The organism is Nocardiopsis eucommiae (genome assembly GCF_965344335.1).
GTDB lineage: Bacteria > Actinomycetota > Actinomycetes > Streptosporangiales > Streptosporangiaceae > Nocardiopsis > Nocardiopsis eucommiae.
This window is the reverse complement of sequence record NZ_CBDRIY010000007.1, coordinates 1-57,671: the sequence shown is the minus strand read 5'-3', so window position 1 is coordinate 57,671 and position 57,671 is coordinate 1. Positions and strand designations below refer to the sequence as shown.

The window sequence follows — 57,671 nt, the reverse complement described above, 5'->3', positions numbered from 1 at the left end:
ACTTGCCGGTCTTGTAGTCGACCACCCGCATCTGCCCGTCGGGGGCCACGTCCAGGCGGTCCACGTAGCCGCGCAACCGCAGGCCGGTGGGGAGCGCGACCTCCAGGCGCATCTCGCGCTCGCGCGGCTCCAGGCGCTCCGGGTCCTCCAGATCGAAGTAGCGGCGGACCAGGGCGCGGGCCGAGTCCAGCCAGGCGGCGAGCCCCTCCTCACCGGGGAAGAGGTGTTCGGCGACCTCGGGCTTGTCGTCCCGGATCCGGGCCCACTGCGGCTCGACCAGGCCCTCCGCCGTGCGCGGTGTGCGGGCGTCCGCGGGCAGTTCGTACAGGCGCTCCAGGCAGGCGTGCACCAGGGTGCCCCGCAGCGCGGCGGCGCTGGGCGCCTCCGGGAGGCGGTCGATGGTGCGGAACCGGAACAGCAGCGGGCACTGGAGGAAGTCCGAGGCCCGGGAGGGGGAGAGGGCGGTCGGAAGCGGCGCGATGGTCATACACCGAGCCTATGAGAGGAGCGCACCCGCCCGGAGCGGACGGGACACCGTGGACGGAGGCACCACGAACGGACCGGGGCGGCTCAGCCCCGACCTGCCGGGGACCCCGGCGGGACAGGGCCTAGTGTGGAGCCGTGAGCAGAGGCAGTGACCAGTCCCGACCCCGTCCCGACGACAGTGAACGGAAGAAGCCAGGGTTACTGCTGGGCCGCCCCTTCGGGGTTCCGGTCTACGTCACCACGTCGTGGTGGATCGTCGCCGTCCTGATCACCCTCGTCTACGGCGGGATCGTCCAGTCGCGTCTGGCACTGGGTCCCTCGGCCTACCTGCTGGCGTTCGTCTTCGCGGTCCTGCTCTACGCCTCCGTGCTCGTGCACGAACTGGCCCACTCGCTGGTGGCCCGCTGGTACGGACTGCCGGTGCGCCGCATCGTCCTGTACGTGCTGGGCGGGGTCTCGGAGATCGACCGGGAGGCGCCCACCCCGGGCCGGGAGTTCTGGATCGCCTTCTCCGGGCCGTTGCTGTCGCTGGTCCTGGCGGCGGTCGCGTTCGTGCTCGCGCACTTCGCGGACCCCTTCAGCGTGCCCGGCGAACTGCTCTTCCAGCTGTGGATCGCCAACCTCCTCGTGGGCGTGTTCAACCTGTTGCCGGGGCTTCCACTGGACGGTGGCCGCCTCCTGCGCGCAGGGGTGTGGAAGATGACCGGCCGTCCGCACACGGGCAGCGTGGTCGCCGCCTGGGGCGGACTGGTCCTCGCCCTCGTCGTCGCGGCGCTGCCGTTCCTGTTCGCCTGGAGCGCGGGGAGCGCCCCCGGGCCGTGGGCGATCGTGTGGGGCCTGGTCCTGGCCGGGTTCATGTGGATGGGCGCCTCGGAGGCGCTCGACAACGCGCGCGTCCGGGCCCGGGTGCCCGGGTTGAGGGCGCGCTCGCTCACCCGTCGCGCCGTGGCCGTCCCGGCCGACCTCCCGCTGGCCCAGGCCGACCTCCGCGCCCGGGAGGGCGGAGCGGAGTCCGTCGTGGTCACCGACGGGGTCGGAACACCGTTGTCCGTGGTGCACCCGGCGGCGGCCGAGGCGATCACCGACGCGCGCCGGGCCTGGGTTCCGGTGTCGGACGTGGCGCGGGCGCTGACGGAGCACTCGACCGTCTCCGCCGACCTGGAGGGCGAGGAGCTGTTGACGGAGCTCACCCGGTACCCGCTACCCGAGTACCTGGTCGTGGAGGCCGACGGCGCGATCCTGGGAGTGCTGCGGGCCTCGGACGTCAACGCCGTGATCACCGGACGGGCCACCGGAGGACGGTAGGCGGGAGGGCCGCCGGGTCCGAGTGCGACGGAGCGCCTGGACCCGGAAGGGGTCAGCGGCGGGCACCCTCGGGCCACAGGACCGTCACGGGGCGCTCCACCCGGTGCGCGTAGGCGACGACGTCGGCGGTGCCTCCGGGGCCCCGGGCGGGCTCTCCGTCCCAGACCGCGACCAGTTGGTCGCAGCGCTCGACGAGGAGGCGCCCCGCCGCCATGTGGGCGCGGGGGTCGGACTCGTCGTGCGGCAGGGAGTGGACCAGGACGGCCTGCTTCAGGAGGCGGTCGTACACCGGGTGGTGCTCGTCCGGGAGCGCCTCCCGGTAGCCGGACGCGGGGACGATCGCCTCCAGCGGGGCGCCGGTGGCCACCACGGCCTCGGCGAAGAGGACGTCGGCGCCGTCCGCGAGACAGGACAGGCCCACCATCTCGCATCCGTACGGTTCCAGGTGAGCCCTGACCAGACCGGCGACGGCGCCGCTCACGTCAGGGGTCAGGTTGCGGTGTCCGGTGATCCCGATACGAATCACATGACCTCCCTGCTGCTCGCTTCCCGGACTTTCTACCCACTCAGGGGGATACCGGTAACCAGTGAGGAAAGCCTGTCGTCGAGGTCCTCGACGCAGTGCGCGCGGGGGCCCTGGTAGCGCCTGCGGAAGGAGCGGACCCTGCCCACCACGCGCTCGGAGTCGAAGCGCACGCCGGTGGTCAGGGCCTCCTGCGCGAGCCGGAAGGCCTCGTCCACGTCACCGGCCTCCGCGTGGGCGGAAGCCAGTTCGACCTTGAGCAGCGCCGACTGCTTGACGTTGCGCGGCGCCGGTGCCACCGCCTCCGCGAAGGCGGCCCGGGCGTCGTGCGGGCTGCGCAGCCGAACCCCCACCAGGGCGCGGTACCCGGCGACCTTGGCCTGGTCGAAGGCGAACACCCACGGCCAGGGCGGCTGGGCGTTGTCCGGGCTGTCCACCTCGCGCTCGGCGCGCCGGATGGAGCGGGCGGCGGAGACGCGGTCGCCCAGTCCCGCGTGGGCGAGCGCGCCGATACAGGCCAGCCAGGCGCGGGCGGTGGGGTGGGCGGTGGGCCCGAGCACGTGCTCGGCCTCCCGGACCAGTCCGAGGCCGAGTTCGGGGTCCTCCGCGACGTCGATCTCGAAGGCGGCCAGGGAACCGAGCATGTAGACGTCCAGCAGGCGCATCCCGGCCTGACGGGCCCGGACCACCGCGGTCCGGTAGTGCATCCGCGCCGACCCCATGTCTCCGAGGTCGGCGCTGAGCCAGGCGGCGAAACCGGAGGCCTCGCTCGCGGCCGCGCTGAGTTCGGTGTGGAAGGCGGTCCCGCGCGCGTTGCCGAGCATCCGCTCGGCCAGGTGCACGTGCGCGACGGCGCCGGGCAGCAGGTGGCGCGCGGGTGAGGTGGCGTCCATGCGGCGCTGGCCGCCGGTGATGGAGCGCAGCGCGGGAGCGGTGGTCTCGTTGATGCCGTGGTACCCCTCGTATCCACCCGCGGGGCGCCCGCCCGTGAGGGCGGAGGGACCGGTGGCGACGCTCCGCGCGGGGTCCCGGCGTCTGGAGGGGTTGCGCCCCGTGCCGTCGAGCTCCTCGCGCGCGCCCCGGCCCAGCCCCCGTGTCCCCACGTCGTCCGGTTCCCGCGTGCCGTCCAGCGCGCCGGACCCCCGCTCCACACCGGATGCCTCCGCGCCCCCCGCCCCGCCGAACCGCAGCAGGTGGAGCGGGATGTCCAACCGCCGGGCGAGGTCGTGGACCTGACTGACGGTGAGGGACTGCTGGCCGTTGACGACCCGGGAGACCCAGCTCTGCGAGTAGGTCAGTGCCTGGGCCAGTTCCCCCTGGGACCACCCGCGCGCCGAGCGCACGCCCTCGATGACCGTCGGCATGTCACAGGTGGCCAGGGCGGCGGCCATCCGCGGGCGGGTCCACAGATCCTGGGGCAGTTCACCGTCTCGTTGGGGCATGCAGCTCAGGTTAGGGATTCCGTGAGCGCTTGGTGGCTATGTGTGAAAAAGAAAGTGTGATGCGTGATCCGCATACGGGTGCTCACCGCTGCTCAGGGTGGTGCAGAGTTGGTGTGTCGTTGGTCCGGCGTACGACGTGTCGCGCCGGGCCCGTGAGGAAGGCAGGGAGGCCGCGTGACCGTTGAGACACCACCGGCGGGGAGTCCGAGCCTGGCCGGGAGTGGACGCGAGCATCGTGGTACCCCGCCCATGGGCGTGTTCGGAGCCCAGGCTCCCGCCGAGGCCGTGTGCCGGGTGGACCTGGCCGCGCTCGCCCTGCGGGGCATGGCCGCCGAACTCCGGGCGCGCGGGGTCGAGGCGCGTGAGGACGGCGTGTTCGGCGTGGTGGACGCCGGTCCGGCCACCCGCCCGCAGCGTGCCCTCCTGCGCCCCCACCGGGGCGACCTCTGGTGGTGGATGCGCTGGCCCCGCCAGGAAGGACTCCCCACGGAGCTGCACGGGGTCCCGCTCACCCCGGTCGACCGCACCTCCGACGCGGCACGAAGGATCGTCGGCGCCCTGACCACCTCGGCGGAGGGCGGCTGACGGACCGTCCGGACGCGGACGACCGCCGCGTCCGGACCCCTGAGCGGGCTGTGCACGCGCACGGTCCCGGGTGTCGGAACGGGGTCTGGGTGTGTCCGTGCCCCAGTCTCCCTCTGCGCGGGCCCCAGACCCGTTCGGCACCCGAAGCGGTACCGCCCACGCCGGTCACGCCTCCTGACCGGTGATCCTGGCGAGGACGGCGGTGTCCACCCCTGAGGGGTCCCGGTGCCCTGCCCCGGGACCCGGGGCCCCTCACCCCCCCCGGACGGTCCGCCGCGGAGGACCCCTAGACCTCCGCGGCGGACAGGGCCGCCCCGACGATCCCGGCCGTGTTGCGCAGCTCCGCGGGCACGATCGGGGTCCGGATGTGCAGGTGGTGGAGGAACTTGTCGGCCTTGCGGCTCACCCCGCCGCCGACCACGATCAGGTCCGGCCACACCAGGTCCTCGATGGTCCGGTAGTAGCGCTGGAGCCGGTGCTTGGCCCAGTCGTGGTACGAGAGCCCCTCCCGTTCCTTGGCGCCGGAGGAGGCGCGCGACTCGGCGTCGTGACCGTCGATCTCCAGATGACCGAACTCGGTGTTGGGCACCAGGCGGCCGTCCACGACCAGCGCCGTGCCGATGCCCGTGCCCAGGGTGGTGAGCAGGACGGTGCCGTCCACGTTCCTGGCCGCGCCGTAGCGGTTCTCCGCGAGGGCGGCGGCGTCGGCGTCGTTGAGCACCCGCACCGGTCGGCCCGCGGCCTCCGCGAACAGAGCGCGGGCGTCGGTGTCGACCCAGCTCTTGTCCAGGTTCGCGGAGGTGCGCACGACCCCGCCCTGGACCACCCCGGGGAAGGTGACGCCCAGGGGAGCGCCCTCGGTCTCGGGGAAGTGCGCGGCGATCTCGGCGACGATCTCGGCCACGGCCGCCGGTTTCGCGGGGTCGGGGGTGAGGATCTTCAGGCGGTCCCGCAGGAACTCACCCGAGCCCAGGTCGACCGGCGCGCCCTTGATCCCGCTGCCACCGATGTCGATTCCCAGGCCCGTGGTCTGCTGTGACATGGGTCGTGTCTCCCGAGGTCCTCGTGTTCCGATGAGCGTGGCACGTGGGTCCACACGCCTGATGATGCCCAACGGGCGGGGCTTTCGCACGCCCGCCCGGTCCCGCCCGGAACGCCCGCCGGTTCGTCGCGGTGCCCGGGGGCCGATACGCTGGGCGACTGCCCAGACCAAACGCGACGTGGGAAGACGAGAGCGACGTTGACCGGTATCCATGGCCGCCGCGGCCCCTTCACCGACGGCGACACCGTGCAGCTGACCGACCCGAAGGGTCGCATGCACACCATCACACTGCGCGAGGGTGGGACCTTCCACTCGCACAAGGGCAAGGTCGAGCACGACGACCTCATCGGTGAGCCCGACGGCAGCGTGGTGCGCTCCAACACCGGCACGGCCTACGTGGCGCTGCGCCCCCTGCTCATCGACTACACGCTCTCCATGAAGCGCGGCGCCACCATCGTCTACCCCAAGGACGCGGCCCAGGTCATGGTCGAGGCCGACATCTTCCCGGGCGCCCGGGTGGTGGAGGCCGGAGCCGGTTCCGGCGCCATGTCCAACTGGCTGCTGCGCGCGGTCGGGGAGCAGGGCATGGTCCACTCCTACGAGCGCCGCGAGGACTTCGCCAAGATCGCCCGCAAGAACGTCGAGAACTTCTACGGCGGCCCGCACCCGGCGTGGCGGCTCACCGTGGGCGACCTGGTCGAGGAGCTCGACGAGACCGACGTGGACCGGGTCTTCCTGGACATGCTCGCCCCCTGGGAGTGCCTGGACGCGGTCGCCCGGGCGCTGATCCCCGGCGGGCTGGTGTGCTGCTACGTGGCCACGACCACCCAGCTCTCGCGCGTGGTGGAGGAGCTCCGGGGCGACGACCGCTTCTACGAGCCGCGCTCCTGGGAGACCATGCTGCGCACCTGGCACGTGGAGGGCCTGGCCGTGCGCCCGGACCACCGGATGATCGGCCACACGGGCTTCCTCGTGGTCGCGCGCCGTCTGGCCGACGGGGTGGAGGCCCCCGAGCGCCGTCGCCGCCCGGCCAAGGGTGCCTACGGCAAGGACTACGAGGCCGCCAGGGCGGCGGCGGACGCCGGTGCGAAGGCGGCCGCTCCCGCGTCCGCCACGACGGCCGAGACCGAGTCCGCGCCGGTGGCCGAGGGCGGCGAGTAGCCACCGCGCCGCGCCCGACGCGCGGGGGCCCTCCGGAGATGATCCGGTCGGGCCCCTTCCTCGTGTTCGAGGGTGTCCGGAAAGCGGCGCGCCCGGCGGCCCACGGGTGTCGCGCGGCCTGGGAGGTGCTTGCCCCGGCCCCGCCACGGAGGTTACTTTCTCATTACGTCGGGCCCTTCGCTACCACCGTGACCTGCTTCTACGCAAGATCCCCACCAGAGGTCCACGACACTCGTGCGGGGTTACAGGTTAGGAAACGGGCATGGGTAGGTAGGTTCCCGAGTAGTTCCTACAGGGAGGTGGCGGACGTGGCCGAACGCGAGGACGAGCGTCAGGGCGATCGGGACCGTGAAGTCGCTGAGCTCACGGCCCAGGTGGCCTACATGGAGAAGGAACTCAGCGTGGTCCGGCGCAAGCTCGCCGACTCACCCCGACACGTGCGTCTGCTCGAGGAGCGGCTGCGGGAGGCCCAGGCCAGCCTCGCGGGCGCCAACGGGCAGAACGAACGGCTCGTCTCCACGCTGAAGGAGGCGCGCGAACAGATCGTCGCACTCAAGGAGGAGGTCGACCGGCTCTCTCAGCCGCCCTCGGGCTTCGGTGTCTACCTCGGTTCCCGCGAGGACGACACCGTCGAGATCTTCACCAACGGCCGCAAGATGCGGGTCAACGTCAGTCCCTCCGTGGACCTGGACCACCTGCGTCCGGGCCAGGAGGTCATGCTCAACGAGGCGTTCAACGTCGTCGAGGTGGAGTCCTTCGAGACGGTCGGTGAGGTCGTCATGCTCAAGGAGCTCCTTGAGGACGGCGAGCGCGCCCTGGTCATCTCGCACCACGACGACGAGAAGATCGTCCGCCTGGCGGAGCCGCTACGCGACGAACCGATCCGACCGGGCGACTCCCTGCTGCTCGAACCCCGTTCCGGGTACGTGTACGAGCGGATTCCCAAGTCGGAGGTCGAGGAGCTCATCCTCGAGGAGGTCCCCGACATCTCCTACACCGACATCGGTGGCCTGACCGGCCAGATCGAGATGATCCGCGACGCGGTCGAGCTGCCCTTCCTCCACAAGGACCTCTTCCGCGAGCACCAGCTCACCCCGCCCAAGGGCGTGCTGCTGTACGGCCCGCCCGGGTGCGGCAAGACGCTGATCGCCAAGGCGGTCGCCAACTCGCTGGCCAAGCGGGTCGCGGAGCGCACCGGCAAGGACGTCGGCAAGAGCTTCTTCCTCAACATCAAGGGCCCGGAGCTGCTCAACAAGTACGTGGGCGAGACCGAGCGGCACATCCGCCTGGTCTTCCAGCGGGCGCGGGAGAAGGCCTCCGAGGGAACCCCCGTCATCGTGTTCTTCGACGAGATGGACTCGATCTTCCGGGTGCGCGGCTCGGGCGTCTCCTCCGACGTGGAGAACACCATCGTCCCGCAGATGCTCAGCGAGATCGACGGCGTGGAGGGGCTGGAGAACGTCATCGTGATCGGCGCCTCCAACCGCGAGGACATGATCGACCCGGCGATCCTGCGGCCGGGCCGCCTGGACGTCAAGATCAAGGTCGAGCGGCCCGACGCCGAGGGCGCGCGCGACATCTTCGGCAAGTACGTGACCGAGGACCTGCCGCTGCACGAGGACGACCTGGCCGAGCACGGCGGATCGTCCCGGGCCACGGTCGACGCCATGATCCAGCGGGTCGTGGAGCGGATGTACACCGAGGGTGAGGAGAACCGCTTCCTGGAGGTCACCTACGCCAACGGTGACAAGGAGGTCCTGTACTTCAAGGACTTCAACTCCGGCGCGATGATCGAGAACATCGTCTCGCGGGCCAAGAAGATGGCCATCAAGGACTTCATCGACCAGCAGTCCAAGGGGCTGCGCGTCTCGCACCTGCTCCAGGCCTGCGTGGACGAGTTCAGCGAGAACGAGGACCTGCCCAACACCACCAACCCGGACGACTGGGCTCGGATCTCGGGCAAGAAGGGCGAGCGCATCGTCTACATCAGGACGCTCGTGACCGGGAAGAAGGGGGCCGACTCCGGTCGGTCCATCGACACCGTCGCCAACACCGGCCAGTACCTGTAGGAACGCCTCGGAGCGGGGCCCGCGTACGATTCGGCGGGTCCCGCTCCGTCGTTGGTGCGGGATTGCCGGGCCACACAATGGGGCCGGGCCGGGAACTCCCGTACCGGATCCGGTCCGCTTTTTCGAGAATCCACTCCGAACCGTCCTGAACTGGGACGACACGCCCAAGGAACGCCGGTGGAAACGCCCGGGAAGACGGCGCTTAGGCCACAATTGGCGCGGAAGCGTTCAAGACAGGTCCGTGGCGGATAACCTCTCATCATGAGTGTGCGGCGGATTATGGGTATCGAGACCGAATACGGGATCTCCGTGCCGGGAAACCCCGGAGCCAACGCGATGGTCACCTCCACCCAGGTGGTCAACGCCTACCTGGCCGCCTCGGCGGCACGGGCCAGGAAGGCACGCTGGGACTTCGAGGAGGAGAACCCGCTGCGCGACGCCCGCGGGTTCGACCTGGCGCGCGAGGTCGCCGACCCCACGCAGCTGACCGACGAGGACCTGGGGCTGGCCAACGTCATCCTCACCAACGGCGCGCGGCTGTACGTGGACCACGCGCACCCCGAGTACTCGGCGCCGGAGGTCACCAACCCCCTCGACGCGGTGCTGTGGGACAAGGCGGGGGAGCGGGTGATGGCCGACGCGGCCGCCCGCGCCGGTGCCACCCCGGGCATCGAACCGATCCAGCTGTACAAGAACAACACCGACAACAAGGGCGCCTCGTACGGGTGCCACGAGAACTACCTGATGAACCGGTCGACGCCCTTCGCGGACATCGTCCGGCACCTCATCCCGTTCTTCGTCTCCCGGCAGGTGATCTGCGGCGCGGGTAAGGTCGGGATCGGGGCGGACGGCCAGGGCAGCGGCTTCCAGATCTCCCAGCGGGCGGACTTCTTCGAGGTCGAGGTGGGTCTGGAGACCACCCTGAAGCGCCCCATCATCAACACGCGGGACGAACCGCACGCCGACCCGGACCAGTACCGGCGCCTGCACGTCATCATCGGCGACGCCAACATGAGCGAGGTCTCCACCTACCTCAAGCTGGGGACCACGGCGCTGGTGCTGTCGATGATCGAGGACGGCTTCCTCAGCGCCGACCTGTCCCTGGAGACACCGGTGGCCGACCTGCGGGAGGTCTCCCACGACCCGGGGCTGACCCACCGGGTCCGACTGCGGGACGGGCGCCGGATGACCGCGCTGGAGCTCCAGGGCGAGTACCTGGACCAGGCGCGCAAGTACGTGGAGGACCGCTTCGGCACCGACGTGGACCCCGACACCGCCGACGTGCTCGACCGCTGGGAGTCGGTCCTGTCCCGGTTGGCCGTCGACCCGATGGACCTGGCCACCGAACTGGACTGGGTCGCCAAGCTCAAGGTCCTGGAGGGCTACCGGTCCCGGGACGGGCTGGACTGGTCCCATCCCCGTCTGCATCTGGTGGACCTCCAGTACTCCGACGTGCGCGAGGACAAGGGCATCTACAACCGCCTGGCCGCGCGCGGACGGATGCGGCGCCTGGTGGACGAGGCGGCGGTGGCCCGGGCCGTCACCGCACCGCCGGAGGACACCCGCGCCTACTTCCGGGGCCGGTGCCTGGCCAAGTACGCGGACGAGGTGGCGGCCGCCTCGTGGGACTCCGTCATCTTCGACCTGCCCGGGTACGACTCCCTCCAGCGCGTGCCCACCCTGGAGCCGCGCCGGGGCACCAAGGAGCACGTGGGCGGTCTCCTGGACGCCTCCGCCACCGCCGCCGACCTGCTGGCCGTCCTGGTGGGCAACCGGCGGCAGTGACCCGGGGTTCCCCGGGTGCCCCGCGGCGCCCGGGGAACCGTCCGGCCACCGCGCGCCCGGGACGGCTCGTCAGTCGTGCCAGACGCCGTCCACGCAGCGCATCGGGCGCAGACTCAGCGCCGTCCACAGCTCCAGGCGGGTACGCGGGTCACCCAGGTCGCGGCCGAGGACCCGCTCGGCGGTGCGCAGCCGAGCTCGCAGCGTGTTGCGGTGCACGCCCAGCTCCCGTGCCGTCTCCTCCACGTGGGCGCTGCTGTCCAGGTAGTGGAGCAGGGTGTGCGCCAGATCGGTGCCGTTGCGCGCGTCGTGTTCCACGACCGGCCCCAGCACCGCCTCGGTGAACGCTCGGGACCCGCTCTCGGGCACTGTCGACCGCAGCAGGGCCCAGGCGTCGGCCTCGTCCACGTGCCGGTACCCCTCGGAGGGGAGCGCACCGCGGGCCCTGGCCACGGCCGAGGCGAGTTCGCCCGGGCCGCGTGCCCGGCACGCTCCGGCCGCCGACACCCCGTCGATCAGGGCGAGCAGCCGCTCGCCCGCGTACGGACGGCCCGTGTCGGGCAGGACCGCCAGCAGCTGCTCGCCCAGGCGGCAGAGCCCGCTCGACCGTGCCGCCTCCGTGTCGCCCAGTACGTCGACGAGGGCGTCGGCGGCGTCGTCCAGGGCGCCCGGGGCGGAGGTCCGGAAGCAGACGACCTCCCAGGGCGGGGGCGGCAGGGCCAACGGCACCCCCACCGCCTGCCCCAGTGCGGCGGCGCGCAACAGCGGCGCGCGCTCGCCGAAGATGGCCCGCCGGGCGTCCCGTGAGTGCAGCAGATGCACGGCCAGCAGCGACGCGGCGTGGTTGGCGAGCACCCGGACGTTGGGGGAGGGCTCCGCGCAGCGCAGCGCCACCCAGCCGAGGGTGCGGCCGGTCGTGCCCAGCGTCTGCAGGAGGATGGACGCCCCGTCGTCGGTCAGCACCCGCATCCCCGGGGTGGGCGCGGCTCCCAGTACCTCGGCGCGCACCAGGGAGTGCCAGGCCGGTTCGACCTCGGGAACCGCTCGACTCGTCATCGCGTTGCGGTCGAGCAGCAGGCACTCCCCGGAGGTGGCCGACGCCAGTTCGCGCAGCACCCCGGCCGGGCCCGAGCGCAGGGCGGCGCGGGCCATCGCGTCCTGGGCGGCCAGCACCCGGCCCTGTGCACGGGTGCGTTCCGCCGCGTAGTGGTCGGCGACGGTCTCCACGACGGCGACGAACGACGTCTCGCCCTCGACCCGAAGGACGGGGAAGCCCAGCCGGTCGCCCTCGTCCAGGACCTCGGGCGGGATCTCGTTCAGCCAGATGTCGATGGCGAACGCCAGGCCCGCGCACCCCGCCCCGTGGAGCCGTCGCACGTAGGCGCGGTGCCCCTCCGGGTCCCCGCCCAGCCCGAGGCCGGCGGTCAGCACGAGTTCCCCGCCGCGCAGCCAGCGCACCGGGTCGGGGAGTTCGGTCACGTGCGCCCAACGGACCACACGGTCCAGCCCGGAGCGCCCGGCCGAGGCGGTGACCTCCAGGTGTGGCGAGGCGGTGATGTCGCGAACGGTGATGCTCACGGGACCCCTCCCGTCCTCCGTCGGCTGTGCGACCCGCACATTTGTCACGGTACAACCTGTGCGGACCATCCCGCCGTCGGTGGACGTGGAGTGTCTACGGTCACAACAACACGCCGGATCACATCGGTCGTGGTCGCCGACGACCACGCCACGCGCCATCGGAGTTCCCATGTCAGAGCGGACCGCCCCCACGTCACCGCACCCCGCACGTGCGGCTGTGGCGGCCTTCGTCGGCACCACCATCGAGTGGTTCGACTTCTACATCTACGCCACCGCGGCGAGCCTGGTCTTCGCGACCCTGTTCTTCCCGGCCGACATCGACCCCATGGTGGGGCTGATGGCCTCCTTCGCCACCTTCTCGGTGGGCTTCTTCGCCCGACCGCTCGGGGGCCTGCTCTTCGGCCACTACGGCGACCGGCTCGGTCGTAAGTCGGCACTGGTCATCACCCTGCTCATGATGGGCGTGGCCACGTTCAGCGTGGGCCTGCTGCCCACCTACGAGCAGGTCGGGTTCCTGGCCCCGCTGCTGCTGGTGGTGCTGCGCTTCGTGCAGGGCATCGCCGTCGGCGGGGAGTGGGGCGGCGCGGTGCTCATGGCCGTGGAGCACGCCCCGGAGAACCGCAAGACGTTCTACGGAGCCTTCGCCCAGCTCGGCAACCCCGCGGGCGCGCTGCTGGCGACGGGTTCCTTCGGACTGATCGCCGCGTGGGACACCGAGATCCTCTACGACTGGGGATGGCGTCTGCCCTTCCTGGCGTCGATCCTGCTCGTGGCCGTCGGCCTGGTGATCCGCTTCAAGGTGGAGGAGTCCCCGGTCTTCGACGCCGTGCAGGACGAACAGCCCAAGGGCCTCCCGCTCGGCTACGCCCTGCGCACCTCCTGGCGCACCCTCCTGCTGGGTGTGGGCGTGCTGCCCGTGGCCGTGGGCGGTTACTACATCGTCACCACGTTCCTGCAGGCCTACGGGGTCACCGAGGTCGGGATCAGCGAACAGGTCATCCTCACCGGTCTGAGCATCGCGGCCTTCGTGGAACTGGTGGTCACGCTCGGTGTCTCCTGGCTGGGCGACCGCTACGGCACCGCCAGGGTCGTCACCATCGGTCTGGTGGGCGTGGGCGTGCTCGCCCTGCCCCAGTTCCTCATCCTGGAGACCGGCAGCACGCTGCTCATCGTCCTCATGCTGTGCGTCATGCGCGTCGCCATGGCCACCGTCTACGGACCCATCGCCCGGGTGCTCGCCCAGATGTACCCGCCCCAGGCCCGCTACACGAGCATCTCGATCGCCTACCAGACAGCGGGCGCGATCTTCGGTGGTCTGGCCCCGCTGGCCTGCACCGCGCTGTTCGCCGCCACCGGCAGCATCCTGTCCGTGGTCGGGCTCCTGATCGCCATGGTGCTGCTGAGCATCGTCTGCCTGGCCCGCGCGCCCCGCTACCGGGACTCCGAACTGCTCACCTCGGCCTGACCCGGCCCCCCGATCCCCAACCGCACCGGTACCGCCGTCCGCCCGGACGGCGGCACCACCCACTCCTGAGGAGGACCCACCCGTGACCGGTCTGCTCATCCACAACGCCCGCGTCCTGACGATGGACGACACCGACCCCACCGCGCCCGCCGTCGCCGTGCGCGAGGGTCGGGTCCGTCTGGTCGGCGGTGTCGAGGCGGCCCGGGCCGCGGCCGGACCCGGAGCCGTGGAGGTGGACGCGGGTGGGCGCACCGTCCTTCCCGGCTTCATCGACCCGCACAACCACCTGCTCTCCACCGCCGAGTCCCTGGCCGCGGTGGACGCGCGCTACCCCCGGGTGGGCAGCGCCGCCGACCTGGTCGCCGCGATCGCGGCCGAGGCCGAGCGCACCCCCGCGGGTCAGTGGATCCGTGCCTTCTCCATGGACGACGCCAAGTACCCGGGCGGTCGTCCCACCCGCCGCCACCTGGACGAGGCCACCACCGAGCACCCGGTGATCGTCTACCACGTCTCCGGCCACCAGGCCGTGGTCAACTCCGCCGCGCTGGCCTGGAGCGGGATCGGAGAGGACGTGCCCGACCCGGCCGGTGGCTCCTTCGTCCGGGACGAGGGCGGGCGGCTGACCGGCATGGTCACCGACGCGGCGATGGAGCTCCTGCTGCCGCTGGCCGTGGACATCGGCTGCCACGGGCCGAACTTCCACACCGCGCTGCCCACCGAGCACCTGCTGGGATGGCTGTCCGACGCGGCCGCGCCGTACCTGTCCGCGGGCGTGACCACGGTCTGCGACCCCCAGGTCTCCGCCCGCGAGCTGCGGGTGTACCGGGCGGCGCGTGCGGCCGGAACCCTGCCCCTGCGCACCTTCGGTATGCCGCTCTCGCACCAGCTCGACTCGCTCACCCACGCCGGTCTCGCGAGCCCGTTCGGCGACGACTGGCTCCGACTGACCGGGATGAAGTTCTACTCGGACGGCACCCTGCTGGGCGGCACCGCGAAGTTCAGCGTGCCCTACGGCGAGCGCGGCCAGTTCCCGGGCAGCCTCTACCACCACCCCGACCAGCTGGTGGACCTCGTGACGCGGGCAGCCCAGGAGGGTTGGCAGGTCGCGATCCACACCCAGGGCGACGCCGCGATGGAGCACACCCTGGAGGCCATCGCGTCCGCGGCCCGTGTCTCGGGCCCCGATCCGCGCCCCCGGATCGAGCACTGCGGCTACCCGACGGTGGAGCAGGCCAAGCGCTTCACCGAGTACGGGGTGATCCCGGTCAACCAGCCCAACTTCCTCTACGACAGCGGCGGCGACTTCCTGCGCCGACTGGGGGACCGGGCGCACCGGCTCCAGCCCATGCGCGAGGAGATCGACCTCGGACTGCGCCCGGTGCTGTCCAGCGACTCCTTCGTCTCCAGCCTGCGCCCGATGGACACCGTGGCCAACGCGGTCTGCCGCACCACCCGGGAGGGGGCCGACATCGGGCGGGAGCAGGGCGTCACCCTGCACGAGGCGCTGCGTGCCCACACCCTGGACGCGGCGCACGCGCTGGGGGTCGAGGACCGTCTCGGCGCGCTGCGCCCGGGTTACCTCGCCGACCTGGTCGTCCTCGACGCCGACGTGGAGTCGCTGCCGCAGGACCGGCTGCGCGAGGTCGACGCCTGGCTGACCGTCCTGGACGGGAAGGTCGTCCACCGGGCGGCCTGAGCCCGGGCGGTCCGGTCACGGGTGGGGCCGTGGCCGACGCCCGGTCCCCCGCACCCCGGTGCGGACGCGAGCGTCCCCGCCCGCTGGAAGCGGGCGGGGACGCCTGGTGACTCAGGTCAGCGGACCGTCGGTCCGCCTGGAACCGCGGGGATTAGGTCCGGAGACGGACGCCCCAGGAGTTCACCATGGGGGTGACCTCCTGGTAGAAGGTGGTCCCGCCGGTGCGGCAGTTGCCGGAGCCGCCGGAGGTCACGCCCTGGGCCTGGGTGCCGGAGATGTAGGAGCCGCCGGAGTCGCCGGGCTCGGCGCACACGGTGGTCCGGGTCATGTTGGTGACGGTGCCCTCGGGGTAGCTCACCGACTGGCCGCGGGCCTGGATGGTGCCGCAGTGCCAACCGGTGGTGGAGCCGGAGCGGCAGACGGAGGAGCCGATGGGGGCCTGGTTGTGACCGGCGACCGTGGCGTACCCGCCGGTGTTGTAGCGGCTGACCAGGTTGGTCAGCGTGAAGTTGGACGTACCGCGGACGAAGGCCGCGTCGTTGCCGGGGAAGACGGACTGCTCGAAGACGCCCCTGCCGTTGCCGATGGTCACCTGGGTGCCCACGCGGCCGCAGTGACCGGCGGTGACGAACCCGGGCTGACCGGCGGCGTTGGTGGCCGCGAAGCCGACCGAACAGCGGCCGCCCATGGTGTAGGCCAGACCACCGATGATGTCGGCGTAGAGCTCGGGCTGGTCGCTCGTGGTCACCTCGACGGCCGAGGCGTCCACGCCGGCGTCCGCGAGCAGGCCGCTGACGTCGGCTCCGGAACCCTCCAGGACCTCCAGGACGACGGTGTCACCCGCCACGTCCGGGTACCAGCCGACCACACCGGGAACGGCGTCGGCGGCGTTGAGCTCCTGGACGATCTCGTCGAGACCGTCGATGCCGTAGGAGACCAGCTCGGTCCCGGCGCCGGTGGCCTCCACAGCCTCGACCGCGGCGGCATCGGTGACCAGGACGGTCAGTTCCAGGCTCTCGGTGTCGAAGACGGAGCCGCCGTAGGCGTCCCCGGCGGCCTCGGCCGCGGCCTCGTCGACCTCGAAGGCGGTGTCCTGGGCGGCCAGCAGCTCCTCGGCCTCGGCGGAGGTCAGGTCGAGGTCGCGCTGGAGCGCCTCCTGCATGGAGACCGCGTCGGCCTCCGGGGTGGGTGACTGGGGGAGCGCTCCGGTGGCCGCGAGGGCACCCGGGGTACCGGACAGCGCCAGACCGAAGGCCAGCGCTCCCGTACCGATGGCGGAGACAACGGGGGAGGGTCGCATGGGGTCCCTACTCTCCTGGGGGGATCAACGGGGGATCGGGGCCGAATACCGTCCGGCCCCTGTCGTTCACCGAGACATTCGGTAAACAACGCCTAACCATAGGTGCACGTTTTGGTGAGGGAAAGACCGTCAGAACGGTGGACCATTCAGAGCTCGGTGGGGTCACCCGATGATGGGTCGCATGACGGTCGCAGAACGTGGCGACGCGAACGGCCACCTCGCGGTTGTCGGAGTCGATGCGCTACCGACCGAATCCGTTCCCCTGTCGCAAGGGGGGCATTTTGGCCACATGCGGACACCGGTACCCCGTACCAAACGTGGCCGCTCGGACACACAGGTGTAACACCAGTGGTCACGGCTTCGTTCGCGCACCGTCGCTCGTGCGCACAGCGTCCCCTCGTTCGTTCTGCGGAGCTCTCCGTTGACCGTGGAGAGCGGACGGGCGCGAGTGCTCGCCCGAGGGTGTAGCGGCCCGGAACGCGAGACGCCCCCGCCCGCCGGATGGCGGACGGGGGCGCGGTCGTACGGGGACCACGCGGTCCCCGTACGGTCTAGCTCGTGACGAGGCTGAGGTTCCAGGTGCTCAGCGCCGGGCCGACCTCCTGGTAGTACGTGGTACCACCGGAGGTGCAGTTGCCGGAGCCGCCCGAGGTCATGCCCTGGGCCTGGTCGTCGGAGATGAACGAACCGCCGGAGTCGCCGGGCTCGGCGCACACGTCGGTCCGGGTCATGTCGTTGACGGTGCCCTCCGGGTAGCTCACCGACTGGCCGCGGGCCTCGATGGTCCCGCAGTGCCAGCCCGTGGTGGAGCCGGAACGGCACACGGCCGCGCCGACCGGGGCCTGGGAGGAGCCGCCGACGGTCTGGGTGCCGCCGGAGCTGTACATGTTGACCAGGTTGGTGACGGTCCAGTTGGACGTGGAGCGGACGAAGGCGGCGTCGTTGCCCGGGAAGATCGACTCCTCGAACACTCCGGAACCGCTGCCGTCCTCGCTGTCGGCGGACGTGCCGACCGTGCCGCAGTGGCCGGCCGTCACGAATCCGTCGTTGCCCGCGCTGTCAGTGGCCGCGAACCCGACCGAGCAGCGTCCGCCGCCCATGTAGTAGGCGTCGCCGCCGACGATGTCGGCGTACAGCTCGGGCGCCTCGTCGGTCTCCTCCACCTGGACGGCGGAGGAGTCCACACCGGCGGCCTCGACGAAGCCGCGGGCGTCGGAGACGTCGGTGGCCTCGACGACCACCGTGTCGCTGGCGAGGTCGGGGTACCAGCCGACGACACCCGGCTGGGCGCCGACCGCGTCGAGCTCGTCCATGATCGCCGCCAGGCCGTCGGTGCCGTGGGAGACCACCGCGGTCTCGGCACCGGTGGCCTCGACGTCCGACACCGAGCCGCCGTCCGTGAGCAGGACGGTCAGTTCCAGGGTGTCGGTGTCGAACACGGAACCGGCGTAGGCGTCGCCGGCGGCCTCGGCCGCCGCCGTGTCGATCCCGAGGGCGTCCTTCTGGGCCTCGAGCAGGTCTTCGGCCTCGAACGGGGTGAGGCCGAAGTCCCTCTCAAGCGCTTCCTGCATCGTGGTCGCCTCGCCCTGGGGTGAGGGCTCGGCGGGCACGGTCGCGGCGGAGGCGCCGGGCGCGACCGAGAGCGCGAGCCCGAAGGCCAGGGCTCCCGTGCCGATCGCGGAGATGACGGGGGAGGGTCGCATTGATCCCTACTCTCCTTGGGGAATTGACGGGGGTTCGGGGAACGGTTCTCCGGAGGGGGAGAGCCGTGCCCCAGGTGAGTCTCCGGACGAACCGGGGGACTCGTTCGTTCACCGAGACAGTCGGTAAACGAATCCAAACCATAAGTGAACAGCTTGGGCAGGGAAAGCCCACGAAATGGATAATTCACTCAGGTGACAACAGGATCATCCGACCATCGGATTCAATAAGGGCGTCACTCTGCGTCGCGAGGCGTCTGACCTCCCCTTTTGGTGACTGGCTGTACGCGGATCACAAACCCACCAGTAGATCAAGGGGTGTTGTGTGGCCGGATGCGGACACTGGAACCGCGTGCCATCTGTGACGGAAGTGCTACGTAGACGTACACGGCATGGTCAGGGCGTCGCGGAGGGTGAAGATCATGTTCGCTAAGTGAACAGGTGTGCGCATCGCGCCTCGGGGGAGAGGGAGTGGGGCGCGACGTACTGTCACGAACGGGATCCGGGCCGCGCCAACGCCTCCGGAAGGGACACGCCCGGGGCGGGGCCGGTGCTCACGCTCACGCCGCGTGCGGTCCGACGGGACGATCCGAGGTAACTAGCGAGTATCGGGCCTGTGGAAGACGGTTGAGGCGGGGACCGTTGGGCCAAGATAAGGGCGAGGGCCCCGAACGGGAGGTAACGACAGATGGCGAATGACAGCGGCGGCCAGAAGCACTCCTCGCGGCGTGACGAGGAGGTCGAGGAGACCGAGGCGGCACCCGAGGCGCGGGAGCGCGACGAGCAGCTCGACGAGGACGTCGACGACATCCTGGACGAGATCGACGACGTGCTGGAGAGCAACGCCGAGGACTTCGTGCGCCAGTTCGTGCAGAAGGGCGGTCAGTGACCGACGGGTTCGCTGACAGCGCACCCGGCCGTCACCGGCTCCCGGGGCGTACGGGACTAGGGTCGGTCCCACCGGCCGGTACCACCCCCGGCCCGTGAGGGAACGACAGACAGAGGGACGACAGGCGCCCCACCCGCCCCCGAGACGGGGTGGGGCGCGAGTGGAGGGAGTCGCGTGTTCGAAGGTTTCGAGGGCGGACGGATGTCGGCCGCGTTCATGAGTGCGGGGACCTCGTCCTTCACCGAGTTTCTTCGGGAGGTCAAGCCCGAGCTGCTGCCCGGCCACCACACGGGCTCGGCGGGCGCCCCCGGCTCGGCGGAGCACCTCACCCCGGACGCGACGACCATCGTCGCGCTGACCTTCCCCGGCGGTGTGCTTCTCGCCGGGGACCGGCGGGCCACCCAGGGCAACGTCATCGCCAACCGCGACATGGACAAGCTCTACCGGACGGACGAGTTCTCCGCGGTGGCCATCGCCGGATCGGCCGGGATCGGCATCGAGCTCGCCAAGCTCTACCAGGTGGAGCTCGAACACTACGAGAAGCTGGAGGGACGCTCCCTGTCCCTGGAGGGCAAGGCGAACAAGCTCGCCCAGATGGTGCGCGGCAACCTCGGCATGGCCATGCAGGGCTTCGTCGTGGTCCCCCTTCTGGTCGGGTTCGACGAGAACACCCGACAGGGCCGCGTGTTCAGCTACGACGCCGTTGGCGGCCGCTACGAGGAACAGCGTTACTACTCGGTCGGCTCCGGTTCGGTCTACGCCAAGGGCTCCATCAAGAAGCTCTACCGTGACGACCTGGACGAGACCACGGCGATCAGGGTCGCGCTGGAGTCGCTCTACGACGCGGCCGACGACGACTCCGCCACCGGCGGACCCGACCTGCACCGCAGGATCTTCCCCCTCGTCGACGTCATCACCGAGGACGGGCACCGCAGGATCGGAGCCAACGAGGTCGCCCGCCTGGCGACCGAGGTCGTCGAAGGACGAGCGGCCGACCCCGACGGACCCAAGGCACGCCTGAGCTGAGGCGACCCGAGCCTCCACTCCAGACCTCTCCCGACTAGGTAAGGAACGATCCGCGGTGTCGATGCCGTTCTACGTCGCCCCTGAACAGCAGATGAAGGACAAGGCGGACTACGCGCGCAAGGGCATCGCGCGCGGCCGCAGCGCCGTCGTCCTCCAGTACGAGGGCGGAATCCTGCTGGTGGCGGACAACATGTCCCGCACACTGCACAAGATCAGTGAGCTCTACGACCGCATCGGCTTCGCCGCGGTCGGCCGCTACCCCGAGTTCGAGAACCTGCGCCTCATGGGCGTGCGCTTCGCGGACGTGCGCGGGTACCAGTTCGACCGCCGCGACGTCAGCGGCCGTCAGCTCGCCAACATCTACGCCCAGACCCTGGGCACCGTCTTCAGCGAGAGCCTCAAGCCCTGGGAGGTCGAGATCGTGGTCGCCGAGGTCGGCGACACGGCGGCCGAGGACGAGATCTACCGCATCACCTTCGACGGCTCCATCGTCGACGAGCAGGGCTTCGTCGCGGTGGGTGGCTCCTCGGAGCACGTCTCCAGCCAGCTCAAGGACCGGTTCGCCGCCGACGCGCCGCTCAGCGCGGCGTTGAACGCGGCCACCCACGCCCTCGCCCACGAGAACGGCGAGGAGCGCGAACTGGAGGCCGGCAACCTGGAGGTCGCCGTCCTGGAGCGTTCCAGGGAGCACCGCAAGTTCCGCCGCATCCACGGCGACCGCCTGTCCGCCCTCATCGAGGAGGGCAAGCGGAGCACCGCCGGGGACGAGGCCGACGAGTGATCTGACAGCACAACGGTGCGGCGCCACCCGGGCGCCGCACCGGCCGGGCTGGTGTGGACGACGCGGCCCCGTCGTCGACGCCACGGTGACGGAAGTTGGTGAGGCCGCGTGGAACGACGGATCTTCGGGCTGGAGAACGAGTACGGGGTCACGTGCACCTTCCGGGGGCAGCGCCGCCTGTCGCCGGACGAGGTCGCCCGGTACCTCTTCCGGAGGGTGGTCTCCTGGGGGCGCAGCAGCAACGTGTTCCTGCGCAACGGGGCCCGCCTCTACCTGGACGTGGGCAGCCACCCCGAGTACGCCACCCCCGAGTGCGACAGCCTCGTGGACCTGGTGGCCCACGACAAGGCCGGTGAGCGCATCCTGGAGGGGTTGCAGGTCGACGCCGAGCAGCGCCTCCACGAGGAGGGCATCGCCGGAGACATCTACCTCTTCAAGAACAACACCGACTCCGCGGGCAACTCCTACGGCTGCCACGAGAACTACCTCGTCGGTCGGCACGGGGAGTTCGGGCGCCTGGCCGACGTGCTCATCCCGTTCCTGGTCACCCGCCAGATCGTCTGCGGCGCGGGCAAGGTGCTCCAGACGCCCCGAGGGGCCCTCTTCTGCGTCAGCCAGCGCGCCGAGCACATCTGGGAGGGCGTCTCCTCCGCGACCACCCGTTCCCGGCCCATCATCAACACCCGCGACGAACCCCACGCGGACGCCGAGCGGTTCCGCCGGCTGCACGTGATCGTGGGCGACTCCAACATGAGCGAGACCACCACCCTGCTCAAGCTGGGCTCCACCGACCTCGTGCTGCGGATGATCGAGGCCGGGGTGGTCATGCGCGACTACACCCTGGAGAACCCGATCCGGGCGATCCGCGAGGTCAGCCACGACATGACCGGCCGCCGCAAGGTGCGCCTGGCCAACGGTCGCGAGGCCAGTGCCCTGGAGATCCAGCGCGAGTATCTGGAGAAGGTGCAGGGCTACGTGGACCGGCACGGGACCGACGCGGTGGGCAAGCGCGTCCTGGACCTGTGGCAGCGCACGCTGGAGGCGGTGGAGACCCAGAACCTGGAGACGGTCCAGCGGGAGATCGACTGGGTGGCCAAGTACATGCTGCTGGAGCGCTACCGGGAGAAGCACGACCTCACGCTGTCCTCCCCCCGGGTGGCCCAGCTCGACCTCACCTACCACGACATCCACCGCGACCGCGGCCTGTTCTACCTGATGCAGAACCGCGGCCAGATGGACCGCGTGGTGGGTGACCTGAAGATCTTCGAGTCCAAGTCCGTGCCGCCGCAGACCACGCGGGCCCGGTTGCGCGGCGAGTTCATCCGGCGGGCCCAGGAACAGCGGCGCGACTTCACGGTGGACTGGGTGCACCTCAAGCTCAACGACCAGGCGCAGCGCACCGTGCTGTGCAAGGACCCCTTCAAGTCCGTGGACGAACGCGTGGAGAAGCTCATCGCCGGGATGTGAACCCGGCGCGTTCGCACGGCCCCGGGGGTCGGCCGGAGACGGCCACCCCGGGGCCTCGGTGCTGCTCCCACCTGCCTCTTCGCTTTCGGAGGGCGCCCCGTCCGGATTCCCCTCGGCCGAAAACCCGATCGGGAAGCCTCCAGGGGCTGGCCACACTCCGACTGTTCGGTAGTGTGACCCTGTCCTGAGCCGGAAATCAGAGGTTGTGACCCATGCACCGACGTGCTGCCGCCCTCGCGGTGCCACTGACCGCCATCGCCTTGGCGGTCTCCAGCTGCTCCTCGCTCCCGGAGGACTGGCGTACCCCCGCCTTCCTCAGCATGAACGACGACACGCTCGACTCCCGGTTGCCCCAGGTCACCGGTGATGTCGGCGAGGAGCCCGAGATCACCTTCCCCGACATCGAGCCTCCGGACGAGGAGATCTCGGGTGTCGTGAGCAAGGGCGCGGGCGAGGACGCCCTGGTCGGCGCGGACGACCTGGTCATCGCGAACGTCGTCCAGTACCAGTGGACGGCGCCCGGCGAGGGTGAGCCGGTCGAGGGCCAGTCCAGCTACGAGAACGGTGCTCCGGACCTCATCCGCATGGACCAGATGCCCGAGTACATCACCGAGACCCTGGTCAGCCAGCCCATCGGCAGCCGTGCGGTCTACGTCTTCCCGCCGCTGAGCGAGGAGGAGAAGACCCAGGCCGAGTCCATGGGCCAGCCCGCCCCCGAGGGTGCCAGCGTCCTGGTGATCGACATGGTCGACCGGTTCAGCAAGGGAGCCGTCGTCCCGGGTGAGCAGACCAGCGACGGCGGCGGCGACCTGCCGACGGTGACGCAGGACGGGCACAGCCAGCCCCGGATCGAGGTCCCCGACGCCGACGCCCCCGACGAACTCGAGGTCACTCCGCTGATCGAGGGCGAGGGCGCCGAGGTCGAGGCGGGCCAGCAGGTCATCGTCCAGTACACGGGCGTGCGCTGGGAGGCCGACGAGAACGGCGAGCACGACGTCTTCGACTCCTCCTGGAACCAGGGCGGGATCCCCTTCGACACCACCATCGGTGCCGGTGCGGTGATCGAGGGCTGGGACGAGGGCATCGTCGGCCAGAAGGTCGGCAGCCGCGTCATGCTGGTCGTCCCCGGTGACCTGGCGTACGGGAACACCGAGGAGGAGGCCATGGGTGCTCCGGCCGGCCCCCTGGTGTTCGTGGTCGACGTGCTGGGCGCCTACGACAACCCGCCGCCGCCCGAGCAGGAGGAGCCCGCGGAGGACGCCGGTGGCGACGAGGTCGCCGAGGACCCGGAGGAGACCGAGGAGTAGCCCCCTCCCCGAACGACACGCACCGCCGCCCCCGCGAGCCCAGAGCACGCGGGGGCGGCGGCGTGTCCGTCCGCGTCCGGTCCGTCCGCCCGGCACGATCACGGCGCTCGCGACGGAGACGGTGACACGCAGAGCGGGGCGCCGCTGCCGAGAAGGCGTGGTCAGCGTGCGTAGAGTCGGTGGCTCACGGAGAGCAGCGGCGAGGGGGAGCCATGCCGGACCAGCGGCGGTACTGCTACGTGTCGGGCCTGCGCCTCGGGGTCCCGGCCCTGGAGGAGCTCTGCGCCCAGGGGAGCCCGCCGAGCCTGGTGGTCTCCTACCCGGCCGAGCTCGCGCACCGCTCCGGCTACACGGACTTCGAGGAGGTCACCCGTCGGCACGGCCTGCCCCACCTGCGGGCGGCCGACATCAACACCGACGAGGTGCGCGACGCCCTCGCCGCCCACCGGATCGACCTGATGGTGGTCGCGGGCTGGTCGCAGCTGGTGCACGAGGACGTCCTGGCCTCACTGCCCCTGGGCGGCGTGGGACTGCACCCCTCCCCGCTCCCGGTCGGACGGGGCCGCGCCCCCATCCCGTGGACGATCCTGCGCGACATGCGCTCCAGCGCCGTCACCCTCTTCCACCTGACACGGGAGGCCTTCTCCGGAGACGTCGTCGACCGGATCTGGTTCGACGTGGCCGAGGACGTCACCGCGTCCGGGCTGTACGACCGTACCGGGCACCTCCAGTCCGAACTGCTCGTGCGGAACCTGGACGCCCTCCTGGAGGGGAACGCGCCCCGGCGCCCCCAGAGAGGGCACGGCTCGGAGTGGCCCCGGCGCCGCCCCAGCGACGGCCACCTCGACCTGGCGGCGGCCGGACGGGACGTGGACCGGATGGTGCGCGCCCTGGCCGACCCCTACCCGGGCGCCTTCGCGATGTTCGGCGGCGCCCGGATCACCCTGTGCGGCGGGCGGCTCTCCGACGAGGTCGAGGGAGGCGACGCGGGCCAGATCGTCTCCGCTGGTCCGGGGCGTGAATGGGGTGTGACCTGCGGCGACGGAAGGGTGTTCGTGCCGGAGTCGCTCCGGGTGGACGAGGGCGTGCGCGCCGAACCGACCTCCCTGGCCATGTTCCGGCCCGGGAGGTACTTCGACGTGCCCTCCGACCACATGATGGCCGCGACCCGCCGCACGCCGATCCCCGGCTTCGAGATCCCCTACCCGGGCGCCCAGTACGACGGGAGCCACGACTCCGACCAGCGGATCGGCCGGGACGAGGGGCGTGACCTCAACTCGCGATGAGCGTCGCGGCGTGACGCCCGGCGGCGGCCGCGCTGAGGAAGGCCGACCGGTCCTCGTCCAGCCCGCGCCCCATCGTTGACACCTTCACCGGAAGCGCGCGCACCTCGTCCTCCAGGCCGTTCACGGACACCTCCACCAGCGTGTGGCGCTCTCCCAGGGGCCAGGCCTGGTCGCGGACGCGCTCGCCGAAGAACCCGGGCAGCCGGGGCACCACGACGTCCGCCGGGGCCAGGGCCACCCGCCCGTAGGCGGTCAGGCTGTGGTGTGACACCCCCCGGTGCCGTTCACGGGCGTCGGCCTCGCTGACCCTCAGACTGGCGACCGGGCGGCCGCCGAGGACGGCGGTCGCGTTGACCGCCTCGCCGCAGGAGACACCGGAGAACCCCCACGGGGTGCCGGTGCCCAGGTTGCCCGGACCCTGGCAGACCACCGCGATCTCCGCGTCCAGCACGTGGCGGGCGGCGAGCAGACCCGAGTGCACGGTCACCGCCTCCAGGTCGCCGCCGAAGGCCTGACCGGTGGTCACGCACCCCCGGAGCAGGTCGTCCTCCCGCAGCGCCCCCAGGATCCTCGAGAACGCGGCGGGCAGCGCGCCGCCGTCGAGCATCACGTGGACCACCCGTGTCCCGGGGCGCTCGACCCGCACCCCGGCCAGGATGGCGGGCAGCGAGGAGTGCAGGTCGGCCACGACCACGGGCATCCCGTCGACCCCTTCCGCCGTGCGCAGCGCCTCGTGGTGGGGCGCGCCCTGTTCGTCCGCGCCCAGCACGGTGGCCTGGAGCGGTGTGTAGCGGGCCTTCACCAGGTGCCCGGGACCCTCGCGGTCGGCGGGCAGGCGGTCGGGGACCGCCACCACCATCGCGTATCCGCCGGTGCCCAGCCCGAGGTCCAGGGCTCCGGTGTTGAGCAGCACCGTGTCGCCCACTTCGGGGGCTCCCACCAGGTCCGTGTAGGCCAGGGCGGTGCAGGTCACGGTCTGGTCCGGCCCGTCCCCGCCGACGGGCACGGCCACCGCGCACACGCGGACCCCGGGCCAGGAGGGGAGGATCTGAAGGACTTCACCGCGGCGCCACCGGATCATGCTGGGCACGGTACCGTCGGACCTGAACCGAAGGTGGGAGGACGCGCCCTCGCGGCCCCGCCCGGTCCACCACAGCGGGCAGAACAGCGGGCTAGAGGAGTGCGGACGATGTCGCGCAGGAAGACCGAACGGCAACTGAACCTGGTCATCTGCCTGTTGTCCACGCGGCGTCACCTGACCGCCCAGGAGATCAGGGCGACGGTGCAGGGGTATGCCGAGGCGGACACCGAGTCGGCGTTCAAGCGCATGTTCGAGCGGGACAAGCGGGAGCTGCGCGACAGCGGCATCCCCATCCAGGTCGGTACCGGGGACGCCGTCAGCGGGGAGGAGGGCTACCGGATCTCCCGCTCGGACTACGAGCTGCCCGAGATCGAGCTCCTGCCCGACGAGGCCGTCGTGCTGGGCCTGGCCGCCCGCGCCTGGCGCCACGCCTCCCTGGGCGAGGCCGCCGCCAACGCCCTGTTCAAGCTCCGCTCTGCCGGGGTTCCGGTGGACACCGAGGCGGCGCCCGGGCTGACCCCCGCCATGCGCACCGACGAACCCGCCTTCGGCCCCGTGTGGCAGGCGGTCCGCGACCGCCGTCCCATCTCCTTCGACTACCGCAAGCCCGGGGAGAGCACGGCCCAGCGGCGGGAGGTCGAGCCGTGGGGCATCGTCAACCTGCGCGGCCACTGGTACGTGGTCGGCCACGACCGGCTGCGTGACGCCCGACGGGTGTTCCGTCTCGGCCGGATGCGGGGCGGTGTCACCGTCGTGCGGACCGGACCCGACGTGGTCGTCCCCGAGGGGGTGGACCTGCGCTCGGTGGTCTCCCAGCAGAGCGCCGTGCCCGAGCGCACCGCGACCCTGCGGGTGCGTACCGAGGCCGCTCACGACCTGCGCCGCCTCGCGCTCCGCGTGGTCCCGGGGGAGCGGGACAGCACCGGTGACGGCTGGGACACGCTCACCCTGCCCTACACCAGCACCACGGGGTTGGTGCGCCAGGTGGCCTCGCACGGCTCGCGCGCGGTGGTGGTGGAGCCCGAGCAGGTCCGCGCGGCGATGGCCGACCACCTGGCCGGGGTGGTGGAGGGCTCAGCCGTGGCCGAGGAGGGCGACGCGACGATGGAACGGGAGGGCGTGGAGGCTCCGGCGCGCGGCCCCCGCTCCGCCGACCAGCTGCGCCGACTCCTCATGCTGGTCCCGTACGCGCTCGGGCGTGACGTGCGTGTGCCCGAGGTGGCCCGGCACTTCGGACTCAGCGAGAAGCAGGTGGTCTCCGATCTGAGCCTGCTGTGGATGTGCGGTCTGCCCGGGTACACCCCCGGTGACCTGATCGACGTCGACCTGGACGCGGCCCGCGAGACCGGCGAGATCATCATCGCCAACGCCGACACCCTGGCCCAGCCGTTGCGGCTGACCGCGGACGAGGCGGCCAGCCTGGTGGTGGGCCTGTCCCTGCTGGAGGCGCTGCCCGAGGCCCAGGGGATCGAGGGCGGGGCGCTCACCCGGGTGGGCGAGAAGCTGCGCACGGCCGCCGGTGCGGCCGTGAGCGACCTGGCCGACGCCGTGCAGGTACGGGTCGAGGTGGACGAGCAGGTGGCCCGGACCCAGCGGCGCTGCGCCGAGGCCCTCAACGGCGGCCAGCGTCTGCACCTGCGGTACCTGTCGGGCTACCTGGACCAGGTGACCGAGCGGGACGTCGATCCCATGGGGCTGGTGGTCCAGGACGGCCAGACCTTCCTGGAGGGCTACTGCCACCTGCGCGAGGCCGTGCGGCTGTTCCGTCTGGACCGGGTCCTGGAACTGACCCTTCTGCCCTTCGCCGCCCAGGTGCCCGAGGGCGTGGCCCGCCGCGACCTGTCCGCGGGGGTCCTCCAGCGCTCCGAGCGCGACGCCCTGGTGACGCTGGCGCTGGAGCCCTCCGCGCGCTGGGTGACCGAGGACTACGTCTGCGAGGCGGTGACCGAACTGCCCGGCGGCGAGGCCAGGGCGACCCTGCGTACCCCGGCCCCCGCCTGGGTGTCCCGGCTGGCGTTGTCCCTGGGACGGGAGGGGCGCGTGGTGTCTCCGTTGGCGCTGGCGAAGGATGTCAGGGCCGAGGCCGAGCGTGCCCTGGGGCACTACCGCGATGCTCGGAACCGCGTCGAATTGGTCGAGACCACTTCGTCTCCGGAGTGACGCGCACCTGTTCACCGGGGGGTGGGGTGTAGGTCATCGCGGACGGGATATGGTGAACCCGTGATCGCCTTCGCTGTCCTCTGCGTCGTGTTCTGCGCAGGAGTGCTCGTCGTCGGCGCCCTCGGTCTGAGGGTGCGCCGCGCGGCCTCGGTGCTGTCCGATGGGGTGGCACGGGCGGCGGGCGGGTACCAGGCGAGCAGCGCTGACCTGCGTGAGCGCGTCCGCCGTGGCGGTGCTGGGACATGACGGCCCCGCGGACGAACGCGCGTACCATCAGAGGCGCTTGGTCGCGCCCCACAGAGAGGTAGAACCATGGGACCGTTCAACGGACCTACCATCGCCATCCTGGTGATCCTGGCCATTCTGCTGTTCGGAGCCAAGAAGCTTCCGGACCTGGCCCGTTCCCTGGGGCGCAGCGCTCGTATCCTCAAGGCCGAGAGCAAGGGCCTGGTCGACGACGAGAACAACGAGTCCGAGGACCAGCAGGGTCAGCAGGCCCAGCAGCAGCCGCAGGGTCAGCAGGCGCAGCAGGCCCAGCAGAACCCCGCGCCGCAGCAGAACCAGCAGCCGCAGCAGGGCTACCCGCAGCTTCCCCCCGGCCAGCGCATCGTGAACGAGTCCGGTGAGCCGACCAACCAGACCTACAACAACTAGACCGTTCCGGTGGACCGGCGTGGTACCGGAGGGTGCCGCGCCGGTCGGCTGTCGTCAGCGGGGAGCGTCCGCGCTCGGAGCGGGCCCAAGGAGAAGAGAGTGACCGCAAGATGAGGTCCCGAGGCCGATCAGCCAACCCGGACGCCCGGATGCCGCTCATGGACCACCTGCGCGAGCTGCGCAACAGGCTGGCCAAGGTCCTGCTCATCCTGTGTCTGGGAGCCGTGGTCGGCTTCGTCTTCTACGACCGGATCTGGGACTTCCTCACCCAGCCCTACTGCTCGCTGCCCGCGTCCCAGGTGGTCGACGGCGGCGGCTGCTCGCTGATCGTCACCGGACCCTTCGACGCCTTCTTCGTCGCCTTCAAGGTCTGGATCTTCGTCGGGGCTCTGGTCACGGCCCCGCTCTGGCTCTACCAGCTGTGGGCCTTCGTGGCCCCGGCACTGCACAGCGGTGAGAAGAAGTACGCCTACATCTTCGCCCCGCTGGCCGGGATCCTCTTCGTCGCCGGCGCGGCCCTGGCCTACTCGATCACCGCGCTCGCGCTCCAGATGCTCTTCGGGTTCCTGCCCGACGACGCGGACCCGTACCTGACCATCGGTGAGTACCTCAGTTACATGCTCATCATGATGAGCATGTTCGGTCTGGGCTTCGTCATGCCGCTGCTGGTGGTCCTGCTCAACATCGTCGGCATCCTGACCCACGAGACCATCGCCAAGTGGCGCCGGGTCATCATCTTCTCCGCCTTCCTGATCGCCGCCATCATCACCCCGGCCGAGCCGATCTCCATGCTCGCGCTGGCGGTTCCCCTCGTGATCCTCTTCGAGATCGCCGAGGTGTTCTGCTTCTTCAACGACCGCCGCAAGAAGCGTCGCGATCCCACCAGTGAGCTGGACGACGACCAGATATCCGAGCTCGACGACCAGCCCTCGGAACTGGACTACACGCCCGCCCCGCTGGGCGAGACCGACTCCGACGGCGGCTCCGGCAAGCGCTCCTGAGCCGTCGCGTGACGCGCTAGGGTTCGGCTGGGGAGGCCCCGGACGTCCGGGCCGTGCACCGCCGTCCGCCCCCTCCCACCGCTGGGACACCAAGGAGCCCCCTCCCGAGCGGGCTCCCGGACTAGGAAGTGCTGATGAGCGAGCAGACAGAGGCCAAGAGGGACCTGCCGCCCGAGGCCATGGGCAACGAGAAGTGGCACGACACCACGCACGCGGTGTGGTTGCGTTCCTCGCTGTCCAAGGAGGAGTCCGAGGCGGTCGTGGAGGTCGCCGAGTTCGAGGACGGCTTCCGCGCGGTGCGCGACGGCAAGTCCCCGGAGAAGGGCACCCTGTTCTTCACCCCCGCCGAATGGGAGGCCTTCGTCCTGGGCGCCCGTGACGGTGAGTTCGACATCCCGGAGGAGTACCTCACCGAGGAGGAGGCCGCGATCCAGCGCGGCGAGACCGAGGTCGAGGCGACCTGGGTTCCCTCCCCGCTGAACACGCCGGAGGCGATGGAGGAGTACCATCGCCGCCAACGTGAGGAATCCGAGCGGGAGTCCACGACCGAGGACGACTGATCGGACCACCCGCACCCGGGCGCGCGGGTGTACGGGCTCCTCACCTGACCCCGTACACCCTTTCGTTCCCCTTTGTGGGTAGGTAAGGACCGGCATATGTCCCCTCATGTCGCCCTTCTGGTCAACCCGGCCTCCGGCCGTCGCCGCGCCGCGATCATCGCCGTGCGGCTGAAGGAGGCCCTGCGCGCCCAGGGCGCGCGCGTGCACGTCTACACGGGCCGATCGGCCGCCGACAGCCGCAGGCTGGCCAGGTTGGCCGCCGCGGACCGCCCGGACGCTCTGGTCGCGGTGGGCGGCGACGGCCTGGTACACCAGGTTCTTCAGGGAGTGGTCGGCACCGGGGTGCCCCTCGCGGTGATCCCGGCTGGCAGCGGCAACGACGTGGCCCGGGCCTTCGGGGCCCCCGAGGGGTCGGCCGACCAGATCGCGGAGGCGATCCTGGCCGGGCGCACCCGGGCCAGCGACGTGATCCGCCTGACCACCGCCGACGGCCGTCAGCGTTACTACATGAGCGTTCTGGCCTGCGGCTTCGACGCCCGGGTCAACGAGCGGGTGAACAACTTCCGGTTCGGGATGGGCCGGTTCGGCTACCTCGTCGGGCTCGCGGCCGAGCTCCGCTCCTTCAAGGCCATCGACTTCGAGATCGAGGTGGACGACGAACGGATCCGTGAACCCGGCATGCTCGTGGCGGTCGGCAACACCAGCGCCTACGGTGGCGGCATGCACGTGTGCGCCGAGGCCGTCCCCGACGACGGGCTGCTCGACGTGGTCTTCGTGAGGAAGGGACCGCTCGGCCGGTTCCTGCGCCTCTTCCCGCGGGTCTTCGCCGGAACCCACCTGGGCCTGGACGAGGTGGTGTTCAGGCGGGGACGCGTCGTCACCATCCGGGGAGAGGCCGGGACCGCCTACGCGGACGGCGAGCCCACGGGCATTCCGACGCTGGTGTGCGAGGTGGTGCCGAAGTCGGTCGAGATGCTGGAGCTGACCTCATAGGCTGGGAATCCTATGAGTAGTCACTCCGAGCGTTACGCCGCCTTCCGCCGGCGCCAGAACGCCTCCAGCGCCGCGATCGAGGCCTTCCAGGGGCTCTACGGGTTCGAGTTCGACCCCTTCCAGATCAGGGCCTGCAAGGCCCTGGAGGGCGGACACGGGGTGCTGGTCGCCGCGCCGACCGGCTCCGGCAAGACCGTGGTCGGTGAGTTCGCCGTGCACCAGGCCCTCAACGAGGGCACCAAGTGCTTCTACACGACGCCGATCAAGGCCCTGTCGAACCAGAAGTACAACGACCTGGTCCGGCGCTACGGCGCCGACCAGGTCGGCCTGCTCACCGGTGACAACAGCGTCAACGGTGAGGCGCCCGTGGTCGTCATGACCACCGAGGTGCTGCGCAACATGCTGTACGAGGGGTCGTCCACCCTCGGCGGGCTGGCCTACGTGGTCATGGACGAGGTGCACTACCTCGCGGACCGCTTCCGGGGCGCGGTGTGGGAGGAGGTGATCATCCACCTCCCCGAGTCGGTGCGGATGGTCGCCCTCTCCGCGACCGTCAGCAACGCCGAGGAGTTCGGTGAGTGGCTCCAGCAGGTGCGCGGCGACACCACGGTGATCGTCGACGAGAAGCGCCCCGTCCCGCTGTGGCAGCACGTGATGGTGGGCAGGCGCATCCACGACCTGTTCGTCGACGAACGGCCGGAGGAGACCGGCGGTGGGGACGGCACCGAGGACGGTGACGAGGGCGGCGGCCGGAGCAGGCGCAAACGGGAACGACGCCGCGCCCAGCACCAGCGCCCACGCGAGATCCAGGTGGGCGGGCGCAAGCTGCTCATCAACCCCTACCTGACCCGCACGGCGGAGGACGACTCCCGCACCACCCAGCTGGCCAACCGGCGGCGCCACCCGCAGACCCGGGCCCGGGGCAACGTGCGTCCGCGCACCCGCTTCGCCCCGCCCTCGCGGCCGATGATCATCGAGGAACTGGACGCCGAGGGCCTGCTCCCGGCGATCACCTTCATCTTCAGCCGCGCCGGATGCGACGACGCCGTCCGCCAGTGCGTGGCCTCCGGACTGGTGCTCACCACCCCGGACGAGGCCGCCCACATCCGGGAGTACGCGGAGTCGCGCTGCGCGGACATCCCGCGCGCGGACCTGACCGTGCTCGGCTTCGACTCCTGGCTGCGCGCCCTGGAGGCGGGCATCTCCGCGCACCACGCGGGGATGCTCCCCACCTTCAAGGAGATCGTCGAGCACCTGTTCTCGAAGGGGCTGATCCGGGCGGTCTTCGCCACGGAGACGCTGGCCCTGGGCATCAACATGCCCGCGCGCACGGTGGTGATCGAGAAGCTCGACAAGTGGAACGGCGAGACCCACGCCTCGCTCACCCCCGGTGAGTACACGCAGCTCACCGGACGTGCGGGCAGGCGCGGAATCGACGTGGAGGGGCACGCGGTCGTCGTGTGGCAGGCCGGGACCGACCCCGAGTCGGTGGCCAGCCTGGCGGGCACCCGCACCTATCCCCTCAACTCCAGCTTCCAACCCTCGTACAACATGGCGGTGAACCTGGTCGGCCAGGTCGGCCGTCAGCGCAGCCGGAACATGCTGGAGGCGTCCTTCGCCCAGTTCCAGGCCGACCGCGCCGTGGTGGGACTGGTCAAGCAGCTGCGCAAGCACGAGGAGGCCCTGGAGGGCTACGCCAGCGCCGCCGAGTGCCACCTCGGGGACTTCATGGAGTACGCCCGTCTGCGGCGGGCCCTGAGCGACCGCGAGTCCCTGCTGGCCAGGAACCGTTCGTCCCAGCGCCGGGACGAGGCGCTGGAGAGCCTGGAGCGGCTGCGCCCGGGCGACATCATCCGGATCCCGGCGGGGCGCTACTCGGGCCACGCGGTGGTCCTGGACCCGGGCCTGCGGCACGACCTGCCCGCACCGCTGGTCCTCACCGTCGACAAGCAGGTCAAGCGGGTCAACTCCAGCGACTTCCCGGTGCCGGTGCACCCCTCGGGGCGCATGCGCATCCCCAAGTCGTTCTCCGCGCGCTCACCGCGCTCGCGCCAGGACCTGGCCTCGACCCTGCGCAACAAGCTCAAGGAGCGGGGCACCGACCCGTCCTTCGAGCGGGGCAGGGGACGGGGGGCCCAGGAGGACCCCGAGGTCCAGCGGCTGCGCGCCGAGCTCAGGGAGCACCCGTGCCACGGTTGCTCCGACCGCGAGGACCACGCCCGCTGGGCCGAGCGGTACTTCCGACTCCAGAAGGAGACGGACGCCCTGCGCCGCCGTGTGGAGGGCCGCTCGCACGTCATCTCCCGGACCTTCGACCGGGTGTGCGGCGTGCTGGAGGACCTGGAGTACCTCTCCGGCGACGACGTCTCCGAGGACGGCGGCAAGCTGGCGAAGATCTACTCCGAGCTCGACCTGCTGGTGGCCGAGTGCCTGCGCCGGGGCGTGTGGGAGGACCTGAACCCGGTCGAGCTGGCCGCCTGCGCCGCGGCGCTGGTCTACGAGGCACGCCGCAACGACGACGCCTACCCGAGGCTGCCCGAGGGCAGGGTGGAGGAGGCGCTGGCCGAGATGACGCGGCTGTGGGGCGAGCTCAACGAGGTGGAGGCGCGCCACCGTGTGTCGTTCCTGCGCCAGCCCGACCTCGGCTTCGTCTGGACCGCGCACCGCTGGGCGCGCGGCGACCGGCTCGACGCGATCCTGCGCCAGTCCGACATGACCGCGGGCGACTTCGTGCGCACCGCGAAGATGCTCGTGGACATGCTCAGCCAGATCGCCGGGGCCGCCGCCGACCCGCATGTGCGCGGCAAGGCCCGCAAGGCGGCCGACCTCGTCCGGCGCGGAGTGGTGGCCTACTCCTCCTTCAACTAGCGTGAGGGCGCCCCGGTGGTCGAACCGGTTCAGCCGGGGCGCCATCATGGGATACGCACGGGACCCCTCCGGGGGCCTGTAGTCCGCGACACATCCTGAATCGAGGCTTCGTCCATGCTGCGCACCCTCATGAACGGCAAGATCCACCGCGCGACGGTCACCCAGGCCGACCTGCACTACGTGGGATCGGTCACGATCGACGCCGACCTGATGGACGCCGCCGACATCGTCGACGGCGAGCAGGTCCACATCGTCGACATCGACAACGGCGCCCGCCTGGTCACCTACGCCCTGGTCGGTGAGCGGGGAAGCGGGGTCATCGGGATCAACGGCGCCGCCGCGCGCCTGGTGAGCCCCGGTGACCTGGTCATCATCATCGGTTACGCCCAGGTGGACGAGCGGGAGCGGGCCGACCACGTCCAGCACGTCGTGCACGTGGACGCGGAGAACCGCGTCGTCGCGCTCGGCAACGACCCGGCCGAGCCGGTCCCGGGCAGTGACCTCGTCGCCGGTCGCTGACCGGCCCGCACCACGCGCGACGCCCGTGCCCGTGGCACGGGCGTCGCATGGTCGGAAACCCCCTGAATTGGCCGGTTCCGGCCTGATCGGACATCCGGGTCCCGGGTATGTCCACAGGCGCCATGGACGAACGCGACGAGGAGCGGCGCCGGGTCGCCGAACACATCGAGTGGCAGAAGCAGGGCGCCTGGGTCGTCCTGTGGGGCCCCTACACCCGGCGGTTCTGGGCGTTCGCCCGTTGGCCGGTCATCCCCGTCGGCGGGGTGGTGGTCCACGCCGACGACCCCGACCTGCTCTACGCGGAGATGCGCTACGTCGAGCGTGAGCACGACTTCCTGCGGTGGCGCTACGGGCGGGGCTGAGGGATCGGACCCGGCCTGGTCCGCGCCGGAGCGGAGGACTACGATTCATCCGTTGGCCGGACGAATCGGAGTATCAGCCTCGTGTCCACACGAACTCACAGGTACGGGGACCCCCTCTCGACGGCGGCCCGGACCCGCCTGCAACGGCGTACCGTCCTCGTCCTCATGCTGGCCCAGGTCGTCGGCAGCCTCGGTATGGGAGCCATGCTCGCGGTGGGCGCGCTCATCGCCCTCGAACTGAGCGGTTCGGACGCGTGGTCGGGGATGGCCACCACCATGATCACCCTGGGCGCCGCCGTCTTCGCTCTGCCCCTGGCCTCGTTGGCGGCCCGGAGCGGTCGTCGGCCCGGTCTGTCCCTGGGCTGGTTCTTCGGCGCTCTGGGCGGTGCCGTGGTCGTCGCCGCCACGCTCCTCGACCTCTTCGCGCTCCTCCTGGTCGGCATGCTCCTGGTCGGCGCGGGGACCGCCACGAACCTCCAGGCCCGGCACGCCGCCGCGGACCTGGCCACCGAACGCAGCCGGGGCCGTGACCTGTCCGTCGTGGTGTGGGCGACCACCGCCGGTTCGGTGGTGGGCCCCAACCTCATCGGTCCGACCGGGGGCCTGGCCGTCCTGCTCGGCCTGCCCGACCTGCTGGGCCCGGTCCTGCTCACCACGGCCGGTTTCCTCGGCGGCGGAGTGCTGATCGCGGTCCTGCTGCGCCCCGACCCGCTGCTGACCGCGACCGCTGAGGCCGCCCGGATCGACGCCGACCAGGGGCGGGTGCCGAGGGGTCGGGTCGGGCTGGTGGACGCGCTGCGGGCGATCGGCCGCACCCCGGCGGCGCTGCTCGCCGTGGTGGGGGTCGTCGCCAGCCACACCACGATGGTCTCGGTCATGACGATGACACCGGTCCACCTGACGCACCACGGAGCCGAGCTCACTGTCATCGGGCTGACCATCTCCCTGCACATCGCGGGGATGTACGGGCTCTCGCCGCTGGTGGGATGGCTGGCGGATCGCTGGGGACGCACGCCCGTGCTTCTCACCGGGCAGGTGATCCTGTTGGTGGCCGCGGCCGTCGCCGGAACCGCGGGGCACAGTGAGGCGCTGGTGACCACCGGGCTGGTGCTGCTCGGCCTCGGCTGGTCCTTCGGCCTGGTCTCGGCCAGTGCGCTGCTGGCCGAGTCTCTCCCCGCCGAGGTCCGCCCCCGAGCGCAGGGGTTCAGCGACCTGGCGATGAACCTGGGCGCCGCCGCGGCGGCCGCCTCGTCCGGCGTGGTCCTGGCGACGGTGGGCTTCGGCGGCCTGAACCTGTTCGCCGCCCTGTTCACCGTCCCGGTGTTCGTTCTCGCCCTCCGAGCACGGGGCAATCACATCCCGACCTTTACCGGAAACGCCCGCTGATCTCCGCTCCGCCCCTCCTGGGCGCGGTTACGGTGCGGTTCTGAGGTGCCCGCCGCGCTCGGTGGGACGTGCCGCTGGACGAAGGGGTGTTCTGGGTGAGTGATCGGGAGCCCGAGGAGGGGGCCGGTGAGCGGCCGGACCAGGATCCGGTCAACCACCACCCGCCGGAGGAGTGGCGGCCGGGGGATCCCGGTGATCCGATCGAGGGCGGCCCGCAGCCGCCGGGGGAGCCCCGGCACGAGCCCCCGCCGGGAGCGGCACCCCCGCACGGCACGCCCCCCTGGGGGCAGCCGCCCCATGCCCCTCCCGGGGGCCCGTACCCTGGCGGGGCGCTCCACGGAGGGCCGCCGCCCGGTGGTGTGCCTCCGGGAGGCCAGCCTCCGGACGGTCCTCCCGGGGACGCGTGGTCGGGAGGCCAGCCCTCGTGGCAGCGGCCTCCCGGCGGGCAGCCCTCGTGGCAGCAGCCCCCCGGTGGTCCACAGGGACCGCAGACGGGTGGGGGACCCTCCTTCGGCCCGCCGCCGGGCCAGCCGGGCCCCTACGGGGGCGGCCCCGGACAGCCGGATCCGGGTGAGTACTCCCAGGGGCCCAGCGGACCGGGCAGCGCGGGCTACGAGCACGCGGGTTACGCCCCCGGATACGGCGGCTACCCGAGCGAGCCGGTCAACTACGGAGCCCAGGGCGGCTACGGCCACCCGGGCGGGTACGGCCCCCCGGGGGCGGGCGGCTACGGCCCTCCGCCGTCGAAGCCGACCCCGTGGGGCAAGATCATCGGGATCGGCTGCGGCGTCCTGCTCCTGCTGCTCCTGGCCCTGGGCGGCTGCGCGGCGGTGGCGCTGGTCCTCGCGGACCGCAACGCCTCCAGCGGCGGCGAACCGGGCCTCGAACAGACCGAGGAGGCACCGGGCGAGGACGTCCCCTCAGAGGCGGAACTGACCGCTACGGCGACCGAGTTCGAGCCGAGCTCCCTCTACGTCGAGGGCGAGTTCACCAGCGTCGAGGTGACCGTCACCAACACCGGCGCGGACGCCCTGGACGTCAACCCGCTCTACTTCGTCGTGGTGGACACCGAGGGGGAGGAGCACAGTCCGGGCGACGCGATCGCTATGGACGCCAACGAACTCGGCGTCCAGACCCTGGACCCCGGGCAGACCGCCGACGGCGCCATCACCGTCCCCGGCGAGATCGAGGCGGAGCGGGTGCTCTTCGAGCCCTACTTCACCGGCCCGGTCGAGGTCCCGGTGACCTGAGCGGAGCCCGGGGGAGAGGTCCTGTCAGGGGGCGAGCGCGGGGTCGCGCAGCCACTCCGACAGGGCCTCCTGGCGTTCACTGTCGCACTTGAGCGGGCAGGTGGTGCAGAAGCCGTGCTCGGGGTCGCCCTTGTAGTCGAAGCAGCAGGTGCCCCGGACCGCCCAGGTGCCCCGGGGGTGGTCGGGGGCGAACGGGAACAGGCGTGGCCGTCTGCGGGTCACGGCGCCCGCCTCGACCACCGCGTCACCGAGCCGGGTGGCCAGTTCCCAGGCCTGCTCGGCGTCCCGGCCCAGGTAGCGGGCCGGGTTGAGCATGTAGAAGTGCAGGGTGTCCAGGACCCAGCCCCACAGGGTGCGCTTGCCCGCGCGTGAGTGCGCGTGCAGGGCCGCGACCAGCGGCTCGACGGTGGCGAACAACGCCTCCGCGACGAGTCGCAGCTGCTCGACCTCGTCGCGGGCGACCACGGTGTCGGGGTGGTCGGCGGCGGGGTCGTCGGGCAGGACCGCGGTGCGTGGGGCGGCCACGGTGGGTGTGTCGAACCTGCTCCGGGCGGTGTCCCAGGGCAGGTACAGGGTGTCGGGGGTGAGCAGGGGGCCGCGTCCGGTGAGGTACAGGCAGGCGGATACCAGGAACACGGGCTCGCGCAGGGTGACCCGCAGGAAGTTGGTGGCGGCGGGGAGCCGGTGGCCGGGTCCGTGCTCGGTCCGGAGCTTGTCGAACAGGACGGGGAGCCAGTCGTGACGGGTCATCGAGGTGACGCTGTGGAACTGGACGCCGTCCACCGGTCGGCCGTGGAGCCGGTCGGCGTCGGTGAGCTCGGGCAGGGGCGCGAACTTCAGCCGCGCGCTGACGCCCCGGAAGGCGTCGAGCGGATCTGGAGTCACCTGGCAACCCTTCGTCGCGATGCGGAACGGACTGGTCCGGGGCGTGAGACGTCGGCGACCGGACGGGTCGTGTTCACGTGCGCCTAGTAAGTGAGGCTACCCTAACCATCCCGACCGTGGCAATGCGTCGGCCTGGACGTTTGCCGAATCCTGGGACCCTCGTGTCCTGGGGGAAGGGTGTGCCGTGCGGGTCCGTCGGACGTGCTCCGACGGACCCGCGTGGTCAGTGGTTCAGGGCACGGAAGCGGCGCAGCGACAGCGGGACGCACACGGCCACCAGGACCGTGGGCACGACCAGGGCCAGGAGCTGCGCGTTCTGCGCGGGCCAGGTGTCCGAGGGCAGTACCTCGTTGCCGAACAGTTCGCGAGTGGCGCTGACCACGGCCGAGAGCGGGTTCCACTCGGCGATCGGGGCCAGCCACGACGGCATCGCGGTGGAGGGCAGGAAGCTCGTGGACAGCATGGTGAGCGGGAACGCGAGCGGGTAGACCAGCATGCTCGCCGTGTCGGGGTTGGCCGCGTACAGGCCGATCAGGACCCCGAGCCACACCAGGGCGAACCGGAAGAGCAGGAGGAGTCCCACGGCGGCCAGCGCGCCGCCGACGCCGTCCTCGAAGCGCCAGCCGATCAGGGCGCCGCAGCCGAGCAGGAGGATGATCTCCAGCGCGGCGCGCACCATGTCGGTGAGCGTGCGCGCGCCCAGGATCGCCATCGGGGCCATGGGCATGGACCGGAACCGGCTCATGACGTCGCGCGCGGTGTCGCGCGCGATCCCGGCGGAGGTCCCGGCGACGCCGTACAGCATGACCATGGCCAGCATGGCGGGCACCAGGAACGTGCGGTAGTCCTCGGCCCCCGTCCCGGACATGACGTCACCGAACACGTACCCGAACAGCAGGACCATCAGCAGCGGCATGCTGATCGCGAGCGCCAGCTCGAAGGGGTCGCGCACCATGTGGCGCAGGTTGCGCTGGCTGAGGACCAGGACCTCGGTCCAGGCCCCGCCCCGGCGAAGGCGGGCCGGACCGGACGCGGTCGACGTGCCCCGGGCCTGCGGGGAGGTGGTGGTCATCGGGCGGCCTCCTCAGCGGTGGTCCCGGTTCCGGTCAGGCCCAGGAAGACCTCGTCGAGGCTGGGACGGCGCACCCCGAGGTCGGTGATCCTCAGTCCGGATCCGTCCAGGGCGCGCACGGCGCCGGTCAGCGCGGCCATCCGGTCCTCGGCCGGTACGCTGACCCGCCGTTCGGCGGAGTGCACGCGGGCGGGGGCGGTCAGGGCCGCGCCGAGCAGGTCGGCCACGGCGGACAGGTCCGCCGGATCGTGCACGAGCACGTCCAGGCGGTCACCGCCCACCTGGGACTTCAGTGTGTCCGGCGTGCCCTCCGCGATCACCCGGCCGTGGTCGATGACCGCGACGCGGTCGGCCAGCTGGTCGGCCTCCTCCAGGTACTGCGTGGTGAGCAGCACGGTGGCGCCGCCGCCGACGAGGTCGCGGACGGCCTCCCACACCTGGATGCGGCTGCGCGGGTCCAGCCCGGTGGTGGGTTCGTCGAGGAACAGGACCCGGGGTTCCTGGATGAGGCTGACGGCCAGGTCGAGGCGGCGGCGCATCCCGCCCGAGTAGCCGCTGGCGGGCCGGTCGGCGGCGTCGACGAGGTCGAACCGCTCCAGGAGCTCCCGGGCGCGCTCGCGGGCGCCGCTCCGGTCGAACCCGTAGAGGCGGGAGAACATCACGAGGTTCTCGCGAGCGGTCAGGATCTCGTCGACGGAGGCGTACTGGCCGGTCAGGCCGATGACGGAGCGGACCAGCTCCGGTTCGGTGAGCACGTCGTGGCCGCCGACGGCGGCGGTGCCGGAGTCCGGTCGCAGGAGGGTGGACAGGACGCGCACGGCGGTGGTCTTGCCCGCCCCGTTGGGGCCGAGGAGACCGAGAACGGTGCCGGGGGCGACGGTGAGGTCGAGCCCGTCCAGGGCCCGGGTGGCGCCGTAGCGCTTGTGGAGCCCCCTGGCCCTGACGGCCGGGGGCGACGACGGTTCCATGACTGTGTGCCTCATAAACTGTGTATCAGATAAACGTGTATGTTTAAGTCATACACAGTTCTAGGATGGGTGTCAACGGGACGGGGGCGCGGCGGCTCCCGTGCGGGCGGTACCGACGACTGGTGGGGTATGACGAGCGAAGAACGGACGACGACGGGGACCACCCGGGAGATCGACCTCCTGTGGGGACTGCGGGAGACACCCAGACGCGGTCCCAAGCCCCGGCTGAGCCGGACGGCGGTCGTGGACGCCGCCGTGGAGGTGGCGGACGCCGAGGGGCTGGAGGCCGTCTCCATGCAGCGCGTGGCCCGGGAGCTCGGGTACACGACCATGTCGCTCTACCGGCACGTGGACAGCAAGGAGGACCTGATCCTCCTGATGCTGGACGCCGCCATGACCGATCGCCCCGCCGGTCCCCGGGAGGACGGCGACTGGCGCGCCGGGGTCGAGGAGTGGTGCCACGGCGCGCTCGCCCAGTACCGCAGACACCCCTGGGCCGCCTACGTCCCGCAGTCCGGCCCGCCGAGCGGCCCCCACGGCCTGCGCTGGATGGAGGCCGGGCTCCGCGAGGTCTCCGCCTCGGGGCTCGACGCTCCCGAGTCGCTCCAGATCCTGCTGCTGCTCACCTACTCCCTCAGGGACCTGTTCCGGATGGAACAGGACCTGACGCGTGCGGCCCGGGAGCGCGGCGTGCCCATGGAGGAGGGCGAGAACGCGTGGGTCCGGGGGCTGCGCCGGGTGATGGACCCGGAGGAGTTCCCGACCATCCTCTGGACCCTGGACCAGGGCACCTTCACCGCGGACCCGCCCGGCTACGCCGAGGACCAGGGGCCGCTGGGCGGCCTCGACTTCGCCGTCCAGCGCATCCTCGACGGAGTCGAGGCCTACGTGCGCTCCGGTCGGAAGGGCGGGGCGGAGCACCCGGCACCGGGGCGGTCCTGACGAGCCGACGGGTGCGGGACGGACCAGTCCCGCCCACTCAGCGCACCAGCACCAGGTGGTGGCGGGCCAGCGCCGCCACCACCCGCGCGCACGTCGGCGCGTCCACGCCCGCGCGTTCCGCCAGCACCGCGACGGACAGCTCCCGGTGTTCGGCCAGCGTCTCCAGCACCGGCTCCGCCACGACGGGGAGCCGGTAGCGTTTCCCGGCGACGGTGACCACCGTCCGGGCGTCCCCGCCCTCGCCCTCCCGCACCACGGGGGGCGGCAGGATCGGGACGAACTCCACCCGGGCGTGCTCCGGGGGCACCCCGTCCTCCACCGGCCAGGGCAGGGAGAACGACGTGCGCCGGGGGAAGCGCGCGTCCCGCTCGGCCAGGAAGGTGTCCAGATCCAGGCGCTCGGCCAGCTCCGTGATCCGTTCGACCAGTTCGTGCCGGTGCTTGCGGCGCGAGTCGGGGTCGGCGAACCGGGGCAGGTCCCGACGGAACGTCTCCTCCTCGAACAGTCCGCGCACCAGGGCGTCCGCCCAGTCCACTCCCGTCGCGCGCGTGAAACCGAAGGTGAGGTGCATGCTCACCTCGCCGGTGCCGGTCACCGTGTGCCACCAGCCGCGCGGCACGTGGATCACCTGACCGGGGCGCAGCACGCCCTCCCACACCAGGTGCAGCTCGCCGTCCGCGTCCCGGGGCGGGGTGTGCGCGTGGTCGGTGTCGTTGCGCATCGGGTAGGGGCGCGAACCCGGACCGTGCACCTGCCAGTGCTTCGTCCCCTCCACCTGCACGATCACCGTGTCGTGGTCGTCCCAGTGGGTGTCGAAGCCCCGGGACTCACCCCAGATCAGGTACAGGTTGGCCTGCGCGCGCTCCCGGGTCAGCCGCATGAGGTCGTCGGCGGCCGCACCGATCGGCGGGTGCATCCGGTCGATGCCGTCCAGCACCAGGCTCGCCCCGGCGCGCAGCTCCCGGTACAGCGACTCGGGGCGCACGATCCGGCGTTCGGTCCGGGAGACCCGGGCCTGGTCCGTGTAGCGGTCGGGCGGCACCGGCGAGCCGTCCTTGTGCAGGCGCAGCCGGGGCGGCTCCGGGGCACTCTCGGCCAACAGCCCGTTGAGGTCGTCGAAGGTCAGGAGCGAACGCACGGCGTCCGCGCCCAGGTCGGCGAAGACGAACTCCTCCGACAGTCGGGTGGTGAGTGCGTCGCGGCCCACGACGTCGCACAGGGTTCGGGTGAACAGGCTGCCGGGATCGGTCACGGCTGTCCCCTTTCCGGGAGGGTCGGACGTTGCGGTTCTGCGGGCGCGCGGATCGTGGTGGCGGGGGCCCGCCCGGCCCGAGCCGTGGCGGCGCGGGCCGGGCGGGCACGGATCAGATGAAGTCCGAACTGGAGTCGGTGCCGTCGTTGTCGCCGCCCGCGGTGGTGTCGCGGGAGGTCACCTCCGCCAGATCCTCGACCTCAACCTCGATGGGGTCCATACCGCACCTCGCTTTCTGTGTGCCGTCGATCCTCTTGGTCAGGGCCGAACCGGGTGCCGTCAGCGCCCGGTGAGCCCCGTTCGGTGGGCCGCGAACGCGTGTGCGTCGGCGGCGAGTCCCACGGCCCTGCTCACCGCGCGCGGGCCGTGCCCGACGTCGCGTTCGTAGCGCAGCAGCGCGGCCGGACCGTCGCCCCGCCCTCCCGCCGCCTCCAGCAGCGCCGCGCACATCTTGCGCGGGTGGGCGGCGTCGGTCCGGGTGTCGCCGTCGAACCCGGTGAGCAGGACGCTGGGATGTCGTAGCCCCGGTGTGCGCAGGGCGGTGTCCAACGCGCGGTGGTAGGGGGAGTACGAGACCAGCGCGGCGAAGTCGTCGGGGTCGGACACGGTGCCGAACTCCCGAGTCCACATGCGCCCGAGCCCCAGCCGCTCGAACCGCACCATGTCCGCCAGCGGGGCCGAGGCGATCACCGCCGAGCACAGGTCCGGGCGGGAGGTGGCGGCCGCCAGCACGAGCAGCCCCCCGGCCGAGCCGCCCGACAGGCACAGTTCGGCGCGCGTGCACCACCCCGAGGACACCAGGGTGTCGGCGGCGGCGATCAGGTCGCGCACCGCCCGCGTCTTGTGCCGGCCCGAACCCTCCAGGTGCCACCGGCGTCCGGCGTCGCCCCCGCCCCTGACGTGGGCCACCGCGTAGCGTCCGCCGGAGAGCAGCCAGGCGAGCACGGTCGCGCTGAACCCGAACTGGCGCGGGCGTCCGAAACCCCCGTAGGCGTGCAGGAGGGTCGGGCCCGACCCGGAGCCACCGGAGGCGTCGAAGACCGTGACCGGCACCCGGGTCCCGTCGAAGGACCGGCACCACTCCACGGTGCGGACCACGGAGGGGACGGCCCCGGCGGTCCCGGGCCGCGCGCCGGTGCGCTCCCCGGGGCGCTCGGAGGAGGGCCAGGACGCGGGTGTCCGGTGCCCGGGCGCCAGCCGCAGGACCCTCTGCTGGGTGGCCACGTCCGCGTAGCCGAGGAACACCGTGCCGTCCGGTACGGCCACCGGCCCGGAGGCCATGCCCTCACCCGGCAGCTCGACGGTGTGGGAGCGGGCGCCGGTGGCGGCGTCGTGCACGGCGGCCTCGCTGATGCCCAGGCGGGTGCGGACCACCAACAGCGCCGTGCCCCCGGCCGAGCGGTGCGGGCAGAAGGCGTCCAGCGTCGCGCCGGGGTCCTCGGGGACCACCTCCCGCCAGTGCTCGGGGGAGAGCAAGCCGTCGGGGGCTCCGGGCTCCACCGCGCACACGCGGCGGCGGGGCGCGTCCAGCGTGGTGCGCAGGTACAGCAGACCGTCCGGCCCCGCCCGTACCTCGGTCTCGGCCTCGTGGTCCACCTGGAGCGGCCGGAAGTCCGGCTGTTCGGGCGGACGCGCGGTCAGGTCGGCCAGCCACAGGTCGGTACGGTGCCCGGTGCCGTGGCTCTCGGTGACCAGCAGCCAGCGGTCGTCCAGGACCCGCACGCCCGGTACCGTCCCCGGCCCCGTGCAGGGGTGCACGAGTGTCTCGGCGCCGTCCACGACCCGGCGCAGCCACACTCCGCGCACCCCCCGGACACCGTCGCGGCGCACGTAGTAGAAGGAGGCGGGCCGCTCTCCGGGCAGCCAGGCCACGTGTGAGTACCGCACACCGGACACGGTCGGGCCGACCCGTGCTCCGGTGTCGGTCCGGACCACGCGCAGGCCACCGCGTTCCACCCCGCCCGACGAGGTCTGGAGGGCGACCAGGCGGCCGTCCGGGCTCGGTTCCCAGGAGTCCAGGGTGGTGCGGCCGGTGGGGTCGTCCGCGCAGGGGTCGTGGACGGTCAGAGGACCCGGGGCCGGAGCCGTGGTGTCGGTTCCCCCGGGGTCCCGGGGCCACACCACGAGACACGGGTGCTCGCTCCCTGCACGGCGGACCGTGCAGAACAGCGCGCCGGAGCGGTGGACCGGCGGCGACCACAGATCGGTGGCGACCAGCGCCCGGATGCGTTCGGCCAGCTGGTCGCGCAGGGGCCAGGTGGCCGCCTCCCGCTCGAAGTCCCGACCGCGCTCGGCCAACCAGCGGAGGGTCGCGGGGGAGTCGGAGGTCTCCAGCCAGCGGTAGGGGTCGGGGACGGGGTGGCCGTGCAGGGTGTCGACGACGGACACGGGGTCGGCGGCCGGGGCGGTTCCTGGGCGGTTGCGCACCATCACATGGTTCAAGCGGCCCGACACGACGGTCAAGGAAGAGATACCTGGCCCCGTGGGACGCGACTGTGTCGGTGAAGGAAGGTTTGTGAGTGGTGCCAGCCACGACCGCCGCCCGTGCGCACCGTCCCCCGCGTGCTCGTCGCGGTCGGGGGACGAGGAAGGGCGGCGTCCCTGGGGAGGAGGACGCCGCCCGTGTGGTCAGCCCGGGGAGGTGTGGACCGGGCCGGGGGATCAGACGTTGTCGGGGTGGCCGATCGCCAGGCCGCTCTCCTGGTCGAAGAAGTGCAGCTGGCTGACGTCCACGGCCAGGCTGATGGTGCTGCCCGGACGCACGCCGCTGCGCGGGCTGACCCGGGCGGTGAACTGGGAGCGGTTGTCGCCCAGCGGCAGGGCGGCCTCGGCGCTCTCCTCGTCGTCTCCGGCGGCGTCCTTGGCCAGGGCGGCCGCGTCCTCGTGGCGCACGGGCGGGGCGTCGATACCGAAGATCACGTTGATCTCGGTGCCCAGCTCCTCGGTCACGTCGGCGGTGACCTCGATGCGCGGGTCACCGTTGCCGTCGAGCTCGGCGTCGCTGAAGTCCGAGGGGCGGATGCCCAGGATCACCGAACGGCCCACGTACTCGTTCAGGTGCGGGCGCTCCTTGAGGACCGAGGCCGGGACGGGGAGCTCGTGCTCGGCGAACTTCAGGATCGCGCCGTCGCCGTCACGGGAGATCTGGGCGTCGACGAAGTTCATCGCCGGGGAGCCGATGAACCCGGCCACGAACAGGTTGACGGGGGAGTCGAACAGGCGCTTGGGGGTGTCGACCTGCTGGAGGCGGCCGTCCCGCAGCACCGCGACCCGGTCACCGAGGGTCATCGCCTCGATCTGGTCGTGCGTGACGTAGACGGTGGTGACGCCCAGACGCTCGTGGAGCTGGTTGAGGGAGGCGCGCATCTGCACACGGAGCTTGGCGTCCAGGTTCGACAGCGGCTCGTCCATGAGGAAGGCCTGCGGCTCGCGCACGATGGCGCGGCCCATCGCCACACGCTGGCGCTGGCCGCCGGAGAGCGCGCCGGGCTTGCGCTTGAGGTAGGGCTCCAGACCGAGCATGTCGGCGGCCTCCCCGACGCGGCGGGCGATCTCGGCCTTGGAGACCTTGCGCAGCTTCAGGCCGAAGGCGAGGTTCTGCTCGACGGTCATGTGCGGGTACAGCGCGTAGTTCTGGAAGACCATCGCGATGTCGCGGTCCTTCGGCGGACGGTCGTTGACGATCTCGTCCCCGATCACCAGCGTGCCCGCCGAGATCTCCTCCAGACCCGCGATCATGCGCAGCGCGGTGGACTTGCCGCAGCCGGAGGGGCCGACGAGCACCATGAACTCGCCGTCGTTGATCCGGAGGTTGAGGTCGTCGACGGCCTTGACGTCGCCGCCGTAGATCTTGTCGACGCCCTCGAGGACGATCTCCGCCATGCTGTCAGCTCCCGCGTTGGCTCGGTGGGTGTGGCGTATCCGATGGTGTGCGGTGCGTCGTGGGGCCGAGGACCCCTCCGATGACCTCTTCACCGAGGCCCGTTGTTCATAGTTGATCGAAACAGGCCGTTTTCTTGATCACATCAGACATGATCGTGATCAAAATGTCCAGAGCAGTTTTGGTTTCGATCCGATTGCGGTCATGCGCAAACCACCCTTGGCCAGCTGGCGTGCGCGGCTCAGGTGCGTTAGCCTGTCGCACGGTTCATCACGCTCTCCCCTCCCAGCACTTGGGCCGGTAGCCACGACACGGCGCCCGGGTTGAGACAAGCGGTCGGGGAGTCTGGGTAACCTAACGACCAGTCCAGCACTGGACGGACCGGTTGTGCGGCCCCCACTCGTCCGATTGGACGCTGCATCACGCGCCAGGTGCAGCTGGGATCGGGTGAGGGGCGGAGTACCGCGACCGGGCGGGGGGTTGGACCCGGAAAAGGCCCGAACATCCAGTAGACAACGGTCTTCCGAGCTCGCCGCCGACGGGACGGAGCCGGTCCGAAGGGTGGCTCGGGCCTTTTCCGCGTCCCCCCAATATGCTGACCGCGAGGACCCTGAGAATCCAGCGGAAAGCGAGCATCCCACGTGGTTGCCGAGCAGAAGGGGCCGGAGGCAGCTCCGAGCCCCGAAAGACCCTCGCCGAGCATCACGGCGCCGGAGTCCGAGGCGCGGGCCACGACGTGGTCCCCCCTGGCCCCGGGGCACCGCTGGGGGCGCCTCGACCTCGTCCTGAGGATCCTGGCCGCCGTCGGATCGGGCCTCGCCCAGCTCTTCGCGCTCCCGCCCTACGGCCTCTGGTGGCTCGGCCCGCTCAGCGCCGCGCTCCTCCTCCTCGCCGTGTGCGGGACCCGCGTGCGCCGCGCCGCCTGGCTGGGCGCCCTGTCCGGCGCCACGCTCATGGTTCCGCTCGTCCACTGGCAGGCCATCTTCGGCGTCGACGTGTGGCTGGGCATCGCCGCCCTGGAGACCGCCTACTTCCTGCCCATGGCCATGGGCCTGTCGCTGGTCGCACGCCTGCCCTACTGGCCCGTGTGGACCGCCGCCCTGTGGGTGGTCCAGGAGGCCGTGCGCGCACGGTGGCCGTTCGGCGGCTTCTCCTGGGGCAAACTCGCCTTCGCGCAGCCGGACACGCCCTTCGTGGGATACGCGGCCCTGGGGTCCTCACCGCTCGTCTCCTTCGTCGTCGCCCTGACCGGCGCCATGCTGGTCTGGACCGTTCTGCGCGCCGTGTCGGCCCGAGGCCGCGCGCGCGTGCTCCTCCCGGCCCTGGGCCTGGCCACCAGCGCCGCCATCGTCCTGGGCGGTCTCGTGGCCCCGGCGATCGGTCGCCCCGCGCCCGTGGAGACCGTCACCGTCGGCATGGTCCAGGGCAACGTGCCGAACGTCGGTGAGATCTCCATCCTCGGAGAGCGCGCCGAGGTGCTCCAGAACCACGCCGACGGAGTCCAGGAACTGGCCGAGGCGGTCCGGGCGGGCGAGTACCCCCAGCCCGACCTCGTGCTCCTGCCGGAGAACGCCAGCGACATCGACCCCTTCCGGGACCCCGAGGCGGCGCGGACCATCGACGAGGCCGCCCAGGAGGCGGGAGCGCCCCTCCTGTGGGGGCTCAGCCGGTTCAACGACGACGGCACACGCTACGTGCAGAGCCTGGTGTGGGACCCGGAGACCGGTCCGGGCGACTCCTACGACAAGCGTTACCTGGTCCCGTTCGGCGAGTACATCCCCTACCGCGACTTCTTCACCCGGTTCGTCTCCCGCCTCAGCCAGGTCAGCTCGGACGCCATCCCCGGCACCGAACCCGGGGCCCTGGACATCGGCGGCACCACGCTGGCCGTGGGCATCTGCTTCGACGTGGCCTTCGACCCGTCGGTGCGCGACTCCGTGGCGGCGGGCGGCGGGATCATCGTGATCCCCACCAACAACGCCAACTACAACTTCACCGGACAGTCGCACCAGCAGCTGGCCATCACCCAGCTGCGCGCCGTCGAGCACGGACGCCCGGCCGTGGTGGTCTCCACCAGCGGGGTCAGCGCCGTCGTCGATCCGGACGGCCGGATCGCCTACGAGTCACCCGAGGCCGTGCGCGACATCAACGTCGCTGAGCTCACCGCCATGGAGGGCCCCACGGTGGCCACCCGACTGGGCGCGGTCCCCGAGGCCCTGCTCGCCGCGCTCGGCCTGGGCGCGGTGGTCGCCTCGGTCGTCGCCTCCCGCAGGTCCCGGACCGTGCCTCCCACCGCGTGAGCGGTCCCCGCCACGGGGCCGGATCCGGGGCGCGCACCGAGCGTGGGAGCTCCCGGACCGGGAACCATTCACGTCACGGGTACGTTCTCCCCATCAAGGGAGACCCGACTCCGGTCCACGACACTGAGGATGATTCGCGATGCCGCTGCTGATGGTGCTGGCGCTGATGGCACTGCCCTTCCTTGAGGTGGGCCTGATGATCTGGGTGGGCGGACAGATCGGCGTGCCGTGGACACTGGCGGCGCTGGTCTCCCTGATGATCCTGGGCGTGGCCGTGCTGCGGCACACCGGCCGCGCCTTCCGCGAGGTCGTCCAGGAGGCCGACGAGGCGATGCGGACCGGAGAACAGCCGCGCAAGGGCCTGCTCGACCCGCTGATGCTCATGGCGGGCGGCATCCTGCTGGTCATCCCGGGGTTCCTCACCGCGGCGGTCGGCCTGCTGCTGGCCACTCCGGTCACCCGGCCCGCCCTGCGGTGGGTGTTCGCCGGGTGGGCGGCCCGCCGGATGAGGAAGATGCAGGAGCGCGTGAACGAGGAGTTCGCCGCGCGCGGCGCCACCATCCCGAACCAGTCGCCCTTCGGCCCCGGCGGACCCGCCGGTGGGCCCGCGAACCCGTTCGGCACCGCCCCCGGAGGCACGTCGGGCTCGGCCGGTGACCGGTCCGCCCCCGACCGGGGCCGTGTCATCCAGGGCCGGTTCGAGCCCGAGGACGAGGACCGGAACTGACCCCGGTCACCCGGATCCGGTCCCGGGGTCCCGCCCGGACTCGGAGACCGACACGTAGGCGCCCACGATGCGGGCGATCACCGTGGTCAGGAACAGGGTCCCCGCCACCGCCTCGGCGGTGGCCAGCGACCGGGCCCACGGGGTGACCGGCACCAGGTCGCCGTAGCCGAGGGTGACCAGGGTGACGAAGCTCAGGTAGGTGAGGTCCTGCCAGTCCACCGGCGTTCCCCGGGCCAGGGAGTCCTCGAAGGCACCCGGCCACAGGGCCTCCACGATCCCGAACATCGCCGCGAACACCCCGCCCAGGAGCAGGTAGGCGCAGATCGCCGCGAGGATCAGCTGCGGGCCCCGCTCACCCTGGTGCCGCCACCGGTAGGTGAACACGAACGTGAGCAGCTCCAGGATCAGGTAGCCCTGGAACAGCACGACGGCGCAGAACAGACCGAGGCGCGCGGTGGGGACCTCGGGGTGCAGGGCCGCCCAGAAGCCGGACACCAGGAAGACCACGGAGAGCACGGCCACGGGGACCAGGCGCTGGCCCCGGGGCCGCACCACGCGCACGCCCAGGAAGACCACCGTCGGGTACAGCAGGGTGTACAGCATCTCCCACAGCTGTCCGCGCAGGGTCAGCGGATACGCGAAGTGCAGCAGCACCGAGGCGGCCAGGAACGCCACCAGGGGGTGCGAGAGCCCCGGTCGACCACGCATCCCCGGCTCCTTCCGTACACGAGCGGTCGCCGGGAGGCTAGCCCGGCCGCGCGCCCGACCGTGTGAGGCGCGGGAGGTGTTTGCCCGGCCTTGGATCGCCGTCGACACTCGGTAGACCAGTGGACTGCGAGCATCCTCGGGGAGTGGACCACCAGGGTCCGTACGAACCGGAGGAGCACCATGACCGTGAGCATCCCCGAGCCGGTCGCGTCGTTCGTCGACCGGGTCAACGACCATGACGAACAGGGCTTCCTGGACTCCTTCACCCCGGACGGGGTGGTGGACGACTGGGGGCGGGAGTTCCGGGGCCGTGAGGCCATCCGCCAGTGGAGCGACGTGGAGTTCATCGGGGCCCGGGGGGTGCTGGACGTGCGCTCGGCCGAAACCACCCCGGACGGGGTCACCGTGGTGGGTGACTGGAGGTCCCAGCACGCCAACGGGCTGAGTTCCTTCGCGTTCCGCGTCGAGGGGGACCGGATCGCCCGGATGACCATCAGGGAGGGCTGACCGTTCGCGGCCGTGTCGCGGTGTGTCGGACCCCGGAGCGCGTGGCCCACCAGCACTGATCGTTTCGATCACGTTCGATCATGCGGTGGGCCACGCGCCCGGCTTCAGGGCCGTGCGGCGCGTCCGTGCAGACGGGCGTGCAGCCCCCGGACCTCCTCGCTGAGGTGCTCCACCGGGCCGTCCACCGGAATCCCGGGAGCCACCTCGTTCACGGACAGCGCCCGCACCGGACCGGCCGCGACCCCCCACTCCGCCAGCCAGGTGCCCAACTGCTCCGCCGAACTGGCGTACACGATGCGCCCCAGCTCCACCCAGGCGTGGGCGGCCGAGCACATCGGGCAGTGCTCACCCGAGGTGTAGACGGTGGCCGAGGCGCGCTCGTCGGCGGACAGGTGCTCGGCGGCCCAGCGGGCGATCGCGAACTCCGGATGCTGGGTGGCGTCGCCCCCAGCCACGTGGTTGTGGTCCTCGAACAGCACCGTGCCGTCCGCGCCCACCAGCACCGAACCGAACGGCTCGTCACCCCGGTCCAGGGCCTCCGCGGCCAGGTCCACCGCGCGGCGCAGGTGACGCAGGTCGGTCTCGTCCACCATCATGGGCTCCTTCGCTCCGAGTTCGGCGCCACCGTACCGCGCACGGTGGAAAACCCCTGGTCGCCCCCGGACGGCGTGGCTACGCTGCGACCCATGGAGATCAGGATCCGGCCCTACGAACCCGGCGACCGCGACGCGGTGGTCGACCTCGCCCTGCGCGCGTGGGAACCCGCCCACACCGCGCTGGCGCGCACCCTGGGCCCGAGTCTGCACCGACGGGTCCACGGGGACTGGCGGCGGTCGCACGCGCGTGACGTCGGGGAGGACCTGGACTCGGCGGAGGCGGCGGCGTGGGTGGCCGTGACCGACCGCGTGGCCGGGTTCGTCACCGTCCGACTCGACCGGGCGGGCGGCACCGGCCTGGTCCACCTGCTGGGGGTCCACCCCGACCAGCAGGGGCGGGGCACCGGCACGGCGCTCACGGAGTTCGCGGTGGAGCGCATCCGGGAGGAGGGCATGGCGGTGGCCGTGATCAGGACCGGCGGCGACGACGCCCACGCCCCCGCGCGCGCCGTCTACGAGAGGGCCGGGTTCGTGGCCGCACCGGTGGTGCACTACTACCGGAGCCTCTGAGCCCTCTGCCGTCCGAACCCCGGCCTTTCGCCACGGGCGCGGGCGGTTCAGTCGCTCCGGGACGGCGATCCGACGCGGTCGGAGTCGTGGAGGTCCCCCTCCCGGACGGCCGGAGAACCGGGAGCCCCCGCTCCGCGGCCGATCGCGGGTCCGCGTCGCCCGGCGCGCAGGCCGTTGGCGATCACCACCACCTCCGCGAGTTCGTGCACCAGGACCACCGCCGCCAGACCCAGCACGCCGAACAACGCCAACGGCACCAGGCCGACGATGATCGCCAGCGACAGCCCGACGCTCTGCCACATGATCGTCCGGCAACGGTGCGCGTGGTCCAGCACCGCGGGCAGGTGGCGCAGGTCCTCACCCATCAGGGCGACGTCGGCGGTCTCCACGGCCACGTCGGTGCCCATCGCACCCATGGCCACTCCCAGGTCGGCCCCGGCCAGGGCGGGGGCGTCGTTGACCCCGTCACCGACCATGGCCACCGGGCCCCCGGCGCGCAGGTCACCGACCACCCGGGCCTTGTCCTCGGGCAGCAGCCCGGCGTACACCTCCTCCGGCGCGATCCCGACCTCGACGGCCACCGCGCGCGCCGTGACGGGGTGGTCTCCGGTCAGCATGGCCACGCGGTGCCCGGAGCGGCGCAGGGCCGCGACCACCTCGGCGGCCTCGGGACGGGGCTCGTCGCGGACAGCGAGCGCGCCCGCCACGCGGCCGTCCTCCTCCAGCAGGACCACGGTGGCCCCGGCTCCCAGCAGGCGCTCGACCTCGCCGTGCAGGGGACCCGGGGTGACCCAGCCGGGTCGGCCCAGCCGCACCCGCGCGCCCGCCACCCGGCCGGTCAGCCCGTGGCCGGGCACCGCGCGGACGTCCTCGGCCGGAGGGGGTGAGGGGTGCGCGGCGAGCACCGCCCGGGCCAGGGGGTGTTCGCTGCGCGCCTCCAGCCCCGACGCCAGGGCCAGCACCCGCTCCGGCGTGTGCCCGGGGGCGGGCACCACCTCCATGACGGCGGGCGCGTTCCGGGTGAGGGTTCCGGTCTTGTCCAGGGCGACCACCCGGACCCCGCCCATCGCCTCCAGCGCGGCACCGCCCTTGACCAGGGCGCCCTGGCGTGAGGCGGCTCCGACGGCGGCCACCACGGTCACCGGAACGGAGATCGCGAGTGCGCAGGGGGAGGCCGCCACCAGGACGACCAGCGCGCGTTCGATCCAGGTCAGGGGGTCGCCCACGACCGATCCGACCAACGCCACCAGCACGGCCGCGACCATCACTCCGGGCACCAGCGGCCGGGCGACCCGGTCGGCCAGCCGCTGCCCCTGACCCTTGCGGGCCTGCTCCGCCTCCACGACGCGCACCACGCGCGCCAGGGAGTTGTCCTCGGCGTCGGCGGTCACGGTGATCTCCAGTGGACCGGTGCCGTTGACCGAGCCCGCGTACACGGCTTCGCCCGGTCCCGCTTCCACGGGCACGGACTCCCCGGTGATGGCCGAGGTGTCCAGGCTGGTGTACCCGGCGGCGATCACACCGTCGGTGGCCAGCCGTTCACCCGGCCGCAGCACGAGGGTCTGTCCCGGGCGAAGCTGGTCGGGGGAGACGGTGTGCTCGATCCCGTCGCGCAGCACGGTCGCCCGCGCGGGAACCAGGTCCAGCAGCGCGCGCAGGCCGCGCCGGGTGCGCGCGACGGCGTACCCCTCCAGGCCCTCCGCGACGGTGAACAGCACGGCCAGCATCGCCGCCTCCCCCACCTCGCCCAGGGCCACGGCGCCGGCAGCGGCCAGGGTCATCAGGGTGCCCACGCCGATCCGGTCCCGGAAAGGGCCGGAACCGACCAGGCGGCGCAGGGCGGAGGGGACGAAGGTCCAGGCCGCGACGGCCAGGGCGGCGGTCTTCAGCAGGAGGACGAGGGGCTCGGGGGCGCCCCACCACCCCGCCGCGTACCCGGTGAGCAGCAGGGGCGCGGCGACGGAGGCGAAGCGGATCTCGGTCACCTGCCCGAGCCGGGTGGGTTCCGGGGGGCCTGACGTTGGCACGGGCGGGGCGTCGCCGCAGCAGGTATCGCTCACCGGACGCCGTCGGTGCCGTAGGTGGGGCACAGGGCGACCGCGTTCCCGGTCGCCGCCAGGAGGGTCTCCGCGGCGGCGAGCAGGGTGATCAGCTCGGGGCGACTGAGCGAGTAGAACACCTGGCGCCCCTCGGGACGCCCCTCGACCAGGCCGCAGTCGCGCAGGCACGACACGTGCTTGGAGACCGTGGACTGGGCCAGGCCCAGCTGGTCCACGAGGTCGGTCACCCGCGCCTCACCTCGTGCCAGGCGACGCACGATCGCCAGCCGGGTCCCGTCGGAGAGACTGTGGAAGAGGGCCTCGGCGGCGTCCAGACCGGAGTCCGCGCAGGCCCCCTGCCCACCCTTATTCATCGTCATGCGACGATCATATTCAGTTCTGGCGATGAATCAACGTCGGGTTCAGACGCGCTGGGCCGCCGTTCTCGAAGCGGCCAGTGTCTGGGAGATCTTCGCCGCCAGTCTCGCGGAGGGCACGTCCGTGTGGGGTCGCCAGGCGAGCGCGTCGGAGTCCCCGCCTCGCGCTGGCACCGTGGCGGCCGTCGCCCGGTACAGGTACAGGAAACCGAAGTGCACGTGCTCCGGCTCGCCCCGGCCCTCGTCCTCAGGGACGCCGTGGACGTCCAGGTCCAGCGGGAGCGCGTGCGTGTCCGACCCCGTGCGGGCCGACTCGACCCGGTCCGGAGACAGACCGGTCGCCTCTGTCAGACGGCTCAGCGAGGCCTCGTCCAGGGCACCGTCCCCGTCGGTCAGGTGCCCGCCCGGCAGGAGCCAGGGGCCCCGGTCGTCCTCGCGGACCATCAGCACCCGCCAGCACGGGTCGAGGACCACGGCCCCCGCGGTCACGTGTCCCACACGGAGTTCCTTGGGCGAGGAGAGCTCGTGCTCACCGTCCAAGGCCCGCACCAGGGGGGCGGCCGCGTCGACTTCCTTGGGGAAGCGCTCCAGATAGCCGTCCAGCACGGCGCGGATGTGCGTGTTCGGGATGCTCAATGTGGCTCCTGTCGATCCAGACACGTGGCGCACCCAGGATCCCGGCTCGGCACCGGCCCTGAACAGTTCCCACGCTGACCGGCCACGAGGTGGTACCCGAACCCGTCAGACGTCCGCCCGGGCCCGCTGGTCGTCCGCCGGAACCCGACGGGCGTCCGCCCGGGCCGTCATCCGGTCGTCCACGAACCGGATCACCGTGATCGCCACGATCGCCACCCCGGCCACGGCCAGCCCGGTCAGGACCTTGGTCGGGTCGCTCACGTCGAGGTCGAAGAACCAGCGTCCCCACGGTGTCACCATGGCCAGGGTCAGGAGGCCCACCATGGACCCGACCAGCGCGACCTTCCACCACACGTACGGTTTGGCCACCAACAGCAGCACCCACAGGGTGGTCGCGCACAACGTGATGACCACCGCCGTGCGGTCCGCCGGGTCCGGGACCGTGCGCCCGCCGAGCACCAGCAGGTAGGTCGTCACCGCGGCCAGCCCCGCCACCACCCCCGAGGGGATCGCCAGCCGCAACGTGCGCAGGACGAACCCCGGCCGGGCGATGTCGGTGTTGGGCGCCAGGGCCAGGAAGAACGACGGGATGCCGAAGGTGACCGCGTTGATCAGCGTGGCGTGCCTGGGGAAGAAGGGGTAGGCCACCGCCAGCAGGCCCACGATGATCGCCAGCGTCATCGTGTAGACGGTCTTGGTCAGGAACAGGCTGGCCACCCGCTCGATGTTGCCGATCACCCGGCGGCCCTCCGCCACCACGCGGGGCAGGACCGCGAAGCGGTTGTCCAGCAGGACCAGTTGGGCGACGGAACGCGAGGCGGGGCTGCCCGAGCCCATCGCCACGCCGATGTCGGCCTCCTTGAGCGCGAGCACGTCGTTGACGCCGTCACCGGTCATCGCCACGGTGTGCCCCCGGTCGCGCAGTCCGCGCACCATGTCGCGCTTGCGCTCGGGGGTGACCCGGCCGAACGCCGAGTGCCGCTCCACCTCCCGCGCCAACTCCTCGGGGCCCCGGGGCAGGTCCCGCGCGTCCACCGGACGGTCCGCGCCGGACAGGCCCAGCTCACGGCCGACCGCGCCCACCGAGGCCGCGTGGTCACCGGAGACGACCTTGACGTCCACGCCCTGGTCGGCGAAGTAGTCCAGGGTCGGCCCGGCGTCCCCGCGCACCCGCTGGTCCAGCACCACCAGCGACACCGGCTCCACCGTTCCCGGGGCGCACTCGTCGTCCACCCGGACCGAGGCCCGCGCCAGCAACAGCACCCGCAGGCCCTGGGCGCCCAGACGGGCGGCCTCCTCGGCGGCGGGGGAGTTCGGCGCGGCCAGGACGTCGGCGGCACCGAGCACCCAGTGCCGTTCTCCCTCCGGAGTCAACAGGCTCGCCCCGCTCCACTTACGGGCGGAGGAGAAGGGTGCCAGGGCGGTCACGGCCCAGTCGGGCGTCTCCTGACCGTTGGCCGCGCACCCCTCGGAGATCGCGGCCATGCTCGGGTTCGGATCCGGGTCGCTCGCGGCCAGCGCGGCCAGGACCGGGGTCGGCGAGGCCGCACCGCCCAGATCGCGGATCTCGGCCAGCCGCATGCCGACCTCGGTCAGCGTGCCGGTCTTGTCCGTGCACACCACGTCCACCCGGGCCAGGCCCTCGATCGCGGGCAGTTCCTGCACCAGGCAGCGATGGCGGCCCAACCGGATCACGCCCACCGCGAACGCGATGCTCGTGAGGAGGATGAGCCCCTCGGGGATCATCGACACCAACGCCGCGACCATGCCGCGCAGGGCGTCCGCCAGCGGTCCCGAGATCCCGCCGGACACCGGTTCGTCCAACGCGACCTGCCCGTTCATGAACAGCTGGCTGTAGACGAGCAGCGCACCGATCGGGAACAGGGCGTAGGTGATCCAGGTGAGGATCGTGTTGATCCCCGACCTCAGCTCCGACCGCACCAGGGAGAAGCGGGGGGGTGGCTCTCCCCACCCCCCCCCATCCCCCCCCCCTCCCCCCCCCCACTGTGCTGTCCGGGGCCGGTCATGGGACGGATCGTCGCCCGGAAGGCGTTCGGCGAGGGGCTGGCCCTCCACAGCGGTCGTCCCCGTCCACAGGTGGCGTCTCACCTGGTCAGGACGCTGCTCGTGGCCTACCATCGAACACGTGTTCGATTTGCCGCCGGCTCCGCCCGAGGCCCGTGTCTCGGTGGTTGAGGCCGGCCTGTCGAAGTGGTTGGAGGACAACGTCCGGCCGCTGCGGGTGGAGTTGCTGATCCCGCGCCGGACGGTGCTGGTGGAAGTTGTGCGCGAGCCGGTGGAGGTGGCGCCGGAGACGGCCCGGCTGGCCGGTCTGCTGGAGGCCGGCGCCGACCACCTGCAGGCGGCGCGCGCCGCGCAGCAGCGGGCGGCGCGGGAGGCGGCGGCGCAGGCGCGGGCGCTGGCCGCGTTCGCCGCCGCCCGCCCGGCCGCCGACCTGGACCGGCCCGAGGCCGAGGTGGGTGCCGCC

At 71.9% G+C, this 57,671-nt stretch carries 49 protein-coding genes and 1 pseudogene (1 of these 50 running past the window's edge); 30 read left to right on the top strand and 20 right to left on the bottom strand.

The window, feature by feature from the left end; genetic code table 11:
- On the bottom strand, positions 1–487 hold the 5' portion of the coding sequence (locus ACRWK8_RS06120) for a RecB family exonuclease (RefSeq protein WP_431868843.1). It extends 317 nt beyond the left edge of the window; the window shows 487 of its 804 coding nt (coding positions 1–487); the start codon lies at positions 485–487; its stop codon lies beyond the left edge, outside the window.
- Between the two features lie 134 nt (positions 488–621).
- On the opposite strand from ACRWK8_RS06120, the gene ACRWK8_RS06115 reads away from it, so the two are divergent.
- Positions 622–1,791 (top strand): site-2 protease family protein, encoded by a 1,170-nt coding sequence (locus tag ACRWK8_RS06115; protein WP_431868841.1) that lies wholly within the window; start codon positions 622–624, stop codon positions 1,789–1,791.
- Positions 1,792–1,843: 52 nt separating this feature from the next.
- Here ACRWK8_RS06115 and ACRWK8_RS06110 read toward each other — a convergent pair whose 3' ends face one another.
- Both ACRWK8_RS06110 and ACRWK8_RS06105 read right to left on the bottom strand, forming a co-directional pair.
- On the bottom strand, positions 1,844–2,317 hold the full coding sequence (locus tag ACRWK8_RS06110; protein ID WP_378743705.1) for a hypothetical protein: 474 nt from the start codon (positions 2,315–2,317) through the stop codon (positions 1,844–1,846).
- 32 nt (positions 2,318–2,349) lie between these two features.
- Positions 2,350–3,705: a helix-turn-helix domain-containing protein gene (locus tag ACRWK8_RS06105; protein ID WP_431868955.1), complete on the bottom strand. Its 1,356-nt coding sequence runs from the start codon at positions 3,703–3,705 to the stop codon at positions 2,350–2,352.
- 300 nt (positions 3,706–4,005) lie between these two features.
- Between ACRWK8_RS06105 and ACRWK8_RS06100 the strand changes: the two genes are divergently transcribed.
- The gene (locus ACRWK8_RS06100) at positions 4,006–4,341 is read left to right on the top strand and encodes a hypothetical protein (RefSeq protein ID WP_378743712.1); all 336 of its coding nucleotides are present in this window, start codon (positions 4,006–4,008) and stop codon (positions 4,339–4,341) included.
- A 286-nt stretch (positions 4,342–4,627) separates the two neighbouring features.
- Here the strand turns inward: ACRWK8_RS06100 and ppgK are convergent, their stop codons facing one another.
- Positions 4,628–5,383: a polyphosphate--glucose phosphotransferase gene (ppgK, locus tag ACRWK8_RS06095; protein WP_378743727.1), complete on the bottom strand. Its 756-nt coding sequence runs from the start codon at positions 5,381–5,383 to the stop codon at positions 4,628–4,630.
- Positions 5,384–5,581: 198 nt separating this feature from the next.
- Here ppgK and ACRWK8_RS06090 point away from each other — a divergent pair, with 198 nt between their 5' ends.
- The 3 genes from ACRWK8_RS06090 (at position 5,582) to dop (ending at position 10,398) form a co-directional block, all read left to right on the top strand.
- Positions 5,582–6,544, top strand: a complete 963-nt coding sequence (locus tag ACRWK8_RS06090; RefSeq protein ID WP_431868838.1) for a tRNA (adenine-N1)-methyltransferase — start codon at positions 5,582–5,584, stop codon at positions 6,542–6,544.
- 299 nt (positions 6,545–6,843) lie between these two features.
- Entirely contained in the window at positions 6,844–8,613 is a 1,770-nt protein-coding gene (arc, locus tag ACRWK8_RS06085) for a proteasome ATPase (RefSeq protein ID WP_378743769.1), read from the top strand.
- Positions 8,614–8,874: 261 nt separating this feature from the next.
- The gene (gene dop / locus ACRWK8_RS06080) at positions 8,875–10,398 is read left to right on the top strand and encodes a depupylase/deamidase Dop (protein WP_378743791.1); all 1,524 of its coding nucleotides are present in this window, start codon (positions 8,875–8,877) and stop codon (positions 10,396–10,398) included.
- Positions 10,399–10,467: 69 nt separating this feature from the next.
- Here dop and ACRWK8_RS06075 read toward each other — a convergent pair whose 3' ends face one another.
- On the bottom strand, positions 10,468–11,973 hold the full coding sequence (locus tag ACRWK8_RS06075) for a PucR family transcriptional regulator (protein WP_431868835.1): 1,506 nt from the start codon (positions 11,971–11,973) through the stop codon (positions 10,468–10,470).
- A 169-nt stretch (positions 11,974–12,142) separates the two neighbouring features.
- On the opposite strand from ACRWK8_RS06075, the gene ACRWK8_RS06070 reads away from it, so the two are divergent.
- Positions 12,143–13,438 carry an MFS transporter gene (locus ACRWK8_RS06070; RefSeq protein WP_431868833.1) on the top strand — a complete coding sequence of 432 codons (1,296 nt, stop codon included), beginning with the start codon at positions 12,143–12,145 and terminating at the stop codon, positions 13,436–13,438.
- An 82-nt stretch (positions 13,439–13,520) separates the two neighbouring features.
- The gene (locus ACRWK8_RS06065; RefSeq protein ID WP_431868831.1) at positions 13,521–15,134 is read left to right on the top strand and encodes an amidohydrolase; all 1,614 of its coding nucleotides are present in this window, start codon (positions 13,521–13,523) and stop codon (positions 15,132–15,134) included.
- Between the two features lie 151 nt (positions 15,135–15,285).
- Here the strand turns inward: ACRWK8_RS06065 and ACRWK8_RS06060 are convergent, their stop codons facing one another.
- Positions 15,286–16,434 (bottom strand): S1 family peptidase, encoded by a 1,149-nt coding sequence (locus tag ACRWK8_RS06060; RefSeq protein ID WP_378743847.1) that lies wholly within the window; start codon positions 16,432–16,434, stop codon positions 15,286–15,288.
- Positions 16,435–16,985: 551 nt separating this feature from the next.
- A complete protein-coding gene (locus ACRWK8_RS06055) occupies positions 16,986–18,137 on the bottom strand; it encodes a S1 family peptidase (RefSeq protein WP_378743854.1) in 1,152 nt (383 codons plus the stop codon).
- A gap of 685 nt (positions 18,138–18,822) precedes the next feature.
- On the opposite strand from ACRWK8_RS06055, the gene ACRWK8_RS06050 reads away from it, so the two are divergent.
- The 6 genes from ACRWK8_RS06050 to ACRWK8_RS06025 all read left to right on the top strand — a co-directional run bounded on the left by ACRWK8_RS06050 (position 18,823) and on the right by ACRWK8_RS06025 (position 24,890).
- Positions 18,823–19,023 (top strand): ubiquitin-like protein Pup, encoded by a 201-nt coding sequence (locus tag ACRWK8_RS06050; protein WP_378743875.1) that lies wholly within the window; start codon positions 18,823–18,825, stop codon positions 19,021–19,023.
- A gap of 174 nt (positions 19,024–19,197) precedes the next feature.
- Positions 19,198–20,049 carry a proteasome subunit beta gene (gene prcB / locus ACRWK8_RS06045; RefSeq protein WP_431868828.1) on the top strand — a complete coding sequence of 284 codons (852 nt, stop codon included), beginning with the start codon at positions 19,198–19,200 and terminating at the stop codon, positions 20,047–20,049.
- Between the two features lie 55 nt (positions 20,050–20,104).
- Positions 20,105–20,830, top strand: a complete 726-nt coding sequence (gene prcA / locus ACRWK8_RS06040; protein ID WP_378743918.1) for a proteasome subunit alpha — start codon at positions 20,105–20,107, stop codon at positions 20,828–20,830.
- 108 nt (positions 20,831–20,938) lie between these two features.
- Positions 20,939–22,297, top strand: a complete 1,359-nt coding sequence (pafA, locus tag ACRWK8_RS06035) for a Pup--protein ligase (protein ID WP_378743940.1) — start codon at positions 20,939–20,941, stop codon at positions 22,295–22,297.
- A 212-nt stretch (positions 22,298–22,509) separates the two neighbouring features.
- Entirely contained in the window at positions 22,510–23,604 is a 1,095-nt protein-coding gene (locus ACRWK8_RS06030; protein ID WP_431868825.1) for an FKBP-type peptidyl-prolyl cis-trans isomerase, read from the top strand.
- A gap of 212 nt (positions 23,605–23,816) precedes the next feature.
- The gene (locus ACRWK8_RS06025; RefSeq protein ID WP_378743994.1) at positions 23,817–24,890 is read left to right on the top strand and encodes a methionyl-tRNA formyltransferase; all 1,074 of its coding nucleotides are present in this window, start codon (positions 23,817–23,819) and stop codon (positions 24,888–24,890) included.
- Here ACRWK8_RS06025 and ACRWK8_RS06020 read toward each other — a convergent pair.
- On the bottom strand, positions 24,877–25,971 hold the full coding sequence (locus ACRWK8_RS06020; RefSeq protein WP_378744005.1) for a DUF3866 family protein: 1,095 nt from the start codon (positions 25,969–25,971) through the stop codon (positions 24,877–24,879). The genes ACRWK8_RS06025 and ACRWK8_RS06020 overlap by 14 nt on opposite strands.
- A 108-nt stretch (positions 25,972–26,079) precedes the next feature.
- On the opposite strand from ACRWK8_RS06020, the gene ACRWK8_RS06015 reads away from it, so the two are divergent.
- The 11 genes from ACRWK8_RS06015 to ACRWK8_RS05965 all read left to right on the top strand — a co-directional run bounded on the left by ACRWK8_RS06015 (position 26,080) and on the right by ACRWK8_RS05965 (position 37,724).
- Positions 26,080–28,131 carry a helix-turn-helix transcriptional regulator gene (locus tag ACRWK8_RS06015; RefSeq protein WP_378744012.1) on the top strand — a complete coding sequence of 684 codons (2,052 nt, stop codon included), beginning with the start codon at positions 26,080–26,082 and terminating at the stop codon, positions 28,129–28,131.
- A 60-nt stretch (positions 28,132–28,191) separates the two neighbouring features.
- Entirely contained in the window at positions 28,192–28,377 is a 186-nt protein-coding gene (locus tag ACRWK8_RS06010) for a hypothetical protein (protein ID WP_378744020.1), read from the top strand.
- A gap of 66 nt (positions 28,378–28,443) precedes the next feature.
- Positions 28,444–28,785, top strand: a complete 342-nt coding sequence (gene tatA, locus ACRWK8_RS06005; protein ID WP_378744031.1) for a Sec-independent protein translocase subunit TatA — start codon at positions 28,444–28,446, stop codon at positions 28,783–28,785.
- A gap of 149 nt (positions 28,786–28,934) precedes the next feature.
- A complete protein-coding gene (tatC, locus tag ACRWK8_RS06000; RefSeq protein WP_378744389.1) occupies positions 28,935–29,786 on the top strand; it encodes a twin-arginine translocase subunit TatC in 852 nt (283 codons plus the stop codon).
- 134 nt (positions 29,787–29,920) lie between these two features.
- Positions 29,921–30,346 (top strand): DUF397 domain-containing protein, encoded by a 426-nt coding sequence (locus ACRWK8_RS05995; protein WP_378744039.1) that lies wholly within the window; start codon positions 29,921–29,923, stop codon positions 30,344–30,346.
- 96 nt (positions 30,347–30,442) lie between these two features.
- Positions 30,443–31,339, top strand: a complete 897-nt coding sequence (locus ACRWK8_RS05990) for a diacylglycerol/lipid kinase family protein (protein ID WP_378744046.1) — start codon at positions 30,443–30,445, stop codon at positions 31,337–31,339.
- Positions 31,340–31,351: 12 nt separating this feature from the next.
- Positions 31,352–34,207 (top strand): DEAD/DEAH box helicase, encoded by a 2,856-nt coding sequence (locus tag ACRWK8_RS05985; protein WP_431868821.1) that lies wholly within the window; start codon positions 31,352–31,354, stop codon positions 34,205–34,207.
- Positions 34,208–34,321: 114 nt separating this feature from the next.
- The gene (gene panD, locus ACRWK8_RS05980) at positions 34,322–34,726 is read left to right on the top strand and encodes an aspartate 1-decarboxylase (protein WP_378744076.1); all 405 of its coding nucleotides are present in this window, start codon (positions 34,322–34,324) and stop codon (positions 34,724–34,726) included.
- Positions 34,727–34,848: 122 nt separating this feature from the next.
- Complete coding sequence (locus ACRWK8_RS05975; protein WP_378744094.1) at positions 34,849–35,088, top strand: hypothetical protein; 240 nt, start codon at positions 34,849–34,851, stop codon at positions 35,086–35,088.
- A gap of 81 nt (positions 35,089–35,169) precedes the next feature.
- Entirely contained in the window at positions 35,170–36,474 is a 1,305-nt protein-coding gene (locus tag ACRWK8_RS05970) for an MFS transporter (protein ID WP_378744103.1), read from the top strand.
- A gap of 95 nt (positions 36,475–36,569) precedes the next feature.
- Positions 36,570–37,724 (top strand): DUF4352 domain-containing protein, encoded by a 1,155-nt coding sequence (locus ACRWK8_RS05965; RefSeq protein WP_431868818.1) that lies wholly within the window; start codon positions 36,570–36,572, stop codon positions 37,722–37,724.
- 24 nt (positions 37,725–37,748) lie between these two features.
- Here ACRWK8_RS05965 and ACRWK8_RS05960 read toward each other — a convergent pair whose 3' ends face one another.
- The 3 genes from ACRWK8_RS05960 to ACRWK8_RS05950 form a co-directional block, all read right to left on the bottom strand.
- Entirely contained in the window at positions 37,749–38,609 is an 861-nt protein-coding gene (locus tag ACRWK8_RS05960; RefSeq protein WP_431868816.1) for a ferric iron reductase, read from the bottom strand.
- A gap of 223 nt (positions 38,610–38,832) precedes the next feature.
- Positions 38,833–39,681 carry an ABC transporter permease gene (locus ACRWK8_RS05955; RefSeq protein WP_431868814.1) on the bottom strand — a complete coding sequence of 283 codons (849 nt, stop codon included), beginning with the start codon at positions 39,679–39,681 and terminating at the stop codon, positions 38,833–38,835.
- Positions 39,678–40,664 (bottom strand): ATP-binding cassette domain-containing protein, encoded by a 987-nt coding sequence (locus ACRWK8_RS05950; protein WP_378744144.1) that lies wholly within the window; start codon positions 40,662–40,664, stop codon positions 39,678–39,680. Before ACRWK8_RS05950 ends, ACRWK8_RS05955 begins: the two co-directional genes overlap by 4 nt.
- A gap of 114 nt (positions 40,665–40,778) precedes the next feature.
- On the opposite strand from ACRWK8_RS05950, the gene ACRWK8_RS05945 reads away from it, so the two are divergent.
- Complete coding sequence (locus tag ACRWK8_RS05945) at positions 40,779–41,591, top strand: TetR/AcrR family transcriptional regulator (RefSeq protein WP_378744168.1); 813 nt, start codon at positions 40,779–40,781, stop codon at positions 41,589–41,591.
- Between the two features lie 37 nt (positions 41,592–41,628).
- On the opposite strand, the gene ACRWK8_RS05940 is transcribed toward ACRWK8_RS05945, so the two are convergent.
- The 3 genes from ACRWK8_RS05940 to ACRWK8_RS05930 form a co-directional block, all read right to left on the bottom strand.
- Entirely contained in the window at positions 41,629–42,843 is a 1,215-nt protein-coding gene (locus ACRWK8_RS05940; protein WP_378744195.1) for a JmjC domain-containing protein, read from the bottom strand.
- A 279-nt stretch (positions 42,844–43,122) separates the two neighbouring features.
- Positions 43,123–45,273, bottom strand: coding sequence for a prolyl oligopeptidase family serine peptidase (locus ACRWK8_RS05935; protein ID WP_431868953.1), 2,151 nt, complete (start codon positions 45,271–45,273; stop codon positions 43,123–43,125).
- Between the two features lie 231 nt (positions 45,274–45,504).
- Positions 45,505–46,725 carry an ABC transporter ATP-binding protein gene (locus ACRWK8_RS05930; protein WP_378744252.1) on the bottom strand — a complete coding sequence of 407 codons (1,221 nt, stop codon included), beginning with the start codon at positions 46,723–46,725 and terminating at the stop codon, positions 45,505–45,507.
- Positions 46,726–47,364: 639 nt separating this feature from the next.
- Between ACRWK8_RS05930 and lnt the strand changes: the two genes are divergently transcribed.
- Together lnt and ACRWK8_RS05920 are read left to right on the top strand one after the other, a co-directional pair.
- Positions 47,365–49,023, top strand: a complete 1,659-nt coding sequence (lnt, locus tag ACRWK8_RS05925) for an apolipoprotein N-acyltransferase (protein WP_378744265.1) — start codon at positions 47,365–47,367, stop codon at positions 49,021–49,023.
- Positions 49,024–49,162: 139 nt separating this feature from the next.
- On the top strand, positions 49,163–49,750 hold the full coding sequence (locus ACRWK8_RS05920; RefSeq protein WP_378744273.1) for an FxsA family protein: 588 nt from the start codon (positions 49,163–49,165) through the stop codon (positions 49,748–49,750).
- 6 nt (positions 49,751–49,756) lie between these two features.
- Here ACRWK8_RS05920 and ACRWK8_RS05915 read toward each other — a convergent pair whose 3' ends face one another.
- Entirely contained in the window at positions 49,757–50,458 is a 702-nt protein-coding gene (locus ACRWK8_RS05915; RefSeq protein ID WP_378744281.1) for a potassium channel family protein, read from the bottom strand.
- Between the two features lie 180 nt (positions 50,459–50,638).
- Between ACRWK8_RS05915 and ACRWK8_RS05910 the strand changes: the two genes are divergently transcribed.
- Positions 50,639–50,965 (top strand): nuclear transport factor 2 family protein, encoded by a 327-nt coding sequence (locus ACRWK8_RS05910; RefSeq protein ID WP_431868809.1) that lies wholly within the window; start codon positions 50,639–50,641, stop codon positions 50,963–50,965.
- A 104-nt stretch (positions 50,966–51,069) separates the two neighbouring features.
- On the opposite strand, the gene ACRWK8_RS05905 is transcribed toward ACRWK8_RS05910, so the two are convergent.
- Positions 51,070–51,558 carry a nucleoside deaminase gene (locus ACRWK8_RS05905; protein WP_378744407.1) on the bottom strand — a complete coding sequence of 163 codons (489 nt, stop codon included), beginning with the start codon at positions 51,556–51,558 and terminating at the stop codon, positions 51,070–51,072.
- A gap of 93 nt (positions 51,559–51,651) precedes the next feature.
- On the opposite strand from ACRWK8_RS05905, the gene ACRWK8_RS05900 reads away from it, so the two are divergent.
- Complete coding sequence (locus ACRWK8_RS05900) at positions 51,652–52,131, top strand: GNAT family N-acetyltransferase (protein ID WP_378744313.1); 480 nt, start codon at positions 51,652–51,654, stop codon at positions 52,129–52,131.
- 47 nt (positions 52,132–52,178) lie between these two features.
- Here ACRWK8_RS05900 and ACRWK8_RS05895 read toward each other — a convergent pair whose 3' ends face one another.
- The 4 genes and pseudogenes from ACRWK8_RS05895 to ACRWK8_RS05880 all read right to left on the bottom strand — a co-directional run.
- Entirely contained in the window at positions 52,179–54,191 is a 2,013-nt protein-coding gene (locus tag ACRWK8_RS05895; protein WP_378744329.1) for a heavy metal translocating P-type ATPase, read from the bottom strand.
- Positions 54,188–54,550 (bottom strand): ArsR/SmtB family transcription factor, encoded by a 363-nt coding sequence (locus tag ACRWK8_RS05890; RefSeq protein WP_431868805.1) that lies wholly within the window; start codon positions 54,548–54,550, stop codon positions 54,188–54,190. The genes ACRWK8_RS05895 and ACRWK8_RS05890 overlap by 4 nt, the downstream gene beginning before the upstream one ends.
- 42 nt (positions 54,551–54,592) lie before the next feature.
- Entirely contained in the window at positions 54,593–55,183 is a 591-nt protein-coding gene (locus tag ACRWK8_RS05885) for an NUDIX domain-containing protein (RefSeq protein WP_378744347.1), read from the bottom strand.
- Between the two features lie 105 nt (positions 55,184–55,288).
- Positions 55,289–57,148, bottom strand: a pseudogene (locus ACRWK8_RS05880) (HAD-IC family P-type ATPase); the annotation flags it as partial.
- Positions 57,149–57,329: 181 nt separating this feature from the next.
- On the opposite strand from ACRWK8_RS05880, the gene ACRWK8_RS05875 reads away from it, so the two are divergent.
- Positions 57,330–57,671: hypothetical protein (locus ACRWK8_RS05875; RefSeq protein WP_431868803.1), on the top strand; the 342-nt coding region annotated here is incomplete at its 3' end.

Bases quoted from the DNA above. Each gene is read 5' to 3' on its own strand.
- ACRWK8_RS06105 (WP_431868955.1), bottom strand. From the start codon at position 3,705: ATGGCCGCCGCCCTGGCCACCTGTGACATGCCGACGGTCATCGAGGGC.
- ACRWK8_RS06100 (WP_378743712.1), top strand. From the start codon at position 4,006: ATGGGCGTGTTCGGAGCCCAGGCTCCCGCCGAGGCCGTGTGCCGGGTG.
- ppgK (WP_378743727.1), bottom strand. From the start codon at position 5,383: ATGTCACAGCAGACCACGGGCCTGGGAATCGACATCGGTGGCAGCGGG.
- dop (WP_378743791.1), top strand. From the start codon at position 8,875: ATGAGTGTGCGGCGGATTATGGGTATCGAGACCGAATACGGGATCTCC.
- ACRWK8_RS06070 (WP_431868833.1), top strand. From the start codon at position 12,143: ATGTCAGAGCGGACCGCCCCCACGTCACCGCACCCCGCACGTGCGGCT.
- ACRWK8_RS06060 (WP_378743847.1), bottom strand. From the start codon at position 16,434: ATGCGACCCTCCCCCGTTGTCTCCGCCATCGGTACGGGAGCGCTGGCC.
- ACRWK8_RS06055 (WP_378743854.1), bottom strand. From the start codon at position 18,137: ATGCGACCCTCCCCCGTCATCTCCGCGATCGGCACGGGAGCCCTGGCC.
- ACRWK8_RS06050 (WP_378743875.1), top strand. From the start codon at position 18,823: ATGGCGAATGACAGCGGCGGCCAGAAGCACTCCTCGCGGCGTGACGAG.
- ACRWK8_RS06030 (WP_431868825.1), top strand. From the start codon at position 22,510: ATGCACCGACGTGCTGCCGCCCTCGCGGTGCCACTGACCGCCATCGCC.
- ACRWK8_RS06025 (WP_378743994.1), top strand. From the start codon at position 23,817: ATGCCGGACCAGCGGCGGTACTGCTACGTGTCGGGCCTGCGCCTCGGG.
- ACRWK8_RS06020 (WP_378744005.1), bottom strand. From the start codon at position 25,971: ATGATCCGGTGGCGCCGCGGTGAAGTCCTTCAGATCCTCCCCTCCTGG.
- ACRWK8_RS06015 (WP_378744012.1), top strand. From the start codon at position 26,080: ATGTCGCGCAGGAAGACCGAACGGCAACTGAACCTGGTCATCTGCCTG.
- tatA (WP_378744031.1), top strand. From the start codon at position 28,444: ATGGGACCGTTCAACGGACCTACCATCGCCATCCTGGTGATCCTGGCC.
- tatC (WP_378744389.1), top strand. From the start codon at position 28,935: ATGCCGCTCATGGACCACCTGCGCGAGCTGCGCAACAGGCTGGCCAAG.
- ACRWK8_RS05995 (WP_378744039.1), top strand. From the start codon at position 29,921: ATGAGCGAGCAGACAGAGGCCAAGAGGGACCTGCCGCCCGAGGCCATG.
- ACRWK8_RS05990 (WP_378744046.1), top strand. From the start codon at position 30,443: ATGTCCCCTCATGTCGCCCTTCTGGTCAACCCGGCCTCCGGCCGTCGC.
- ACRWK8_RS05985 (WP_431868821.1), top strand. From the start codon at position 31,352: ATGAGTAGTCACTCCGAGCGTTACGCCGCCTTCCGCCGGCGCCAGAAC.
- panD (WP_378744076.1), top strand. From the start codon at position 34,322: ATGCTGCGCACCCTCATGAACGGCAAGATCCACCGCGCGACGGTCACC.
- ACRWK8_RS05975 (WP_378744094.1), top strand. From the start codon at position 34,849: ATGGACGAACGCGACGAGGAGCGGCGCCGGGTCGCCGAACACATCGAG.
- ACRWK8_RS05955 (WP_431868814.1), bottom strand. From the start codon at position 39,681: ATGACCACCACCTCCCCGCAGGCCCGGGGCACGTCGACCGCGTCCGGT.
- ACRWK8_RS05950 (WP_378744144.1), bottom strand. From the start codon at position 40,664: ATGAGGCACACAGTCATGGAACCGTCGTCGCCCCCGGCCGTCAGGGCC.
- ACRWK8_RS05945 (WP_378744168.1), top strand. From the start codon at position 40,779: ATGACGAGCGAAGAACGGACGACGACGGGGACCACCCGGGAGATCGAC.
- ACRWK8_RS05935 (WP_431868953.1), bottom strand. From the start codon at position 45,273: ATGGTGCGCAACCGCCCAGGAACCGCCCCGGCCGCCGACCCCGTGTCC.
- ACRWK8_RS05930 (WP_378744252.1), bottom strand. From the start codon at position 46,725: ATGGCGGAGATCGTCCTCGAGGGCGTCGACAAGATCTACGGCGGCGAC.
- ACRWK8_RS05920 (WP_378744273.1), top strand. From the start codon at position 49,163: ATGCCGCTGCTGATGGTGCTGGCGCTGATGGCACTGCCCTTCCTTGAG.
- ACRWK8_RS05915 (WP_378744281.1), bottom strand. From the start codon at position 50,458: ATGCGTGGTCGACCGGGGCTCTCGCACCCCCTGGTGGCGTTCCTGGCC.
- ACRWK8_RS05910 (WP_431868809.1), top strand. From the start codon at position 50,639: ATGACCGTGAGCATCCCCGAGCCGGTCGCGTCGTTCGTCGACCGGGTC.
- ACRWK8_RS05905 (WP_378744407.1), bottom strand. From the start codon at position 51,558: ATGGTGGACGAGACCGACCTGCGTCACCTGCGCCGCGCGGTGGACCTG.
- ACRWK8_RS05900 (WP_378744313.1), top strand. From the start codon at position 51,652: ATGGAGATCAGGATCCGGCCCTACGAACCCGGCGACCGCGACGCGGTG.
- ACRWK8_RS05890 (WP_431868805.1), bottom strand. From the start codon at position 54,550: ATGACGATGAATAAGGGTGGGCAGGGGGCCTGCGCGGACTCCGGTCTG.